This is a genomic window from Geodermatophilus sp. SYSU D01045 (assembly GCF_054050295.1).
In genome coordinates this window covers 1-51364 of sequence record NZ_JBJGZB010000028.1, presented here as the reverse complement: position 1 = coordinate 51364, position 51364 = coordinate 1, and the positions used below count along the sequence as shown (strand labels likewise).

The following is a 51364-nucleotide window of genomic DNA, read 5'->3' as shown; positions in this document are numbered from 1 at the left end:
GGGGGGGGGGGGGGGGGGGGGGGGGGGGGGGGGGGGGGGGGCGGGGGGGGGGGGGGGGGGGGGGGGGGGGGGGGGGGGGGGGGGGGGGGGGGGGGGGGGGGGGGGGGGGGGGGGGGGGGGGGGGGGGCCCCCCCCCCCAGGGAGGGGAGGGCCATCGGGTGCTCCTCGGCCGGGTCGTCGGGACCCCGGGGAGACTCCCGGCCCCGTGTTCCGCAGCCGTGTCGACGACGTCGCGGTCCCGTTCCGCACTCCGCACCTGTGACGCTGGTCGCAGCCGGGTTTACGGAACCGGTCCGCGAGCCATACGCAGGTGTTCGACTTCGCGTCCACGACGGGACGCCGACACGAGGAGCGCCCCGGGTGAGACGCGGAACGGCCGATCCTGGCTGGCCGTCGGCGTCACCTCCGCCCGCCTGGGACGGCCTGTCCTGGGAGCTGTCCGACGTCGCCGAGCTGCCCCGGGTGCGCGAGGAGCTGCGGCGGTCGCACGTCGCGCCCGACTCGCCCGACGTGCGCGACCGGCTGGTCCTCGTGCTCGACGAGATGGCCTCCAACGCGCTGCGCCACGGCGGCGGCGCGGTCGAGGCGGTGGTGCGCCACACCGGGGACGCCTTCCTGGTCGCGGTGTCCGACGGCGCCGCCGGCACCCCGCCCACCCCGGCGGTCGACCGCGACCCCTCCGAGGGCGGCCTGGGGCTGTACCTCATCGCCGAGCTGTCGACGGCGCACGGCTGGTACGCGGACGACGGCTCCAAGACCGTCTGGGCGGTGCTCCCTCCCGGGTGAGGTGACGGAACGGCCTCCTGCCGGGAGGTCCTCCGTCAGTCCTGGGGGTGGAGGCGCATGGCGACCAGGGCGACGTCGTCCTGGAGGCCCTCGGGGCGCAGCCGGGCGAGCAGCGCGTCGCCGAGCCGCTCCAGCGGGAGGTCGGCGAGGCGGGCCAGGGCGGTCCCCAGCAGGCCGATCCCGTCGTCGAGCAGCAGGTCGCGGCCCTCGACCAGCCCGTCGGTGTAGAGCAGCAGCGTCGAGCCGCGGGGGACCTCCACCGCGGCCGAGCTGCGCCGGGCGCCGGGGTCGACGCCGAGCATGAGCTGGCCGCGCTCGGTGCCCAGCGTGTGCACCTCGCCGTCGGGGGTGAGCAGCAGCGGCGGTGGGTGCCCGGCGTTGGACCAGCGCAGGGTCGTCGTCCCGGCGGCGCGCTGCTCCGGCGTCTGCTCGACGCGGGCGACCACCGCGGTGGCCATCGTGCGCATGCCGAGCGCGTCGACGGCGGCGTCGAGCTCGGCCAGGACGGCGTCGGGCGGGACGTCGCCGCGGTAGGCGATGCCGCGCAGCATGCCGCGCAGCTGGCCCATGCTCGCCGCGGCCTCGGTGTCGTGGCCGACGACGTCGCCGATGACCAGCACGGTGGCGCCGTCGGGCTGGAGGAACGCGTCGTACCAGTCGCCGCCGACCTGGGCGACCTCCACCGCCGGCTGGTAGCGGACGACGATCTCGGCGTGGTCGGGCTGGGGCGGCGCGGTGAGCATGCTGCGCTGCAGCGCCTCGGCCAGCCGCCGCTGCTGGTCGAACAGCCGGGCGTTGTCCAGCGCCAGGGCGACGCGGTCGGCGACCTCGCGGGCGGCGGCGACCTCCTCGGCGTTGGCGGCCGGCCGGTCGGCGCCGCGGTAGACGCTCAGGGCGCCGAGCGTGCGCCCGCGGGCCAGCAGCGGCAGGGTCACCGCCGTCCGCGGGGCGAGGGCGTCGAAGACCTCGCGGACCTGGTCCGGGAGCGTCGGGCGGATGGCCGCCGGGACGTCGTCGACGGTGAGCAGCCGGCCGGACTGCAGCGCCCGCAGCACGGGCGCGTCGGCGGGGACCGACGCCAGCCGCAGGTCGGCGTAGGCCGCCGCGGCCGCCCGCATCGCCGGGTCGCGGTGCCAGCTCGCGACGTCGCGCATCCGGCCGTCCTCACCGGCGGACAGCGTGAGGATCACCCAGTCGCCGAGCACGGGGACGACGGCCTCGGCGACCCGCTGCAGCGCCGGCTCCTCGGCGCCGCCGGAGCCCAGCGACGCGGACATGAGCGCGCTGACCTCGGCGACCAGCGACAGCCGGGCGGCGCTGTCCCGGGCCCGCTGCTCGGCGGCGCGGCGCTCGGTGACCTCGAGGAAGTAGACCGACAGCCCGTCGGGACCGGGCCACGCGCGGACCTCGTACCAGGCGTCCAGCGGGGGCGGGTAGTACGCCTCGAAGACCCGCTCCTCGCCGCGCTCCATGGCCGCCCGGTAGTTGACCTCGAAGTCGCTGCCGACGGCGGCGGGGAACAGCTCCCACAGGTCCCCGCCGACCAGCTCGTCGCGGCCGCGGCGCAGCACCCGCTCGGCCTCGGCGTTGACGTAGGTGAAGCGCCACTCGCGGTCGAGGGCGAAGAACGCCGACCGCATCGTCTCGAGGATCCGGGCCACCCGGGCGTCGCCCTCGTGCAGGCCCGTGGTGTCGATGCCGGCGCCGAGCAGCCGCACCGCCCGGCCGCGGTCGTCGGCCAGCGCGCGGCCGCGGCCCTGCACCCACCGGGTCTCACCGGAAGGCAGCACGATGCGGAACTCGGCGTCGTAGGCGCCGACGGTGTCGATCGCCTCCTGCAGGGCGGCGAGGGTGCGGTCCCGGTCGTCGGGGTGCAGGCGGTCGGCGAAGGCCCCGATCGTCTCGCCGAACCCGTCGGCCTCCAGCCCGAAGATGGCCAGGAGCTGGTCGTCCCAGGCGAGCCGGCCGGACTCGAGGTCCCAGTCGAAGCTGCCGATGCCGGCGGCGTCGATCGCCAGCTCGAAGCGCAGCCGGGCGACCTCGAGGTCGTCGGGCAGCACCGACAGCGGGCGGGCGACCGCTCCCGTCGACCCCGGACGCTGCTCGGGGACGGTCACGGGAAGCGGGGGTCCATTCGGTGCGGGAGCGGTGGTCCGCCGTCCTTTCTCCCATGCCCGGACCCGGAACGACAACCGGTGTGCGCGAGTCGACACCGCGTCCCGACGCGCGGGAGCCCCGGTCCGCGTCGCGGACCGGGGCTCCGGTAGCAGTGCGTCAGGCGCCGGCGGGGTAGACCTCGAACGTCTCCAGCCAGTCCTGGACGACGGGGACGTCCACCCGCTGCAGGCCGTCGATGTACCGGCAGTTGGACGTGTAGCCGTAGCTGGTCACCGTGACGACGTGCCCGGTCTCCGGGTTGAAGCTCGGGCCGCCGGAGTCGCCGAAGCAGGTGCCTCCGCCGCCGCGGTTGTCGTGCTCGTTGCCGTTGACCTGCAGGATCTGCGGGGTCAACTTCTGGCCGACGACGTCGGTGTAGCGGCGCAGGATCGGGAAGCTCTGCGGGGTCGGCTTCTGCGGGCCGCCGTCGGCCTGCCGGACCTCGGTGCCGTAGCCGACGGCGGTGAACGTCGTGCGGTTCAGCCGCGGCTGGGCGTACTGGTCCAGCTCGTTCGGCGCGGCGAGCCGGGCCGGCGCGATGCCGGTGACCGGCGCGTCGAGGACGACGACGCCGACGTCGTTCCAGTTGTCCGTGTCGGTGAAGTCCGAGTAGCCCGGGTGGGTGTGCGCCGTACCCGGGTACCAGCCGTCGGGGAGGGTCTCCCCGGAGCCGAAGCCCTCGGCCGGGACACCGGCGGTCGGCAGGTCGGAGGGTGCCTCCTCGTCGACCACCGGCTCGAAGGTGACGATCGTGTCGCCCACGGTGCCCGCCGTGCAGTGCGCCGCGGTGAGGACCACGGTCGGGCTGACCAGCGTCCCGGAGCAGCGGTAGCGGCCGGTCGCGTCGTAGAAGACCAGCAGGCCCACGTTCCCGTAGACGTTGGTGCGGTCCTCGATGCCGCCGGTGACGGCGCCGGCCGGTGCCGGTGCGACCAGGCCGACGGTGAGCAGGGCGGCGGCCCCGGCGAGCACCGCCTTGGTGCGTGCGTGCATCCCTCGTCCCCTCGGGTGTCCGTGGACCGCCGGGCGGCGGCTCCACCGAGGGGAACGAACCGTGCACGGAGGGGATACGCAACTCGTCAGGACCGGAGCCGGACGCGGGACGGGCGCTCCCGGCGGCGCGGGCCGGCGGCGGTGCCGGTCCGGCCGCCCGGGAGCGCCCGTCGTGTCGTCTCGTCGCGGCGCGCCCCGAGCGGGGGCCGCGTCCGCCGTCCTCCTCGCGGCGCCGGGCCGGTGACCGTGGCCGGATCCCGGGGGCGTCCACCTCCTCCGGCGGGCCGGGCGCCTGCCTGGCCGGGTCGCGCTCGGTCAGAGACCCGGGGGGACGACGGGACGGGTCGTCCCCCGCCGGGCACCGGCGGGACCCGGTCCTCCGGCCGCGGCGGCCGTCGCCGGACAGGCCGCGCCGCGCTCGTCCGGGCCTCCCGGGAGGGTCCGCGCGCTGCACCGGATCGGTGAGTCGGCGGGGGGTCGAGGCCGGATCGTCGTGCGGGAGCGTCTGTCGGGCGGCGGGGGACTCCCGCTGCCGGGCGCCGCTCCGCGGTGCGGTCCGGGCCTCCCTGGAGGGTCCGCGCGCTGCACCCGGGGGGGGTGAGTCGGCGGGGGTCGAGGCCGGATCGTCGTGCGGAGGGGTCTGCCCGGCGGCGGGTGCCGCGGAGGAGGGCCAGAGGCGGCCGTGGTCGGCCGGAGGGTGGATCTGCTCGGGGAGCGGGCCGGCGGTCCGGCCACCCGCGGGGGGAAGGGGGCGGCCGGGCCCGTCGAGCACGTCGACGAGGGGCGGACGCGCGTCCCCGGGGAGGGGCGCGCTGCGGATCAGCCGGGAGCCGGTGGAGGTGGCCGGGGCGAACCCCGCGCCGGGTGCCCGCCCGGGTCGCCCCGGGTGCGCACCGCACCGGCGGTGCACGGCGGGTCGGGCGCCCGCGCCGTCGGCCGCCGGGTGGCGGGCCGCGCCGGCCAGCCGGCCGGGGCCAGCGCCGGGCCCGCGGAGCGGGGGACGGCGGGACGGGACGGGACCGGCCGGCCGGAGCCGGCCGGGAGCGACGCCGCGGCGGGGGAAGACGCCGCGGGCCGGATCGTGGGGGTGCTCGGCAGCTCGGTGAGCACCACGGGCCCGTCAGGGGCCGGAGGGGGCGGCGGGACGGCCGGGACGGCCGGGCGGGGCCGGCCCCAGGCCAGGTGTGCGCCGTCGGGGCCGGCACCCCACAGCGCCAGCCGCCGGACCAGGCCGGGACCGGCCGGCGGCACGACGACGGGCGCGGTCGGCCAGGCGGCGTGGGCGCCGTCGGGGCCCGCACCCCACAGCGCCAGCCGCCGGACCGAGGCCCGCAGCCGCGCGCGCCAGCGCGGGCCGGCCGCAGGGGCGGGAGCCGGGGCCGCGGCGGCCGGGGCCGCGGCGGCCGGGGCCGCAGGGGCCGCAGCGGCCGCAGCGGCCGGGGCCGCCGCCGGCGGGACGGGGCGCGGCCGCGGCACGGGCACCGGGCGGGCCACCGGCAGCGGGCGCAGCGCGCGGGGGGCACCCGGCGAGCGGGTCGCCACCGCGCGGCGCGGGCGAGGCCGCCGCGGCAGCTCGTGCGCCCGGTCGAGCAGGCCGAACAGGCCGGCCAGCGACAGGTCGTCCGGCAGGGTCGCCGACGACGGGGCGGGTGCCCGGTCGATCGCCATGCCATCCTCCTGGGGGTCTGGTCCACAGCCGGGGAAGGTGCTGCGGACAGGGAGAACGGTAGGGACGGCGGGCCTCGCGAACGGCCGATCGGGGCACGTCCTGGAGACCCCGTGACGCAACCGTTGTGGCGCCCTGACCAGCGCGTCGGTCACCCGGCGCTGCCGACGATCACTTGTCGACCCGTCGACGGCCCGCGAGCGTGGGAGGCCCCCGCGGGGCCTCCGGTCACGCCGGGACACGCCCCGGCGCGCCCGGCGTGTCGGGGCGTGTCCCGGCGTCCCGTCCCCCGCGTCCCGTCCCCGTGTCCCGGAACGGTGCGGTCCGGTTGCCGGGGCATACGAGCCTGCCGAGACTCGACCGGTGAGCGAGCAGCCCGCGACGGCGGCACCGGACCGGACCCCGGGCAGCACGGACGGGCCGGACACCAGGCTGCGCCGCGCCGTCACCGGACCGCTGCTCTACCTGTTCGTCCTCGGCGACGTCCTGGGCGCCGGCGTCTACGCGCTGGTCGGCGAGGTGTCCGCGGAGGTCGGCGGGGCGATCTGGGTGCCGCTGCTGGTCGCGCTGCTGCTGGCGCTGCTCACCGCGGGGTCCTACGCCGAGCTGGTCACGAAGTACCCGCGCGCCGGCGGCTCGGCGGTGTTCGCGGAGCGGGCGTTCCGCTCGCCGGTGGTCGCCTTCCTCGTCGGCTCCTGCATGCTCGCCGCCGGCGTCACCAGCGCCGCGGGCCTGGCGCTGGCCTTCGCCGGCGACTACCTGACCGTCTTCCTCGACGTGCCCGCCGCGCCGGCCGCCCTGGTGTTCCTGCTGGCCGTGGCACTGCTCAACGCCCGCGGCATCCGCGAGTCGCTGCGCGCCAACCTGGTCATGACGCTGGTGGAGACCTCCGGCCTGGTGCTCGTCGTCGTCCTGGGCGCGGTGGTCCTCGGGCGGGGCGACGGCGACCCGGGCCGGGTCGTGGAGTTCCCGCCCGGGGTGTCCGCGGGGACGGCGGTGCTCTCGGCGGCGCTGCTGGCCTACTACTCGTTCGTCGGGTTCGAGACGTCGGCCAACGTCGCCGAGGAGGTCCGCGACGTGCGGCGGGTCTACCCGCGGGCGCTGTTCGGCGCGCTGCTCACCGCGGGCGTCGTCTACGTGCTGGTCGGGCTGGCCGCCGCGGTCGTCCTCCCGCCCGAGGAGCTGGCCGGCTCCACCGGGCCGCTGCTGGAGGTGGTCCGCGCCGCCGACGCCGGCATCCCCGACGAGCTGTTCAGCGTCATCGCGCTGGTCGCCGTCGCCAACGGCGCGCTGCTCACGATGATCATGGCCAGCCGGATGGCCTACGGGCTGGCCGAGCAGCGCCTGCTGCCGGCGGTCCTCGGCCGGGTGCTGCCGCGCCGCCGGACACCGTGGGTGGCCATCGCCGTCACCACGCTGGTGGCCATGGGGCTGAGCCTGGCCGGGGACCTGGCCACGCTGGCCAACACGGTCGTGCTCCTGCTGCTGTTCGTCTTCACCAGCACCAACACCGCGGTGCTGGTGCTGCGCCGCGACCGGGTCGACGCCCCGCACTTCCGGGTGCCGGTGGTGGTGCCGGTGCTCGGCATCGCCTCGTGCCTGGTGCTGCTGTGGCGCCAGGAGGCGCGCACCTGGGCGTTCGCCGGCGTCCTGCTCGCCGTCGGGGTGGTGCTGTACCTGGTGACCGCGCTGCCGCGGCGCCGGGTGGGGAGCTGACCGCGGCGCGAGCGCACGCGGGCCCGGTTGCGAGGATGGCCGGGTGGCTCCTCCCCCACCGCGGCCCCTGGTGATCGACACCGACCCCGGCATCGACGACGCGCTGGCCATCCTGCTCGCGCTGGCCAGCCCCGAGGTCGACCTCCGCCTGGTCACCACCACGCACGGCAACGTGGACCTCGCGCAGACCACCGAGAACGCGCTGCGGGTGCTGCACCTGGCCGGCCGCTCCGACGTCCCCGTGGCCGCCGGCGCCGCGGACTCGCTGGTGTTCCCCCAGCCCGAGCGCGCCGGGCACGTCCACGGCGCCACGGGCCTCGGCGGCGTCGAGCTGCCGCCGTCCCCGGCCGCCGTCGACCCGCGCCCGGCCGTCGTCGCGCTCGCCGAGCTGCTCCTGGCGTCGGAGGAGCCGGTGACGGTGGCCGCGATCGGGCCGTGGACCAACGTCGCGCTGCTGCTGGCCACCTACCCCGAGGCGGCGGAGCGGATCGACCGGCTGGTGCTCATGGGCGGCTCGGCCGGCCGCGGCGGCAACGTCACCGCCGCAGCGGAGTTCAACGTGTGGTCCGACCCGGAGGCCGCGGCGCGGGTGCTCGGCTCGACGGTGCCCACCGTGCTCGTCGGCCTCGACGTCACGCTGCCCACGGTCCTCGACGAGGACGGCGTCGCCCGGTTCGCCGCGGCGGGGCCGGTCGGGAAGACGGCGGCGGCGATCCTGCAGCAGTACCTGGACCACGCCCGCACCTCCTACGGCGCGACCGGCGTGGTGGTGCACGACGCGCTGGCGCTCACCGAGGCGATCGTGCCGGGCACGCTGGGCACCGTCCGCCGCGACGTCGTCGTCGACACGACGACGGGGCCCGCCCGCGGCCAGACGCTGGTCGACCGCCGGGCGGTGTCGTCCTCCCCCACCGCGGTCGACGTCGCCGAGACCGTGGACAGCCCGGCCGCCGTGGAGTTCCTGGTCAGCCGGCTGGCCGACCTCGCGACGCGGGTGGGCTGAGCCGGGCGGGTGCGCCGAGCCGGCTCAGCGCGGGTCCTGCGTGGACGACACGATGCCGGTGGCGATGTCGCGCAGCTTGCGGTTGTAGCGCTGGGACGCCTCGCGCAGCAGCTCGAAGGCGGCGTCGGCGTCGACGTGCCGCTGCGCCATCAGCACGCCCTTGGCCTGCTCGATGACCGCGCGGGACTGCATCGCCAGCTCCATGTTGCGGGCGTGCTCGCCGAGCTGGGCGTGCGCGTCGGCGTTGGCGACGGCGACCGCGACCGCCTCCGCGACCTCCCGGGCCGCGTCGGCCGACCCGTCGGAGGTGAACGCGGCGGGCCGCGAGGAGTAGGTGTTGAGCGCGCCGATCGTGGTGCCCTGGTAGGGCAGCGGCATCGACAGCGAGCTGCGGACGCCCACCTCCACCACCCGCGGGACGTAGTCCGGCCAGCGGGTCTCCGTGTGCGTGTCGTCGATGCGCAGCACGACCCCGCCGCGGCCGGCGTCCAGGCAGGGGCCGTAGCCGCGCTCGTACTGCAGCTCGTCCGCGGCCAGCGCCATGTCGCCGTGGTGGGCGGCGGTGGTGGCCGTGTCCCCGCGGACGAGGGTGATCGACGTGGACTCGGCGCCGGGGACGTGGTCGGCGGCGATCCGGGTGATCTCGTCGAGCACGTCCTCCAGCGCCCGGTCGGCCAGCTGCAGCCGGCTCAGCGCGCGCCAGAGCTCCTCCACGACGCCCATCCTGCCCGCACCGGCGGCTGCCGGGGAGCCGGGTGATCACCCCCCGTGCGGGGGGCGCGCGGGGCCGCCGCTGCGGGCCAGGGCGCTTTCGGTCAGGATGGACGCCGGTCGGGCGGAGCAGACGCGAGGGGTGGGACATGGGCCAGGAGGCGTGGCCGTGCACTCCGGTGCCCTCCGTGGCCGGCGACGTCTGGCACTGGCAGCTGGAGGCCATGCACGTCGTCTCCCGCGTCCGCGCGGACCTGCGGGCCCGCATCGCCCACCCGTCGGTGAGCACGTCGTCGACCGAGGACGCCCGCGACGGGCTGCTGCTGGTGTTCGAGGAGCTCGCGTCCAACGCCCTGCGGCACGGCGGCGGCGACGTCCGCGCGCTGGTGGTGGCCAGCCCCGCCGGCTGGCTGCTCGACCTCAGCGACGAGGCGCCCGACCGGCCGCCGGTGCCCGCCGTCGACCGCGACCCGTCCCTCGGCGGGATGGGCCTGCACCTGGTCGCCCAGCTGTCGGTCGACTACGGCTGGGAGAAGCGCCCCGGCCGCAAGCACGTGTGGGCGCGGCTGCCCTCGGGCCTGGAGCCGCTCGAGGGGTTCGGCAGCCAGGTCCCCGAGCCGCGCGCGCCGGAGGTCCCCCGGGACTGAGCCGGCTCAGGCCGAGTCGGCCACCGCCGCGCCGTCGTGCTCGGCGCGGGCGCAGTGGGCGCAGCAGTAGAAGTGCCCCTCCACGACGACGCCGTGGCCCACCACCTTGACGCCGCAGTGCTCGCAGATCGGCGCCATGCGGTGGATGGCGCACTCGAAGCTGTCGAAGGTGTGCCGGGCCCCCTGGGCCACCACCTCGAAGCTCATGTCGTAGTCGTTGCCGCAGACCTCGCAGACCGCCATGGCCCCTCCGTTCCCCGGACGGGGCCGGGGGACACGGGGCGCGTCAGCTGCCGCGGCGGGCGGTCCAGTTCGAGACGAAGTCCCGCAGGCTGCGGGTGGGCCGCAGCCACGCGCCGTCCGGCGGCAGCGCGTCGAGCCGGACGCGGTCCAGCGGCGCGGCGAAGGCGCCCGGGACGTCCTCGATGTCGATGAACTCCAGCAGGTCCGAGCCGATGGCGTAGCCCGCGACCTCGCTGAAGGCCACGACGACGACCTGGGTGCCGGTGCGCGCGAGCTCCTCGAGCGGCTCGGCGAAGTTGCGCCCGTCGCCGGAGAACACGACCAGCCGCCGCAGCCGGTGGCTGTGCGCGCGGACCTCGATGTGGTCGAGCATCGCCTGGTCGATGTCGTCGTCGGGCTGGCTCTTGGGCCGGGCGAAGACGGCGTAGCCGAAGCCGCGCAGCGCCTCCACCCAGCGCTGCAGCGAGCCGACGACCGGCGGGATGTTGGCGAAGACGCAGGCCTCGACCTCGGGCGCGTCCGGGGCGGCGGCGTCGCCGGCGCCCTCGACGAACCAGGCGGCGATCGCGTCGAAGCGCGGCCGGGACGCGGCGGTGGGGCGGGCGCCGATGACCGTCGACAGGGTCATGTCGATGTTCGGCGCGTCCCAGATGAGCAGGTCCAGCGCGGGCCGCCCCCGGCCGCCGTCGGCGCGGGGCTCGGCGAGGGGCGTCTCTTCGCTGGTCGCGGTCACGGGGGCAGTCTGCCCGGTCGCCCCCGCACCCGTGCCGGGGCCGTCCGGGGTGTCCGGCAGCGGGGGGACGACGACGGGCGGGACGGCGGGCGGTGCGACGACGGGCGGTGCGACGGCGGGCGGTGCGACGACGGGTGGCGGGCCGGCCGGTGCGGTCGCCCGGCGGACGGCGCGCCGGCGGACGGGACCCGTCACCGCCGGTCCACTCCCCGCCGTCCGCTCAGGGCAGCCCCCTCAGCGCAGCCGGCCGGCGAGGGCCAGCGCGCAGGAGTCGCCGCCGCCGGCCCGCACCCGGTCCGCCCAGCGCGCGACGTCCTCGGCGCTCATGGGGTGGGCCAGCAGGTAGCCCTGCGCGGAGTCGCAGCCGGCCTCGCGGACCATCCGCAGGTGCTCGGCGGTCTCCACGCCCTCGGCCACCGACCGGATGCCCAGGGTGTGCGCGAGCTCGACGATCGCCCCGAGCACCGCGCCGGTGCCGCCGGAGGCCAGCCGCTCGGCGGCGTTGATCAGCGAGCGGTCGATCTTCAGCGTCCCGATGGGCAGCGCCATGAGCTGGGCCAGCGAGGACCAGCCGGTGCCGAAGTCGTCGATCGCCACCCGCACGCCGAAGCCGCGCAGGACGGCGAGCTGGTCCTCGGCGCGGGTGGGGTCCTCGGCGACGGAGGTCTCGGTCAGCTCGAGCATCAGCTGCTCGGGCGCCAGGCCCGACTCGTGCAGTGCCGTCCGGACGTCGCGGACCAGCGTCTCGGCGGAGAAGTGCCGGGCGCTGATGTTGACCGCCATCCGCAGCGACAGGCCCTGCTCGGCCCACTCGGCGGCCTGGCGGGTGGTCTCGTGCAGCAGCCACCGCGTGATCGGGATGAGCTGGCCGGTCTCCTCGGCCACGGAGAGGAAGGCGTCGGGCGAGAGCAGGCCGCGCTCGGGGTGCTGCCAGCGCAGCAGCGCCTCGACGCCCTCGACCTCGCCGGTGTCCAGCCGCACCACGGGCTGGTAGTGGACGACGAACTGGTCCAGCGCGCCGTCGCGCAGCCGGGTGGCGACGTCCATCCGCCAGCGGGCGGCGTCGCGCAGGCCCGGGGAGAACAGGTGGACGCGGTCGCGGCCGGCGGCCTTCGCCGCGTAGCTCGCGGCGTCGGCGTCGCTGAGCAGCTGGTGGGCGTGCCGCAGCCCGGGCTGGGCGACGGCGACCCCGATGCTCGCCGAGACCGGTACCGACACCCCCAGGGCGACGAACGGGCGGGCGAAGGAGCGCTGCAGCCGGAACGCCAGCGACGCCGCCTCCGGGGTGTCGCAGGAGCGGGCCAGGACGACGAACTGGTCGCCGCCCAGCCGGCCGACGGCGTCGCCGGGACGGATCTGGGCGACCAGCCGGGCGCCGACCTGGCGCAGCAGCTCGTCGCCGACCTCGGAGCCGAGCGAGTCGTTGATGGTCTTGAAGCCGTCGATGTCGAGGAAGAGCACCGCGGTGCGGCTGCGGTCGTCCGCGAGCGCCTCGCCGACGAGCTCGAGCAGCCGCGCGCGGTTGGCCAGCCCGGTGAGGTCGTCGTGGGTGGCCTGCCAGGCCAGCCGCTCCTGGTCGCGGACCCGCTCGGTGATGTCGATGTGGGTGGCGACGAGCTGGCCGTCCTCCTCCACCCGCGCCGCCTGCATGCGCCACCAGGTGGGGCCGCTGGCGGACTCGATGGAGTACTCGCAGGAGAAGGTGCGCGTCGGTCCCCCGGACGGCGCGGCCCGCAGCTCGGCGAGCCCGCCGGCGATGCGGGCCAGGTCGTCCGGGCTCAGGCCCTGACCGATCCGCGCGAGGTAGTCGTCGCCCACCCCGGCGGGCTCCCAGCCCCCCGCGCGCACCAGGCCGGCGGCATCCGCCCAGCTGCGGTTGACGGAGCGGACCCGGCCGGCGCGGTCGACCAGCACGGTCGGGTTGGGGTAGGCGTCGAGGACGGCGGTGGTCTGCCGGAGGGCGTGCGCCTGGGCGGCGTGCGCGCGGTGCCGCGAGTCGACGTCGCGGATGAACACGACCAGGCCGGTGCTGTCGCCGGAGGCGCGGACCTCGAACCAGCGGTCGCGCGGCTTGTGCAGGTACTCGAAGACGCGGGGGTGGCCGTCGTCGAGGGCACCGGCGAGCTCGGCCACGAACTCGGTGTCGCGGAGGTCGGGGATGCAGTCGAGGACCGTCTGCCCGAGCAGGGTGTCCGCCGACCGCCCGAGCAGGTCCTCCAGGGCGGCGTTGAGCCAGGTGAAGCGCCACTCCCGGTCGAGGTGGCAGACCGCGTCGGGGACGCTGGCCAGCAGGTTCGGCGGTGCCGCCGCGCCCGCACGGTCGGATGGGTGCACGCGTTCTCTCTCCCCCTGCCGCACGCCGGGCCCCGTCGCGCGGGTCACCGGTACCGGACCGGGACGGGATGGGAAGTCGGTCCGTGTGCGACGCCTGTCCGAGGGTAGTGGAGCGGCGCACCGTCAGGCAGGGCCAACGGCCGACCGTTCCACGAGGCGCGCGGCGGGCACCGCGGACGGCAGCGTGCCCAGCACCGACCCCCAGTCCCCGCCGAGGCGGGTGGCGCAGAACGCGTCGGCGACCTCGGGCGGGGCGTACCGCAGCAGCAACGAGCCCTGCAGGCACTGCGCGAGCAGGCCGGCCACGCGGCGGGCCCGCAGGGGCAGCGCGTCCGGGTCGCCGAGCTCGGCGGCCAGGCGCTTGACGGCGTCGTCGAAGCGGGCGTCGGCGCCGCGGGCGAGCTCGATCTCGTCGGTGACGGCGGCCAGCGACTCGCTGCTGCGGCCGAGAGCGCGCAGCACGTCGAGCGCGATGACGTTGCCGGAGCCCTCCCAGATGCTGTTGAGCGGCGCCTGCCGGTAGAGCCGCGGCATGCCCGACTCCTCGACGTAGCCGTTGCCGCCGAGCACCTCGAGCGCCTCGCCGACGACGGCCGGCGCCCGCTTGCAGACGAGGAACTTGGCGGCGGCACCGGCCAGCCGCAGGAACGCCGTCTCGCCGGCGTCGACCGCGGCGGCCAGCCGGATCGCGAGCGCGGTGGCGGCCTCGCTCTCGACGGCGAGGTCGGCCAGCACGTTCTGCATGAGCGGCTGGTCGGCCAGCAGCGCGCCGAAGGCGGAGCGGTGCCGGGCGTGGTGGATCGCCTGGGTGAGCGCCGCCCGCACCGTCGCGGCCGAGCCGATCACGCAGTCCAGCCGGGTGGTGTTGACCATCTCGATGATCGTCGGGACGCCGCGGCCGGGGGCGCCGACGAGCCAGCCGGTGGTGCCGTCGAACTCGACCTCGCTGGAGGCGTTGGCGCGGTCGCCGAGCTTGTCCTTGAGGCGCTGCAGGCGGAAGACGTTGCGGCTGCCGTCCGGGAGCACCCGCGGGACGAGGAAGCAGGAGACGCCCTCGTCGAGCTGGGCCAGCACCAGGAACAGGTCGCTCATCGGGGCGCTGGTGAACCACTTGTGCCCGGTGAGCGCGTGGCTCCCGTCGGCGTTCTCGACCGCGCGCGTGGTGTTGGCCCGGACGTCGGAGCCGCCCTGCTTCTCGGTCATGCCCATGCCCGCGACCAGGCCCGGCTTGGCGAGGGGGTCGGTCAGGCCGGAGCGGTAGCCGGTCGCGGTGAGGCCGGGCTCGTAGCGCGCGGCGAGGTCGGGTGCCGCCCGCAGCGCCGGCACGGCGGCGTAGGTCATGGTCACCGGGCAGCCGTGACCGGCCTCGACCTGCGTCCAGCCGAGGTAGCCGACGGCGCGGCGCACGTGGGCGTGCCGGTAGCCGGCGTCGGCCGCGGCCCACGGTGCGCCGGCCAGCCCGTGCTCGACCGCCGTCCGCATGAGCTCGTGCCAGGCCGGGTGGAACTCCACCTCGTCGACCCGGTGGCCGTACCGGTCGTGGGTGCGCAGCACCGGGCGGTTCTCGTCGGCCAGCCGGCCCCACTCGCGGGCCTGCTCGCTGCCGGCCAGCGCACCGAGCTCCGCCAGCGAGGCGAGCGTCGCCTCGTCGGCGTGCCGGAGACAGGCCTCCCGCAGCGCCGCGTCCCCGGCGACCGGGTCGTACCCGACCAGCGGCGGGGCCTGGTTCAGGACCTCGTGCGTCGCACCCACGCCGCGCACCGTACGACGGAACTGTCACCGCGGTCACACCCCTCCCGCCCGCCGTTCCACGTGGAACGGCGGCGGTCAGGAGGGCGGCGGGTCGTCAGCCGGGCCGGCCGGTGGCGGCGGTCCGGTGCCGGCCGGGGGTGGTTGCAGGCCCGGGGGTCGGGTGGTCCTGGTGATCCCCGACGGCGCGGTGACGGTCAGGGTCCCGTCGGGGTTCATGGGGAACTGCCAGCCGCGGGCGAAGGTCTTCACGCGGTGGCTGCGGCACAGGCAGCACAGGTTGGCGCAGTCGGTCACCCCGCCGTGGCCGTGAACGGCGCGGGCAGCTCGATCACCGCGTCGAGCAACGCCTGCTCGACCGGCGACCGGTGCTCCGCGACCTCCTGCACACCCCGCACGCCACGGCCGGGGTACGACAGTTCCCGCAGGTCAGAGGGGCTGTTCGGCGACCTCCCGGTCGAGCGGGCGGACCAGCCGGCCGATCGCGAGCTGCGCCAGCGGCGCGTAGCCGACCACGACCGGCGCCGGGCCGGTGATCCGCAGGCCGGTGGTGCTGCCGTCGTCGGGACCGTCGGCGACCCAGTGCAGCAGGTGCAGCCGCACCGGGCCGGCGCTCACCGTCCACGCCCACTGCCGCGCCGCCTCGTCCACCGACTCGACGACGAACGGCAGCGTCACCCCCACCGGCCCGCGCACGCGCCCGCTCAGCCCGGCGGCCAGCCGGGGCCCCGGCACCTCGACGCCGGTGATCTGCGGTGCCCACTGCGGCCACCGCGCGGGCCGGGCGTAGCGCTCCCACGCCTCCGCGGGCGGCACCGGGCCGGTGGCGTGCAGGGTCACGGTCGTCATGCCGCCCTCCCTGCCCGCCGCGGGCCCGCGCCACGCACCGCGGACGGCGGCGCGCTCACGCCGGCGGGCCGCCGAGCAGCAGCTGCCGCAGCATGTGCATCGCCAGGACGACGGAGCGCTCGCGCACCGCCGTCCGCGAGCCGGGCAGCCGCACCGACCGCGCCTGCTGACCCATCGGCCCGACGGCGCACAGGTGCACGGTGCCCACGGGCTTGTCCGGCGTCCCGCCGCCGGGCCCGGCGACGCCGGTGACCCCGACGCCGACGTCGGCGCCGAACCGCGCCCGCGCCCCCTCGGCCAGCGCCAGCGCCACCTGCGGGCTCACCGCGCCGTACTCGGCCAGCACCTCCCCCGGCACCCCGACCAGCCGTTCCTTGGCCGAGTTCGCGTACGAGGTGATCCCGCCGAGCACGTACGCCGAGGACCCGGCCCGCTCGATGAGCCGGGCCACCAGCAGGCCACCGGTGCAGGACTCGGCGGTGGCGATCGTCAGTCCCCGGTCGGCGAGCGCGCCGGCCACCAGCTCGTCGAGGGTGGGCCCGGTCGAGAACACCGTCGCGGCGAACGTCTCGGTCAGCACGGCGGCCAGCCAGTCGTAGGCCGGCTGCGCCTCGGGCGCGAAGCGCGTGACGATCTCCAGCTCGCCCTCGCGCAGGCAGGTGGTGACCTCCAGCCCGCCGAGCTCGTGCTCGTGCTCCCGCAGGGTGGCGGCCAGCTGCGCCTCCAGCGTCCCCCAGAGCCGGATCGTCTCCTGGCGCAGTTCCCCCGCCCCGGCCAGCACCTCCCGCACCGGCGCGGCCGCCAGCGCCGCCGGCCACATCCCCTGCAGCTCCGACGGCGGCCCGGGCAGGACGACGACGACCGGCCCGACGCGGCCGTCGGCGGGCGGGACGACGAGGCCCGGCGCCGTCCCCACCGGCTCCAGGACCGTGGCGCCGGCGGGCACCATCGCCTGCTTGCGGACGCCGGCCGCGGTCGCCTCCGGGTCCGACCGCCAGCCGCGGCGCGCCATCAGCCGCTCCACGACGGCGCCGACGCGCTGCTCCAGCTCCGGGTCGACGTCCAGCGGCCGGCCCTGCACCTCCCCCACGACGGCGGCGGTGAGGTCGTCGGCGGTGGGCCCGAGGCCCCCGGTGGTGACCACGAGCTCGACGCCGGAGGAGGCGAACCAGGCCAGCGCGCCGCGCACGTCGTCGGGCCGGTCACCCACGACGAGGACCGAGCCCACGTCGACGCCGGCCTGCCGCAGCTGCTCGGCGAGCCACGGCCCGTTGCGGTCGGCGACCCGGCCGGTCAGGACCTCGGTCCCGGTGACGACGATGCCCGCGCGCGTACCCACCCGCCCGACCCTAGGAGGACGGCGTCCTCCCCGCCGGGTTCCCGGTGGACCGCCGGACCCGCCGGGGCACCTCCCCGGGCCGGGGACGGACCGCCGCTAGCGTGCGGGGAGGACCGGTCCCACCCCGTGCGGGACCGGTCGCCCGCGTTCCAGGAGGAGAGAGCACCGTGACCACCTCGCCCCCGCCGGCCGGCCCGCGCACCCAGCAGATCCCCACCACCGGGGAGGGCGCGACGGCCGCGGGTCTCGCCGGACACCCGGGCGCGCCCGCCGCGCCGCCGCCGGTCCTGCCGGCGCCCGCGTACCCCGTGACCACGCCCCACCCCGCGGCGACGCCGGAACCCGTGCACCACCAGCCGGCGCACCACGCGCCGCTCCACCACCAGCCGGTGCACCACGCACCGGTGCACCACGAGCCGGCCCACCACGCGCCGCTCCACCACCAGCCGGCCGGTCACCAGTCGACCGGGCCGCAGCCCACCGGCCCGCTGGACTCCCTGCTCGGCGCCCCGCCGGTGCCGCCGCCGACGGCCGCCCTCCCGCAGGACGCCCCGGCCGCCCGGCCGGAGAAGCCGGCGCGCCCCCGGGCGCCGCGCCGGCCCCGCGACCGGGCCGCGCTGGTCGGCGCCGGCCTGGCCGGCCTCGGCCTCGTGCTGCTCGAGCTCGGGCTCGCGCTGCGCCTGGACGGGCCGCCGCTGTGGGGCCAGGTCCCGGCGTGGGCGGCGTTCGCCACCGTCTGCGCGCTGCTCGGCGGCGTGGCCGCGCTGTCGCGGCTGGTGCCGGCGCTGCGGCTGCGCCCCCTCACGGCCGAGCGGCTGGCCCTCGGCGGGGCCGCCGGGCTGGCGGTCTTCTGGGTGCTCGTCGTCCTCCCCCACGCCGACACCGACCGCGGCTTCCTGCTCACCGCCGCGCTGGGGGCCGTGGCCCTCGCCGCCTGGCTGGTGCCCGGCCGCCGTCGCTGACCGGACGCCGGCGGTTCAGCGGACGCGGCCCCGGCCGTTGCCGCGCCCGTTGCCGCCGGCGTTCCCGTTCTCCTCGCCGTTCCCGTTCCCGTCGGCCGCGGCGTCGTCCGCCTCGGCGTCGTCGTCCGCCGCGCCGTTGCCGGGACCACCGTCGTCCCCGTCGTCCCCGTCGTCCCCCGGGTCCTCGACCGTCGGCAGCGGCACCGGGACGGGGTCCGGCTCGGGCGCGGCGGGCGCCTGCGACCCGGCCACCTCCGTGACCGGGGCCCGGTCCACCGCCCAGGACGGCACGGAGGGCCACGGGGACGGGGGTGGGGACGACGGCGGGGGCGAGGGTGCCGTCACCGCGGCGGCCACCGTCAGCGCGACCGTCTCCCCCGGCTCCAGCCGCCCGACCGGGGTCACCCCGGTGACGACGCCCGGCGCCGCGTCCGCGGTCTCCACCACCACCCGGCGCACCCGCAGCCCGGCCGCGACCAGCTGCTCCTCCACCTCGTCGGCGGACCGGCCGACCAGGTCCGCCCGCCGCACGTCGGTGCCCGCGTCCGCCGGGGACCCCGCCTCGGCCGCCGGCACGGGTGAGGTCCCCGGCGCGGCCATCTCCAGCACGCCGACCCCGAGGGCGGCACCGACCGCGAGGGTCGCCAGCCCGGTCAGGACCCGGCCGGCCCGGCGGCGCGGCGCGGGGGTGGAGGCGGGCGCGGGCGGGGCGGGGACGGCGGGAGGCAGCGGCGCGGTCACCGGGGGTGGCGCCGGCGGGAGCGGGCGGCCGGCGCGCAGGGTCTCCACCGCCCGGCACACCGCCGCGCCGTCGGCGAGCCGGCCGGCGGGGTCCTTGGCGAGCATCCGCGCCACCAGCTCCCGTAGCGGAGCCGGCACGTCCGAGGGCAGGGGGTCGGGCTCGTCGCGGATCTGCCGCAGCGCGATCTGCACCGGGTGCTCGCCGTCGAAGGCGCGCCGCCCGGCCAGGCACTCGTAGGCGACCATCCCGAGCGCGTAGACGTCGCTGGCGGGCCCGGCCTTGCCGCCGGCCGCCTGCTCGGGCGAGAGGTAGTGGGCGGTGCCGACCACCTGGCCGGTGCGCGTCAGCGGGGCGCTGCCCGCCGACCAGGCGATGCCGAAGTCGGTGATCCGGACGACGCCGTCGGCGCCGACCAGCACGTTGCCCGGCTTGACGTCGCGGTGCACCACACCGGCGGCGTGCGCGGCGGCCAGGGCGGCGGCGGTCTGCCCGACCAGGTCCAGCACCCGCTCCGCGGGCAGCCGCCTCTCGCGGGCGAGCAGCGTCGACAGCGGCTCGCCGTCGACGAGCTCCATGACCAGGTGGGCGCAGACCTCGCCGTCCCCGGTCACCACCTCGCCGTAGTCGTACAGCGCGGCGATGTTGCGGTGCAGCAGCCGGCCGGCCAGGCGCGCCTCGGTGCGGAACCGGGTGCGGACGTCCTCGTCCTCGACGTACTCGCTGCGCAGCAGCTTGACCGCGACCGGCCGGTCCAGCAGGGCGTCGCGGCCGCGCCAGACCTGTCCCATGCCGCCGGTGGCGAGGAGGCCGAGCAGCTCGTAGCGGCCGGCGACGACGCGACGCACGGGGCTCCCGTCCATCGCACCTCCTCGGTTCCGTATCAGGTGGGACCGGCAGATGGTCCCGCAGCAGAGCCGGTGGCGCTCGACGTGACAGCGGTGCTGGTCACCGGCGAGGGTGACGTCGAGGTGCTCGTGCTCGTGCCGGTGGGGGCCGTGGACGACGAGCTGGTCGTGCTGGTCCCGTCGCTCGTCGACGAGCCGGTCGTCGACGAGCCCGGCGCGGTGGTGGGGGTCGGCGTCGCGGCGTCGGTCGGCTCCGGCACCGTCGTCCCCGGGGCCGGGTCCGTCGCCGGCGGGACCGGATCGACCACCGGGGCGGGCGTGCTGTCGCCGGTCACGGCCGACACACCGCCGTCGCCCGCCTGCCCCGTCGCCGCCTGCCCCGTCGCCGGCGACCCGGAGCCGCGGCTGCGGCCGCCGGTCGGCGCCACGGCGAACGTGACGACGACGTCGTCGCCGGGCTCGAGCCGCACGCCCTCGGGCGAGACGGCGAGCACCCGGCCGGGGACCGCGGACCCGGTGACCTGCTCGCGCCGCTCCACGCTCAGGCCCAGCGCGGACAGCTGGGTGGCGACGTCGTCGATCGGCCGGCCCACGTAGTCGCCGGCCTCGAGCACGACGCCGTCCTCGTTCTCACGGGTCTGTGCGGCCACGACGGTCGGGGAGCCGGGGTCGACGAGGGCGGTGAAGAGGACGCCGGCGAGCCCGGCACCGAGCAGCAGCGCCAGCAGCGGCACCAGGACCGCCGCGGCCCGGCGGCGGGGCGGCGGCGGGGGGCTGCTGCGCCGGGCCCCATGCGGGCCGGGGAGCGCCCCGGCCGGGCCGGGCGCGGCCTGGGTGGGCGGGCCGGCGTCGGCGGCGACCGCGGCGGGGGCCGGGGCGGCGGCGACCGCCCCTGCGGCCGGCGCTGCGGCCGGGACCGGGTCGAGGGCCGGCAGCCGTCCGGCGCGGGCGTCCTCGACCGCCGCGACGAACGCCGCGCCGTCGGGCATGCGGGCGGCCGGGTCCTTGGCCAGGGCGCGGCGGATGAGGGTGCGGACGTCGCGGGGCAGGGTGTCGGGCAGCGGTTCGGGGTCCGAGCGCAGCTGCTTGAGCGCGATGGTGACCGCGTTGTCGCCGTCGAAGGCGGGGTGCCCGGTGAGGCACTCGTAGCCGACCAGACCGAGGGCGTAGACGTCGCTGGCCGGGGTCGCCAGGTGCCCCTCGGCCTGCTCCGGCGACAGGTACTGCGGCGTGCCGATGACCTGGCCGGTCTGGGTGAGCGGGACGCTGCCGGCCGACCAGGCGATGCCGAAGTCGGTGATCTTCACGCTGCCGTCGGCGCGGACGAGGATGTTGCCGGGCTTGACGTCGCGGTGCACCAGCCCGGCGCGGTGGGCCTCGGACAGCGCGGCGGCGGTCTGCCCGAGCACCGACAGGGTGGTGGAGGTGTCCAGCCGGCCCTCGCGGCGCAGCAGCGCCGACAGCGGCTGGCCCTCGACCAGCTCCATGACCAGGTAGGCGAGCGTCTCGCCGGTGTCCCCGGCCACGTCCCGGGCCGTGGTCTCGCCGTAGTCGTAGACCGCGGCGATGTTCGGGTGGTTCAGCGCGGCGGCGTGCTGGGCCTCGGCGCGGAAGCGGGCGAGGAAGGTCGGGTCGCCGGTGTACTCGCTGCGCAGGACCTTGACCGCGACCGGGCGGTGCAGCAGCACGTCGGTGCCGCGCCACACCTGGCCCATGCCCCCGGCGGCGATGAGCTGCGAGAGTTCGTAGCGGTCGCCGAGCATCCGGCGACCCGGTTCCACCACGGGACCTCTCCCATCCCTGCCGGCCCTGCTGCCGACGCCGTCCACCCCGGCGCACCGGTCCTCGTCGGAGGAGGTGCCCGGTCCTTCCGAGACCACACATCCTCCCAGCAGTCCCACCCGTCCGGGGAGTCCCGTGCGTCACGGCTCGGCATCGACACGGCGACACCCCGGCGACACGCCGGGGAACGGCCGGGTCAGGGAGTCCGGAAGAGGGCCCGTCCCCACCAGTCGGCGTCGTCGCGGACGCCGGGCGGGCAGGCGAACACCGCCGAGGAGGTGTGCCGGACGTACTCGTTCATCGCGTCCAGGCGCAGGTTGCGCTGCACCTGCACGAACCCGGTCTCCGGGTTCCGCTGGAAGGCGATGAAGAACAGCCCGGCGTCGAACCGGCCCAGGCCGTCGGAGCCGTCGACGAAGCTGTAGCCGCGCCGCAGGATCGCCGTCCCCGAGTTGGTCGGGTGGGCGAGGAAGACGTGGCTGGTCTCCGGGATCGCGAACTCGCCGTCGACCTGCTTCGAGAAGTCGACCGGGTCGAACTCCGCGCGCTGGCCGAGCGGCGCCCCGCTGCCCTTGGTCCGGCCGATGGTGCGCTGCTGCTCGTCGAGCGAGGAGCTGTCCCACGGCTCGACGAGCATCCGGATCCGCCGGGTGACCAGGTAGGAGCCGCCGCGCAGCCAGTCCGCGTCGTCGTCGCCGACCCAGACGAACCGGTCGAGCGTGCTGCCGTTCTCGGCCTTGAGGTTGGCGGTGCCGTCCTTGAACCCGAACAGGTTGCGCGGGGTGGCCTGGCCGGTGCTGGTCGACGACGTCCGGCCGAAGCCCAGCTGCGACCAGCGCACGCTGACCACGCCGGCGCCGGTGCGGACCAGGTTGCGGACCGCGTGCACGGCGACCTGCGGGTCGTTGGCGCAGGCCTGGATGCACAGGTCGCCGCCGCTGATCGCCGGGTCGATCTGGTCGCCGGGGAACGACGGCAGCTCGACCAGCGGTGCGGGGCGGCGGGCGGCCAGGCCGAAGCGGTCGCGGCCGTCGGCGGTGGTGAACAGGGTGGGCCCGAAGCCGACCGTGATCGTCAGCCCGGACGGCGGGAGGCCGATCGCCTCGCCGGTGTCGTCCGGCGGCGCGTACCGCTCGCCGTCGACGGCGCCCACCGGCCCGGCGTCCCGGCCCGCGGTCATCCGCCGCGCGGCCTCGGTCCAGTCCTGCAGCAGCGCGACGAGGTCGTCGCGGCTGTCGGTGGTGACGTCGAGGGCGACGAAGTGCAGCCGGTCCTGGGCGGGCGTGACGATCCCGGCCTGGTGCTCGCCGTGGAAGGGCACCGCGTCCGCCGGCGACGGGCCGGTCGGGGTCGGCGCGTCGCCGGCGGTGGCCCGGCCGACGACCCCGCCTGCGGTGCCGGCGGCCAGCACGCCGGCCGTGCCGGCGCCGAACGCGCCCAGCAGCCGGCGGCGGGAGAGTCCGGTCGGTCGCTGCAGGGGGGCCGGCCGGGCGGCGGTTGGCTCGCTCATCTCTCCCTCGGGGAACGACGTCTGCTCGTCTCCCAACGTCCCACGCACACCGGCGCGTCCCCGGCACCGGTGTCGCGCGGGTCACCGGTGGCGTCCCCGGTGCGCGACCGCCGCCATCCGGCTGACCGGGGCCGGGGGGCGTGGCAGGGTGACCGGCATGTCAGAGACGACCGCCACCGCGACCGTGACCCGCGAGGACGCCGGCGGCGTCGCGACCGTCACCCTGCAGCGACCGGGGCTCTCCCGGGTGATGCGGCGAGAGCTGCTCGAGGTGGTGCGGGGGATCGCCGACGACGGGTCGGTGCGGGCGGTGCTGCTGACGGGCACCGGCCGGGCGTTCTGCGTGGGGCAGGACCTCGCCGAGCACGTCGAGTCGCTGCGCGGGGACGCCGGGACGTCGCTGTCGGTCGTCGAGGACGAGTACAACCCGCTGGTCCTGGCGCTGGCCGCGCTGCGGGTGCCGGTCGTCGTCGGGATCAACGGCGCCTGCGCCGGCGCGGGCCTCGGGATCGCGATGGCCGGCGACCTGCGGGTGGCCGCGGCGGGCGCGAAGTTCACGACGGCGTTCACCGGCATCGGGCTGTCCAGCGACTCGGCCCTAGCCGCGCGGCTGGTGCACAGCGTGGGCCTCGCCCGCGCCACCGAGCTGCTGCTGCTCCCCGACGCCTTCCCGGCCGAGACGGCGCTGCAGTGGGGCCTGGTGCACCGGGTCGTCGAGGCCGACCGGGTGCTGGACGAGGCCCGGGCGCTGGCCGAGCGGCTGGCCTCGGGGCCGACGGCGGCCTACCGGGCGGTGAAGACGGTGCTGGCGGGCGCGGCCACCGACTCGCTGGAGGCCACGCTGGCGCTGGAGGCGCGGCTGCAGACCGAGCTCGGCGGCACCGCCGACCACGCCGAGGCCGTCGAGGCCTTCCTCGCCAAGCGCCCGCCCCGGTTCCGCGGCGAGTGACCTCACGCAGCGCTGCCCAGGGGTCGCCGCGCGTACCGACACGGTGGGGTCCGCCCCGGCCGGCCGGCGCGGGACCCGGCGGCGCTGCCGCGCGGTGACACCCTCCCCCCACGCGACGGGGAGGGGCACACCGTGGACGGAGCACGGACGGCGGCGGAGGCGGTCCCGGGGGAACGGCCGCTCCCCCGGCGGCGCAGCGGGGCACACCAGGACCGCCCGCTCCCCCCGCGCCCCCCGGTCACCAGCTCCGTCGCGCTGCCCCTCACCCCGGCCGTGCCCCCGCGACCGCGGGCCGTGCGCGTCTCCGGCCTGCTGTGCTGGGGCGCGGCGCTGGCCGCGCTCGCCGGCGTGGTGGCGATGCTCCTCGACCGCGCGGCCCTCGACGCCCGGCTGACGGCGACGGCGGCCGCCGGCGACCCCGCCGCCACGGCCGAGGAGCTGTCCGGCGCCGTCGCGGCGACGATCGCGACGGTGGTGGGCGCCGTCGGGCTGGTGACCGCCGTCATGGGCGTCGGGACGGCGCTCGTGCTGCGCCGCCGGTCCTGGGCCCGCTGGCTGCTGCTGGCGGCGCTGCTACCGACCCTGCTGGTCCTCGACACGGCGCAGGGCACCGCCGCCGGGGACGCCGACCTCGACCGCGTCGCGCTGCTCGTCGCGGCCGGGCTGTTCCTCCTGGTCCCGGTCCCGCTGCTCACCCGCCCGGCCCGCGCCTGGTTCCGCGCCTCCTGAGCCGGCCGCCGCGTCGAGGGCGGCCAGCACCGCCTCGCAGGACCGGACGACGACGTCCGCGGCGTCGGCGACCGCGCGGTCGGCGAGGGGGTCGTCCGCGGCCTCCCGCCAGCGGCGCATCGCCGCCAGGGCCACGGTGCGCAGCGCGGCGGGCGGGGTGTCCGCGGGCAGCCCGAGCCGCGCGGCGGGGGCGGTGCCCGCGGCGCCGAGCAGCCGCTCCCCCTCCGCCAGCAGCTCCGCCGGCAGGAGCCCGTCGGGCCCCCGGAGCCGGGCGAGCAGCGCCAGCTCCGCGAGGTCGTCGCCGGCCAGCCGGATCCGCTCGACCTCCGCGCGCACGGCGTCGGCGCCGGCCACCGGGTGCTCGTCGAGCAGGGACTCCACCAGCCGCAGGGCGGCGGCGGCCCGCACCGGCCCGCCGCGCGAGGTGAAGTGCACGTCCAGCAGCCGCTGCAGCTCGGCGAGGCCGCTGCGGCGCAGGAGCTCGCCGGCCAGCGCCTCGGCGTCGCCGATGCCGGCCCGCACGAGCGCGACCGACAGCCGGATGCCGAACAGCCCCAGCCGGTCGAGCAGCCCCGCGCGGACCTCCGCCGACAGCGGCACCGGCGTCTCGGGCCGGGAGAAGCGGTCGGCGGTCAGGAGCATCCCGCTGACCGCGGCCGGGTCCGCGGCGGCCAGCGAGCGCAGCGCCACCAGGTCCCCGTGCCGGAGCGTGCGGCCGGCGAGCGCGAGCTGGCCGGCCACCGGCACCACCGCCGAGCTGACCGCCCGCAGCGCCGGGTCCGCGGACATCCGGCGGGCCACCGCCGCCGCCGCCTGCAGCGCGTCGATCCGTCCGGCGCCGACCTCGTCGGCCCGGGACAGCACGGTGATCGTCGTCGTCAGGCTGCCGCCGGCGCCGGTGGCGGCCTGGAAGGCGGCGAGCACGGCGACGTCGTCGGGCTGGGGCTGGCGGGTGAGGTGGACGACCGCGTCGGCGCCGGCCAGGCCCGCCTCGGTCCCGAGGAAGGCGTGCGTGCGGTCGCTGGTGCCCGCCGACAGCGACCCGGTGCCCGGGGTGTCGACGAGCGTGGCGGCCGACAGGTCGGGGGAGGGCCAGTCGACGACGAGCGTGGCGACGTCCTCCGGCGCGGTGCCGGCCAGGTCCAGCCGGAGCCCACCGCCGGCCCGCCGCACCGGCAGGTCGCGCACCGCGCCGTCGGTGCCGCGCAGCACCACCCGGGGCACCGCGCCGTGCCGGTACTCCGTCACCACCCGCGTGCACTCGCCGGCGTCGGTCGGCGCGACCCGGGCGCCGACGAGCGCGTTGAGCAGCGTGGACTTGCCCGCCTTGACCCGCCCGACCAGCGCCACGCGCAGCGGCTCGTCGAGGCGGCGGCGGGCGGCGGCCAGCCGGGCGGCGGCGTCGGGCACGTCCCGCCAGCGGTCCTGGGCCTCGTCCAGGAGCGCCCGGACGTCGTCGAGGCCGGCCGGCGCCGTCACGGTGTGGGCACCGGGGTGCGGTCGAGGCGGGCGACCTCGGCGGTCAGCCGCTCGAGCCGGTCGAGGCGGGCGCGCAGCACCCGGATGCGGGTGTCGTGCTCCGCGGTCGCCTCCTTGGTCGACCGCTGCGCCGCCCTGACCGCGTCGGCGAGGGTCCGGGCGGTCTCGTCGGTGGTGTCGGTGACCAGGTCGCGCAGCGTCCGCTGCACGGTGCGCAGCCGGTCCTTGAGGTGCTTGCCGACCTGGAACACCACCTCGTCCAGGTGCCGGCGCACCACGGTCCGCGCCTCGGACTCGCGCCGCTGCCGCCGCTGCCTGGCGTCGTCGTTGTAGGCCTTGCGGCCCAGCACCACGCCGGCGGCCAGGGAGATCGGGTTGATGATGGCCAGCCCGGCGAGGCTGGTGACCAGGCCGGTCATGAGCACGCCGGTGTAGGAGCCGCGCAGGCCGATCAGCGTCCGCTCGCGCAGGGTCATGGAGCCGTCGTCGACGACCGGGACGTCGACGAGGGCGTCCAGCGCGTCGCCGGCGGCGCCGACCTCCAGCGCCGGCACGGTGCCGCCGCCGTCGCGGGTGACCTGCTCGACCACCTGCTCGGCCAGCCACCGGGACCGCTGCTCGGCCCACACGTAGCTGTCGGCCACCGCGGCGGCGATCCGCTGGTCCAGCCAGGCGGTGATCTCCGGCCAGGCCGGGCCCGGGTCGCGGGCGGCGATGACCTCCTCGGCCTCCCGGACGACGACCCGCGAGCGGTCCCGCAGGTCGTGGTCGATGTCGGCCAGGAGGTCGGTGACGCCGTCGTTCAGGACCTGCTGCCACCGCGAGGAGCGCCGCCGCTGCTCGTCGACGGCGGTGCGGGCCTCCTCGAGCTCGGCCACCAGCGCCTCGCGCGAGGCCGGGTCCTCCAGGCCGCGCAGCTCGGTCCGGACGGCGAGGGACAGGTGCCCGGTCACCGCGGAGAGGTCGTGCACGAGGGAGCGGCGGGCCAGGGCGGCGGCGCGGCCGGCCACCTCGTCCTGCAGGTGGGTCACCAGCGCGGCGATGCCCGACTCCTCGTGCAACTCGCGGTCCCGGTGCTGCACCGCGAGCAGGGCCAGGGTCGAGGAGACGGCCAACAGCGGCGCGTCCAGCCCGCGGGCGGCGAGGTGGCCGCGGTCGATGTCGGCGATCCGGCGCCAGTCGGGGCAGGCGTCGGTCTTGGTCAGGACGCAGACGACGGTCGGGCACAGCGCGGTCGCCTGCTCGAGCAGGGCCATCTCCGGCGCGGTGAACTCCTGGCTGGCGTCGGAGACGAACACGACGGCGTCGGCGGTGGGCAGCAGGTCGAGGGTGGTCAGCGCGTGCGCCACCACCCCGAGGCCGCCGACGCCGGCGGTGTCGACCAGCTCGAGCCCGCCCGCGAGCAGCCGCCGGGGCAGCTCGACCTCGGCCTGCAGGATCCGCTCGGCGCCGGGCCCGGTGACCTGGGCGGCGACCGTCTCGACCGGGACGGGCACCCGCTCGGTGGCGACGTCGGTGCCGGGCGCGGGGTCAGGCCCCACCGCCCGCACCAGCGTGGCCCGCGGGGCGTCGCCGTTGCGCACGACCGTGGGGACGACGGTGGCGACGTCGTCGGCGACGGGGCAGACCGGCACCCCGGTCAGCGCGTTGACCAGCGAGCTCTTGCCCTGCTTCGGTTCCCCCAGGACCAGGACGCGCACCCCCGGGGAGGCGTGCCGCCCCCGTGCCTGCGCCAGTCGTCGCTGCAGGTCGGGGCGCTCGCACTCCTCGGTGAGCGCCAGCGCCCGGTCGACGAGCTGCTCTGGTGTGACCACGGCCACCTCCTCCGGAGCCCCGGTGATACCACCCGGGGCCGGTTGCGGACAGGGAGCAGCCCGGCCCCGGTGCGCTGAGCACCGGGGCCGGGCGCTGTCGGGAGGGATCAGTGGGCGCCGTGGTCGGCCGGCTCGACGACGACCACCTGGGTGTCGTCGACCAGGTCGTCGTCGGACAGGTCGTTGCCGTTCAGCGAGTCGTCGACGTCGACCCCGTCGTCGTCCGAGAGGTCGTTGCCGTTCAGCGAGTCGTCGACGTCGACCCCGTCGTCGTCGGACAGGTCGTTGCCGTTGAACGAGCCGTTGCCGTCGTTGTCCTGGGACAGGTCGTTGCCGTTGAGGGAGTCGTCGATCCCGTCGTTGTCCTGGGACAGGTCGTTGTCGTCGAACGAGTCGTCGATCGAGTTGTCGACCGAGTTGTCCGAGTTGTCGACGGAGTTGTCCGAGTTGTCCGACAGGTCGTTGCCGTTGAACGAGCCGTTGCCGGAGTCGTCGATCCCGTCGTTGTCCTGGGACAGGTCGTTGCCGTTGAACGAGCCGGTGACCGAGTGGTCCGAGTTGTCCTGGCCGGAGTTGTCGGACAGGTCGTTGCCGTTGAACGAGTGGTCGATGTCGACCGAGTTGTCGACGGAGTTGTCGGAGTCGTCGACCGAGTTGTCGGAGTTGTCGACCGAGTTGTCCGAGTTGTCGGTCGTGTTGTCGTGGCCGACGGAGTTGCCGTCGCCGGAGACGTCGTAGCTGTTGCCCGAGTCGGAGACGGTGACCGTGGTGTCGCTGTTGTCGACCTCCACGCCCTTCACGTCGTCGCCGGCCGCCACGCCGTCGCCACCGACGACCACGTTGTCGTCGCCGAAGATCGCCTGCGCGTCGCCGCTGACCCAGATGCTGTGGGAGGCGTCGATCTCGACGTCCACGTCGGTGTAGGTGACCTGGATGTTCTGCAGGTGGGTGATCACCACCGTCTCGCTGCCGCCGCCGGGGGCCGGGGCGTGGCCGCCGCCACCGCCGTGGCCGCCGCCGGAGCTGCCACCGTGGTCGTCGTCGTGGCCGCCGTGGTCGTGGTCGTCCTCGTCGTCGTCGTGGTCGGAGCCGCAGCTCGGGGCGCCGCCGTGGTCGTCGTGGCCGCCGTAGCCGCCGTGCGCCGGCTTGTCGTCGTCATCGTCGTCGCAGCCGCCGTGCCGGCCGTGGTGCGCGCCGTCGGAGTGGCTGTAGCCGTCGTCGTCGTGCTTGCCGCCGCCGTGACCACCGCCGTGACCGCCCTCGTGACCACCGCCGTGACCGCCCTCGTGACCACCGCCGTGACCGCCCTCGTGGCCGCCCTCGTGACCGCCCTCGTGGCCGCCGCCGTCGTGACCGCCCCAGGAGACCGGCGCGTAGCCGGCGACCATCGGCATGAGGTCGTCGACCTCGGCCGGGGTGGCGTCGACGCCCGCGGCGGCGAGCGCGCCCGCCGGGTCGGCCGCGTAGGCCTCGGCGGCCTCGGGGTCGCGGAACAGGTCGAGGATGAAGTCGAGCAACGAGCTGGCGAGGTTCGTCATGGCGGGTCCTCCGGGTCCGTGAGCCGCCCGTCGTCGGCCGGCTGGCGACGGCAGTCCAGCCGCCCCCTCCGCGACCGGGCAGCGGGCGGCGTCCCCCCTCTTCCGACTCCGCGTTGGGGGGTGCGCGCTGACTGCCCGTTAGGGGACTCGGGGTGTCGCCCCCCTCTTGCCGCCGGAGCGCGGGTGACACGGGGGGAAGGAGCGACAGCCGTTACACGCGCGACATACGGTCCCGCCACGTGTCGGCTCAGGAACCGGGCCGGGTGGGCGGGGCGACGGGGGGACCTGTGCGCGACGGCGAGTACGGCCTGGGCATCGACATCGGCGACGGCACGGTCGCCGCGGCGGTCTGCGCCGACGACGGGACGGAGGCCGAGCCCCTCCCCCTGGAGGACCCGGCGGGCCGGCCGGCCGGCATCGAGGTCGACGACCACGGCGTCCGGCTCGGGTCCCCTGCCCGGGGGCGGACGGCGCACCTCCTGGCACGGGTCGGCACCACGACGCCGCTGCGCCTGGCCACCGGGCCGGTGCCGGCCGCCGCGGTGGTCGCCGGGGCGGTGCAGCTGGTGCGGGCGGCGGCCGCGCTGCGGATGGGCCGGCCGGACGCGTGGACGGTGGTCACCGTGCCGCCGTCGTGGGCCGGGCACCGCCGGGGAGCGCTCGCCGCGGCCCTGGAGGAGGCCGGCGTCCCCCGCTTCACGCTGGTCTCGGCCGCGGTCGCCGCCGTCGCCCGGCACACCGGCACCGGCGAGCTGCCCGAGCGGCCGACCGTCGCCGTCTACGACCTGGGCGCCGCCACCGTCGACGTCGCCGTCGTGGGCCCCGACCCCGGTGACCCCGACGCGGGCCTGCCGGGGCACCTGGCACCCCCGCCCGCGCCGCTCGGGTGGGGCGGCCGGGACGTCGACGACCGGCTGGTGGGGCACGTCCGCCGGTCCACGACCGGCACCCCGGACGCGGCGGCGGCCGAGGCGCTGCGGCGCGCGTGCGTCGCGGCCAAGGAGGCGCTGTCGGCGGAGACCGCGACCCGGGTGCAGGTGGGCGCCGAGGCGGTCCGGCTCACCCGCGAGGAGCTCGACGAGCTGGTCGCCGACCCGGTCCGCGAGTCCGCCGGCCGGCTCCTGGCCGCCGTCGAGGCCGCCGGCGTCGACCCGGCCGCGCTGGACGCCGTCGTGCTCACCGGCGGTGGCGCCCGGATGCCGCTGGTCGCGGAGGTGCTCTCCGGTGAGCTCGGCCGGCCGCTGACGCTGGGCCCCGCACCGGAGCTCACCGTGGCCCTGGGCGCGGCCGGCCTGGCCGCGGAGGCCCTGGCCGCCGACGGCGTCCCCGGCACCACCGGGGACCACCTCCTCCCCGAGGTCCCCGTCACCACCCTCGCCACCGTCGACACGGCGCCGCCCGCGGCCGTCCCCGCGACCACCAGGCGTCCCGCGGCCGGCGCCCCGCCGCGGGGTCCGGAGGGGGTCCGCCGCCCCGCGGCCGGGCCGGCACCGGCCCGCGCGCGGGCCCGGCGCACCGAGCGCGGCGTGCTCGTCGGCGTCCTGCTGCTGGCCCTGCTCGTCCTGCCGCCCGCCGTCGCCGGGGTCCTCGGCACCGGCGTCACCAGCGTGCCGCCGGGCGAGGTCCCGGTGGCGCAGGCCGAGGACGGTGCCGCCCCCGGCGGCGGGTCGCCCGGCGTCCCCGCGCCGGACGCCGTCCGTCCCGCCGGTGCCGCCGCTCCCGGGGGCACGGCCCGGTCCGCCGGAGGCCTGCGGGCCACCGACTCCCCGGTCGCGGCGGCCGGCGCGGTCCCGGCCGCCGGCGCTCCCGGGGCGGCCGGACCGGCGGGGACAGCGGCGGCCGCGAGCTCCCCGGCCGGGACGCCGGCAGCGGGCGCCTCGGCGACGGGCACGACGACCCCCGGCACGACGACCCCCGGCAGCACGACCCCCGGCACCACGGCCCCCGGCAGCACGACCCCCGGCACCACGGCCACCGGGACGACGGCGGGCGGGGCGACGGCGGGCGGGGCGACGGCGGGCGGGGCGACGGCGGGCGGGGTCCCCGCCGCGGGCGCGGCGTCGGCCGGGGACCCGGCCCCGGGGACCACCCCACCGGGGACCACCGCGCCGCAGCCCACCGGCCCCTCATCGGGGACCACCGACCCCACGTCCGGGCCACCTCCGTCGGGGACGCCGGAGGAGACCCCCACCGGGACCCCGGTGACCGAGGCGCCCGGTCCCGGGACCCCGGTGACCGAGGACCCCGGGACCGGGACCCCGGCGCCGGACACGACGACGCCTCCCGCCGGGGAGACGGCGACGGCCGGCGACACCGGCACGCCCGCCGGCGACACCGGCGACCCGGCCGGCTCGTCCCCGGAGGTCCCGTGACCGCCGTCGGCCACCTCCCGGTGCACACGGCCGCCTCCCGCACCCCCTCCGTCCCCCGCCCGGCCCGGGGTGGCGGGGCACCGGTGGACGGCGCGGCGCTGAGGGCGGCCGGCGCTCGCGCGCTCGTCGTCTCCGGGCCGGCCGGGAGCGGCAAGACGCACCTGCTCGACGAGGTCGCCGCGGTCCACCGGCGGGCCGGGCTGACCGTGCTCGACGGGCGCACCGACGACCCGGACGGGGTGTCCGGGGACTTCGTCCTCGTCGTCGACGACGCCCACCGGGTCACCGCCGAGGTGGCCGACCGGGTGCGCCGCGCGCTGCGGTCCCCGCACGGCCGGGTCGTGCTCGCCTCGCGGCCCTGGCCGCGCCCGCCGGAGCTCGTCGCGCTGCTCGCCGACGTCGCCGCCGCGGTCCCCGACGACCGGCACTCCGTGGTGTCGGGTCACCTCGACCGCTCCCGGGTCGAGGCGTGGGTGCGTACCTGTCTCGGCCCGGGTGCCACGCCCGCCCTCGCCGACGCCGTCCACGCCCGGACCGGCGGGCTGCCCGCGCTGGTGCACGGCCTGCTGGCCGCGCTCGCCCGGCGGCCGGGCCGGGTCGACCTCCGCGGCGCCCCCGAGAAGATGCGCGCGCAGCTGGCCGCCGACCTCGACGCCCTCGACGAGCGGGCCCGGGGGCTGCTGCACGCCGTCGCGGCCGGCGCGCCGCTGGACGACGACGTCCTCGGCGCGCTGCTCGACGTCCCCCTCGCGCAGGTCGCCGACCTCGTCGCCGCCGCGCGGGCGACCGGCTGGCTCCTGGCCGACGGGCGGGTGGTCCCGCTGGCGCAGGAGGTGCTGCTCGCCACGGTCCCCGCCGAGGTCACCCGGCGCACCCGGCGGCAGCTGCTCGGCCTGCTGGTCGAGCGCGGCGAGGAGCCGGTGGGGCTGGCCCGCGGGCTGGCCGCCGACCGGGTGCGCGACCCCCGGGCGGCCGCGCTGCTGGAGCGGCAGGCCGATGCCGCCCTCGGTGCCGACCCGGCGCTGGCCGGGGAGCTGCTGGGCGAGGCCGCCGACAGCGGGGCCCCGGTGGCGGGGCTGGCCGCCCGGCGGGCGCAGGCCGCGGCCCTCACCGGCGACCTCGACAGCGCGGTGCGGTGGGCCGACGCCGCGCTCGCCGACCCGCACGCCGCCGACCGCCCGCGGGCCGCCGGGGTGGCCGCGGCGGTGCTGGCCCGGCGCGGGCTGCTCGGGCGGGCCGCGGAGCTCTACCGGCTGGCCGGGCCGGAGCACGCGGGCTCGGCGGCCCTGGCCCTGCTGGCCACCGGCCGGCCCGACGAGGCCGCCCGGGTGGTCGCGGAGGCACGGTCCGCGACGGCCGGGGGGCCGACGATGCTCGCGGTCAGCGAGGAGCTGATGGCCGAGGGCATCACCCGTTCCCTGCGCTCGGGCACCGATGCCGGCGACCCGGTCCCGGCGGCGCTGTCCACGCTCACCCGCGCCGCCGCGCTGCTGGAGCCGGTGGGGCGCACCGCGCTGCTCGTCGACACCCCCGCGGCGCTGGCCGCCCTCGTGGCCCTGCAGTGCGGCGAGCTGGCCGTCGCCGAGTCGGTGCTGCAGCGGGCGGTCGACACCGACCTCGGCGGGCGGCCGGCCCGCCCCCGGCACCTGCTGCTGCTGGCGTGGATCGCCATGCTGGCCGGGCGGATGGCCCGGGTCCGGGAGCTCGCGGCGGAGGCGCAGGCCGTCGAGGGCGGGGCGCTCGAGCCGCGCGACGAGCTGTTCCTGCAGGCGCTGGAGGTGGGGCTGGCCCGGCGCAGCAGCGACGTCCCCGCGCTGGTGCGCGCGTGGGTGCGGGCGCGCGAGGCCGTCGTCCGGTACCCCGTCGACCTGTTCACGCTGCTGCCGCTGGGCGAGCTGGTGGTGGCCGCGGCGCGGCTGCGCGACGGCGACCGGCTGCGCTGCCACCTGGCGGAGGCGCAGGACCTGCTGCGCCGGCTGGGGGAGCCGCAGCTGTGGGCGACGCCGCTGCACTGGAGCGGCGCGCAGGCGGCGATCATCACCGACGACCCCGCGGCGCTGCGGCCGCACGCGGCGGCTCTGGTCGCCGCCGCCCGGACCAGCCCGCACGCCGCGGTGCTGGCCGAGGCCGGCCGGACCTGGCTGCACGTCCTGACCGACGAGATCGACCCGGCCGCGGTGGTGGCCACGGCCGAGGCGCTCGGCGCGGCCGGTCTGGGCTGGGACGGCTCCCGCCTGGCGGGCCAGGCCGCGGCCCGGGTCGCCGACCCGCGGGTCCGCTCGGTGCTGCTCGCCTGTGCGCGCACGCTGGTCGACCCGGCCGACGGCGAGGCGCCGGGCGAGGGCGGGGAGCACGCCGCACCGGCGGCACCGGCGGCACCGGCGGCCACGGCCACGGGCGTGCTCAGCGACCGGGAGCGCCAGGTGGCCCGGCTGGTGGTCGAGGGACGGACCTACCGGGAGATCGGCGGGCGGCTGTACATCTCGGCGAAGACGGTGGAGCACCACGTCTCGCGCATGCGCCAGCGGCTGGGCGCCGGCACGCGGTCGGACCTGCTGGCCCGGCTGCGCGCGGAGCTGGCGGAGGGCGCCTAGCGGCCGGCGCCGGCCAGGACGACGCAGGGGACGCAGACGTCACGGGCCGACGTCGGCCACTCCTCGTCGAGGGTGACACGGGCGAGCGTGCCGCAGAGGGTGAGCTCGCAGGCACCGTCGACCTCGGGAGCCGGGCGGTGCAGCTCGACGGCGTGCCACAGGGCGGCGGTCGGGCCGTGGGCGCGGCTGCGGGCGGCGACATAGGCGGTCGCGGCGAACGCGGTCGGGGCGGTCGGGACGGTGCTGGGGGCCATGCCGGTTCCGTCGGCACCCGGACGCCGTCGTGCCAGCCGGGGCACGCGCCCCTCCCCCGTCCGGGTGAGGCGGCGAGCCGGTGGGGGCGACGGCAGGATGACCCCGTGGAGCTGACGAAGTACGGGCACGCCTGCGTCGCGATCAGTGACGGCGAGCGGCGGCTGGTCATCGACCCCGGTGCCTGGACCGAGCCGACGGCGCTCGACGGCGCGACCGCGGTCCTGGTCACGCACGAGCACCCCGACCACTTCGTCGGCGACCGGCTCCGCGCGGCGCTGGACGCCGACCCGGCGCTGGAGGTGTGGACGAACCCGTCCGTCGCGGGGCAGCTCGAGGGCCTGGGGAGCCGGGTGCACGCGGTGGGAGACGGCGACGCGCTGACCGTCGCGGGCTTCGACGTGCAGGTCCACGGCGAGTGGCACGCGGTGGTCCACCCGGAGCTGCCCCGGGTGCGCAACGTCGGCTTCCTGGTCGACGGGCAGGTGTTCCACCCCGGCGACGCGTTCACCGTGCCGGGGGCCCCGGTGGCCACGCTGCTGCTGCCGCTGCACGCGCCGTGGTCCAAGGTGGCCGAGGTGATCGACTACGTGCGGGCGGTGGACGCCGACCAGGCCTTCGCCGTGCACGACGGCCTGCTCAACGACACCGGGCTGGGCCTGGTGGCCGGCCTGCTGGGCGAGCGCGGCCCGGGCACGCCCACCCCCTACGGCCGGCTGGCCCCGGGGGAGGCGGTCGAGCTCTGATCCGTCGGGACCAGGGCCCGGCCGGCTCCCCCGCGTACGTCAGCGCCGGACGGCGCCGCGGTTGCGACCGGTGAGCGTGGAGGCCGCGACCACGAGCACGGCGGCGACGATGATGGAGATGATCCACCGGATCCAGTCGACACCGTTGGTGGACGCGACACCCAAGGCGCCGGCCACGTAGTAGCCGATCAGCACGCCGCCGATCCCGCACAGCACGGTGAGCCACAGGGGCGTGTTGTCTCGCGCCCCAGGGGCGACGAACTTACCCAGCAGGCCGATGATGAGCCCCGCCACGATCAGACCGATGATCTCCATAGCCAACTCCTCAGACACTCGACCGGCGCTGCCGAGCCGGCGGACGCCGGGACACCACGCCGATGCACGGCTGACTGGTGTACCCGGTCGCCCTGTAGTGAAGCGTGCTTCGCCTCGTCGAGAGGCGGATCACCCTATTGAGAAGAGTCCGCCACCTGCTCGACGTGCGCCGGGAGCTTGGCCAGCTCGTCGTCGACGGTGCGCTGCACGAACTGCTGCACGGCCCGGCGGGCCAGCCGGTCGGCCAGCCGGGGACGGCGCGGCGCGTGGGTGAGCGTGATGGTCACCCGGGTGGCGCCGTCGGCGGCGTCGTCGAGCTCGATGCGCGTGGTCCACGTCTCGGGGGTGAGCTCGAGCCGGGTGGTGATCGCCCGCCCGGGCTCCCACTCGACGATCTCGCCGCGCGGGGCGCCCTCGCGCGGGGTCTGGTCGGCGTCGAGCCGGCCGGGGACGCAGACGAACCGGGCGCCGCGCCCGGACCGCCCGCCCTCGACGACGTAGGAGACGTCGCAGACGGCGCAGTAGGGCTCCAGCACGGCCAGCGCCCGCCACACCCGGCTGCGCGGGGCGGCCACCTCACGGGTCCCGCTCGCCGTGGTCACCCCTCGACCGTAACCGGGATCAGCCGGGTCCCGGCGCCAGGTCGGCGAGCACGGCACGGGCGACGGCCCAGCGCTCCTCCCCCACCCGGCGCGCCCACTGCCGCTCGACGTCGGCCAGGCGCCGGCGCACCGCCTCGTCGACCTCCCGGCCACGACCGGTGAGCCGGACCAGCCGCGCCCGCCCGTCGGAGGGGTCGGGGAGCACCTCGACGTACCCCCCGGCCTCCAGCGGCGCCAGCGCCTGGGCCAGCGCCTGCTTGGTGTGCCCGCTGTCGGCGGCCAGCCGGCTCAGCCGCTCCCCCTCGGGCGGCAGCATCGCCAGCAGCCGGTAGTGGCGCATGCGCAGGCCCGGGTAGCGCGCGTCGCTGAGGGCGTAGAGGTCGTCCCGGATCAGGGTCATCGCCTGCTCGAGCAGCACGGTGACCAGGACGGGGCGGTCTCGGTTGACGGGATCGGACAAGCGGCTTCACCATCCACTCACCGTCAGACAAGCGGCTTGACCATCCTCCCACGGGAGCCCGCGATGACGACCTCGCCCTGGCTGGCGCTCTTCCGCCCCGTACACCTCCACCTCCCGCCCCTGCACCTCCCGCGGCGCCCGCGGTGACCGGCCTGCCCGGCGGGACGGTCCTCGCCGAGCTGCTGCCCGCCCTGCGCCGCCGGTTCGGCGACCCGGCGCTCGAGGTCGAGGCGGTGACCTGCCGCCCGCTCGTGCACGACGCCACCGCGCCGTCGACGCGGGCGCTCACCCGGGTCACCGTCGAGGGCCACGGGTCCGGCGGGCGGGTGGTGCTGCGCCTGGTCGCGAAGGAGCTCCAGGCCGCCCGGTACGGCCTGCCGCCGCAGATGCCCGACGACGCCCGCGCGCACCTGGACGAGATCATCCCGTGGCGGCTGGAGGCCGACGTCCTCGCGGCCGGCGTCGCCGCGTGCGCCCCGCCGGGCCTCCGTCCGCCGGACGTGGTGGCCGTGCACGAGCAGCCCGGCGACCGGCTGACGCTCTGGCTCGAGGACGCCGACCCCGTCGACACCCCGTGGACGGTGGACGACACCCTCCGCGCCGCGGAGGCCCTCGGCCGGCTGGCCGCCCGCCGTCGCGGCCGGCCCTGGCCGCCGATGCCGGGCGGGGACTTCCTCACCGTCTACCGGGACGAGCAGCTGGCCACCTGGGCGGTCCCCTGGCTGCACGACGACGCCACCTGGGCCGCGCCGGTCATGCGGGTGCCCGGGGTCGCGGCGCTGCGGGAGGAGGTGTGCGCCCTGGCCTCCCGCGTCCACGGCGTCCACGCCCGCCTGGCCCCGCTGCCGGTGCTGCCCGCCCACGGGGACGCGACGCCGATGAACCTGCTGCGGCCCGCCGCGGCGCCGGACACGTTCGTGCTGATCGACTGGGCCATGGCCGGGCCGGCGCCGGCCGGTTTCGACCTCGTGCCGCTGCTGTTCGGCCGGGCGGAGTGCGGGGCCGGCCCGCCGGACGAAGTGCCCGCCCTCCTCGGCCCGGCGGTCGCCGCCCACGCCCGCGGTCTGGCCGCCGAGGGCGTCGACGTGTCCCCCGCCGAGCTGGAGACCGGCGTGCTGCTGGCCGCGCTGCTGCGCTACCCGTGCACCGGCATGCCGCTGCACCTGCTGTTCGAGCCGGTCACCGACGAGGTGCTCGCCCACGCGGCGCGGCGGGCGGCGTTCGTCCGGATGGTGCTCGACCTGGAGCCCCGGCTGGCCGTGCTCAGCGGCCGGTGACGTCGCCCTCAGAGCTGCAGGGTCGCCGCGGCGAGCAGGTAGGCCGCGGACACGGCCTCCGGGTCGTGCAGGTCCCCCGGGTCCTCCGCCGCTGCCCGGGACCGTGCGCGCACCGCGGCGCCGGGATCGCCGGCGACGAGGTCGACGGACAGCCCGGCGATCACGGCGTGCGCGTCGTGCTCGTCCAGGTCGTCGAGGACGAGGCCGTCGTGGAGCAGGGTCGCCGCCTCCACGAGCACCTCCCGGGCCTGCTCGGCGTCCACCCCGGGCCGCGCCCGCGCGACCTCCTCCGCGGTCGCCAGGAACCGGTCGCGCAGGGCACCTGCGATGTCGGGCGGCACGCCGGGAGCGTCACAGCGGAGCCGTCTCCGGGTCGAGCGGATATCGGGCGGCCAGGTGCTCGGCGAAGGTCCGCCGGCCGTGGGCCGGTCCCGGCACGAGCGCCGAGCCCGCGCCGTAGGCGGCGGACAGCCGCCCTCCCGACGATCGAGACGACCACCAGGTGCCGCACGCCGGCGTCGGCGGCGGCCGACAGCAGCGTGTGGGCCGCCGCGACGTCCCCCTCTCCGCGCGGTCCGGTGGCCAGGTGCAGCACGGTGTCGACCCCGGTCAGCGCCTCGCGCAGGCCGGCGCCGGTGAGCAGGTCCCCGGTCGTCAGGCCCGGGCCGCGGCGCCGGCTGAACGCCCGGACGTCGTGTCCGGCCGCCCGCAGGCGGGCGGTGGTGGGGGTACCGAGGGTGCCGGTGGCACCGGTGACCAGCGTGGTCGTCATGGGTGGGTCTCCCTTCCTCACCCCGTCGGACCGGGCAGCCCCCCGATCCGTGACAGCCGGCCGTTGGCGTGGGCCAGCTTCTCCGGGTTGACGACCAGGTCGAGGGCGCTCAGCCGCTCGCCGTCGGTGTGCAGCACCAGGACGCCGTGCAGGGCCGTGCCGTCGGTGAGGGCCACCGCGGGGGCGCCGTTGACCTCGACGAACGCCGGCAGCAGCCCCGCGCTGAACCGGGCGACGACCCCGGCGACGTACCGGGCCACGGCCTCCCGCCCCCGCACCGGCCGGCGGGCCGCGTTGACGACGCCGCCGCCGTCGGCGCGCGCCACGACGTCGGCGGTCAGCAGGGCCTCCAGCGCGGCGAGGTCCCCGTCGGCGGCCGCGGCGAGGAGCGGACGGTCAGCTCCTGCCAGCGGGCCGGGTCGACCTCACGGGTCCCGGCGCCGGCGAGGTGCCGCCGGGCCCGCGAGTGCAGCTGCCGCACGTTGGCCTCGGAGGTACCGATCAGCTCGGCCACCTCGCGGGGGCTGTAGGCGAACGCCTCGCGCAGCACGTACGCGGCCCGCTCGGCCGGGGACAGCCGCTCCAGCAGGGTCAGCAGCGCGAAGGACACGCTCTCCCGCTGCACCGCCCCCTCCAGCGGGCCGAGGTCCCCGCCCGGGCCGGTCAGCACGGGCTCGGGCAGCCACGGCCCGGTGTGGACCTCGCGCCGGGCGCGGGCGGAGGTGAGCGCGGTGAGGCGCAGGTTGGTGACCGTCCGGGCCAGGAAGGCCGCGGGGTCGGTCACCCGCGCCCGGTCGACGCCCTGCAGCGCAGCCAGGCGTCCTGCAGCACGTCCTCGGCGTCGGTGGCCGAGCCCAGCATCCGGTAGGCGAGGCCGGACAACCGCTCCCGATGGGCCTGGAAGTCGTCCAGCACCGCCGTCCCCGTCACGGGCGGATCCTGTCAGCCGGGCCGGCCGCGTCCTCCGCCGCGCTCAGCGGCCGGTGACCGAGACCTCGAACTCGACCTGGCTCACGTCCGGCCGCAGCCGGGAGAAGCTGTGCACCAGCGGGTGCCCGGCGCTGTCGCGCACCGTGGTGCGGACGACGAGCAGCGGGGAGCCGGCGGCGATCCGCAGCAGGTCCGCCTCGTCCGGGGCGGCGGTGCCGACGTCGACGACGATGCGGGCGTGCGCGAGGTCGGCGCCGTACTCGCGGCGCAGGAAGTCGTACAGCGAGCCCTCGCTGAAGTCCTCCTCCGCGGCCCGCGGGTAGAGCGCGGCGGGCAGGAAGCTGTGCGCCACGTGGTTGGGCGCGCCGTCGACGCTGCGCAGCCGCTCCAGCTCGACGACGTCCTCGGCGACGTCGAGGGCGAGCTCGGCGGCCACCGGCGACGGCGCGGGCACGACCCGCTGGGTGAGCACCGTCGTCCCCACCTGGGCGCCCTGCTCGGCCATCACCGAGCTCCACCCCGCGATGCGGTGGACGAAGCTCTCGCGGTACTCGTGCCGGATCGCCGGCCGGGTCACGTAGGTGCCGCGGCCCTGCTCGCGCACGAGGTGCCCGTCGGCGACCAGCCCGTCGACGGCGCGGCGCAGGGTGATCCGGCTGACCCCGTACTCCGCGCACAGCGTGGGCTCCGGGGGCAGCAGGGCCCCCTCGGGCATCGCGGCGACCCGGCGCCGCAGGTGCTCACGGACCGAGAGGTACTTCGGTCCCGCCGTCGCCGCTGTCACGATCGCCAGACTATGCGGGAGAAGACGTCTGAGGACGTCATGTCGTATGAGACGTCTCTCGCTCGGGTGACGTCCACCTCTACGGTGCCCGGAGTTCGACCACGGTCACCTCGGGCCGCGCGCCGACCCGCATGGGCGGTCCCCAGTAGCCGGCGCCCGCGGTGACGTACAGCTGCGTGTCGCCGTGCCGCGACCAGCCCTCGACCGCGGGCTGGTCGAGCCGGATGGCGAAGTCGAAGGGCCACAGCTGCCCGCCGTGGGTGTGTCCCGACAGCTGGAGGTCCACGCCGGCGGCCCGCGCCTGGTCGACCATGAACGGCTGGTGGGCGAGCAGCACCACCGGCGTCGCGTCGTCGCGGCCGTCGAGGGCGGCGTCGAGGTCCGCGCCGTGCCCGGGGACGCCGGAGCGGGCCGCGGTGCGGTCGTCGATGCCGGCCAGGTCGAACGACGCGCCGCCGCGCGTGATCGGCACCCGCTCGTTGCGCAGCACCTCGACGCCGAGGGTGGGCAGGTGCCGCAGCCAGGCGGTGGTGTCGACGAAGTACTCGTGGTTGCCGGTGACGAAGAAGACGCCCTGCTCGCTGACCAGGTCGGCCAGCGGCGCGACGTCCTCGCGCAGCTCGTCGACCTCGCCGTCGACCAGGTCGCCGACGATCGCCACGACGTCGGGCCGCTGGGAGTTGACGATCTCGACCAGCCGCTCGAAGCGCCGTCCGCCGTAGGTGGCCGACAGGTGCCCGTCGGAGAAGGTGACGATCCGCAGGCCGTCGAGCGCCGGGTCCAGCCGCGGCAGCGTGACCGGCACCCGGCGGACGACGGGCGCGGAGTTGGCCAGGTACACCCCGGTGCCCGCCGTCCCGAGCGCCACCGCGCCGGCGGTGACGGCGAGCGTGCGGGCGAGGAACAGCCGGCGGGAGGGGTCGGGAGGTCCCGTCCCGGCCTCCGGCCGCGGCTCCGGGTCCGGGTCCGGGTCCGGCTCCGGGTCCGGGCCGACGGCGGGGACCGGTGCCGTCGTGGCCGGGACGGTGGCCGGGGCGGGCCGGCGGGTCCAGCGGCGCAGCACCAGGCGGACCGGCTCGAGGACGAGCAGCGCGAGGAAGGCGTAGAAGGCGACGCCGAGCCAGGTGTAGGCGACCCAGTCCAGGGGGGCGGCGGCGTCCCGGGGCAGCGTGCGGCGCAGCAGCACCGCGGCGGCGGGCAGCAGGGCGAGCACCACGGTGAGGACGGTGAGCCGCCGCCGCACGCGGCCGGGCCGGGTGGTGCTCCGGACCATGCGCCACCAGAGGTAGCCGTGCAGCAGGAGCAGGGCGACGAGGACGACCGTCCCGAAGCCGAGCAGACCGATCAGGGACAGGACGGACCTCGCTTCGGCTGTGCGGGAGACACCACGGCAGGAGACGCGCGAGCGGCCCGGGACGTTCCCGTCCCGGGCCGGCGCCCCGGCCCGCTCAGGCCTTCGCGGCCGCCTTCACCGCGGCGCGCAGGGTGGGCTCGAGCCCCCAGAACCGCTGGTCGGCGTGCTCGGCCCGCAGTTCCTCCAGCGCGTGCAGCCGGCCGTAGGCGAAGGTGTCCTCCCCCGCCTTGACGGCGGCCGCGGCCAGCCGCAGGCACCACTGCCGGGCGACGACGGTGTCCTGGGCCTCGCCGAGCACGTCCTGGACCTCCTTCATGCAGGCGACCAGGGCCTCGGCGGGCGCCCCGAGCACCGGTGCGGCGACCTCCGCGGTGTAGCGGACCCGCTTGGCCGCCTTGCGCACCTCGTGGAGGGCGTGCTCGGTCTCGTCCTCGTGGGCGCCCGGGTCCTCGGCCTCGCGCTCGCGGGCCTCGTCGATGCGGGCCTGCATCCGCTTGCCGGTGCGCTTGACCGCGTCGGCGAGGACGGCGTGCGCGGGCTCGCCGGCCGCCTCGGCCAGCGGCGGGTCGGCGAGCAGCGCGTCGAAGGCGTCGAGCAGCGCCAGGTGCCGCCGGTCCGACAGCGCCCGGACCGCCGCCTTGCGGCCCCGCTCGACGTCGGCGACCTCGGTGGCCTGCAGCCGGGCGGCCACCGGGCCGCGGACCAGCTCGACCGGCTGCGCCGCGACGACGGCCTTGAGGTGCTCGAGCGCGACCTCGCCGTCGCGGGCGCCGGAGAGCGCGGCGCCGATCCACTGCAGCTCGTCGCGGAGCGGGTCGGTGGCGGTGCGGTCGAGCACCGGCCGGAAGGCGGCCAGGATGCTGCGCAGCCGGCGGCAGGCCACGCGCAGGTCGTGCACGCCCTCGGGGTCGCCGGTGCGGACGCCGATGTCGGCGGTCTGCAGCGCCTGGACCTGGGTGCGCACCGCGCCGAGCACCACCTCGGCCGCCGTCGGCCCGTCCTGCTTCCTCGCCTTCTTCTTCGCCTTCTTCGCGTCGCCCTTCCCGTCGCCCCGGTCCTCGACCGCGGCCGGCGGGCGCACCGGGGTGGGCGCGGGGAGCCGGTCGGCCAGCACGCGGGAGAGCTTGGACGGCAGGTCGGAGGGCACGATGCCCGCCGCGCCGAGCGCCTCGGTGACGCCGTCGAGCAGCGCCTGGTCGCCCTCGACCAGCTCCACCTCCAGCTCGCGCCAGGTGGTGACGGTCGCCGGGCTCTCGGGGTCGGGGGCCAGCGCGGTGCCGGTGACGGTGTCGGCGGCGACCTCGGCGAGCACGCGGCCCTCGTCGTCGAGCAGGTGCGTGACCTGCCGCGTCGTCTGCAGGGTGGCGACCGGCTCCGGCCGCGCGCCGCGCAGCACGGCGGTCACCGGCTCGGTCACCGCCCGCGGCACGACCGTGCGGCGGGTGCCCAGCGGGGCGTGCACCTCCCGGCGGGAGCCCGCGACGGCGGTGGGCAGCTTGAGGTGCCAGCCGGCGTCGGTGCCGCCGGTCCGCCGGCGCAGGGTGATCCGCGCGCGGGCCAGCCGCAGGTCCGGGGTGTCGTAGTAGGTGGCGTCCAGGTCGTGGGTGACCGAGTCCCCCGTCGCGGCGACGCCGTCCACGGTCGTCAGGTCGGGGAGGACGACGTCCGGCCCCGTCTCGAACTTGCGCTCGACCTCGAGCTGTCCGCTGCCCACGTCGCCCTCCTCTGGATCGCCGTCGCGTCCGACCGTAGGCGTCCGGGTGTCGGAACACATCCGCGCGGGCACTCCCCCGCGGAAACGACGCCAGCCGGGGTGTCGACGGAGGAGGCGAGCACCGTGTTGAGCGAGCGAGACCTGTCCGCGGCGATCGGGAGCACGGTGCAGGGCCCCGACGGGGAGAAGATCGGCACCGTCGAGAGCTTCTTCGTCGACGACCGCACCGGCGCGCCCACCTGGGTGGCCGTGAGCACCGGCCTGTTCGGCACCCGGCACTCCATCGTCCCGGCCACGCAGGCGGCCTTCGTCGACGGCGTGCTGAGCGTGCCCGTGCACAAGGACGCCGTCCGGTCCGCACCCCACCTGGGCGGGGACCACCTCGGCCCGGAGGAGGAGGCCGCGCTGCGGCAGCACTACGGGCTGACGGCCGGTGCGGCGCCCGGCGTCCCGGCCGGGCAGCCCTGGGCACCGACGGGGACCGGACCGGCCCCTGCGGGGGCGGCGCCCGCGACCGACGTGCCGGCTCCCGGCGCGGCGGTGACGGACACGCCCACCCGGCCGGTCCCCCCGCCGGCCACCACGACGCGGACCACCACCGAGCAGGCCGCCGCGCCCCTGCCGCCGGAGCACACGCCGCGGCACGCCGCGCCGACCACCGACGGCGCGATGACCCGCAGCGAGGAGCAGCTCCGCGTGGCCACCGAGCAGGTGGCCACCACGCGGGTGCGGCTGGTCAAGTACGTGGTGACCGAGGAGGTGCAGGTGACCGTGCCGATCCGGCGCGAGGAGATCCGCGTCGAGCACGTGCCCCTCGACGCCCCCGACCTGCCCGGCGAGTCGCTGGCCCCCGCGGGCGGGCCGGCACCGGTCACCGGCGCCCCGGCAGCCGGCACCGGCACCGGCACCGCGGGCCTGCCCGGGGAGATCGTGCTGCACGCCGAGCGGCCGGTCGTGTCGGTCGAGGTCGTGCCGGTCGAGCGGGTCCGGCTGGCCACCGAGGTGGTGCAGGGCCAGGAGCGGATCAGCGAGCAGGTGCAGCGGGAGCAGATCGTCGTCGACCAGACCCGCTCGCCGCAGCCGGGACGTGCGGGAACGGCCCCGCTGCAGGGGCCCGCCGTGAACTAGCGAGCGGTGGGGGGCAGCGGGGTCCTCCTCCGGTCGGCGAGGAAGGCGAACCGCTTGCGGGTGGCGGTGACCTCGGCGGGGTCGACGTCGGCCAGCACGAGCGTCTCGCCACCCGCGGCGGCGGCCAGCACCTCGCCCATCGGGTCCACGACCCGGCTGTCGCCGGCGTGGTGCAGGCCGTCGCCGCCGGTGCCCACCCGGTTGCAGGCGACCACGTAGGCCTGGTTCTCGATGGCGCGCGCCCGCAGCAGCGTCGTCCAGTGGTGCCGGCGGGCCGAGGGCCAGTTCGCCGTCACGAGGTAGACGTCGGTGGTCTCGGCGGCGTCCCAGAACACGTTCGCGAAACGCAGGTCGTAGCAGACGAACGGGGTGATGCGCAGGTCGCCGACGGTCACCGTCACCGGACCGTCGCCGGCGCGGTAGCGCTCGGCCTCGCCGCCGTGGGTGAACGGGTGCAGCTTGCGGTAGCGGTGCACCGTGCCGTCGGGGCCGGCCAGGACGAACGAGTTGTACGGGAGGTCCGCGCCCGGGGCGACCTCCGGGCAGGTGCCGGCCACCCAGACGCCGTGCTCGGCGGCCTGCGCACGCAGGAAGGACGCCGAGGGACCGTCCTCGGGCTCGCCGATGCCCGGCGTCATCGAGAAGCCCGTGGAGAACGTCTCGCTGAGCAGCACGAACTCCGCCCCGGCGGCCGCCGCCCGGGCGACCTGCGGCGCCAGCCGGGCGTAGTTGGCCTCCCGGTCCTCCCAGACGATGTCGTGCTGGACGATGCCGAACCTCACGTTGCGCCTCCCCGGCCGGACCTCATGCGGACATCCTGCCCAGCCGGGCCACGGCCTCGGTGAGCACCTCGTCGCGCTTGCAGAAGGCGAACCGCACGAGGTGGCGACCGAGATCGGCGTGGCCCGCCGTCCAGAAGACGCCGGCGGGCACCGCCACCACCCCGCACCGCTCGGGCAGCGACCGGCAGAAGGCCAGGCCGTCTCCGTCGGCCTGCACCCCGCGGACGTCGACCATGGCGAAGTAGGTGGCCTGCGGGCTGATCGTCGGCAGTCCCGCCGCGCGCAGCCCGGCGACCAGGACGTCGCGGCGGCGCTGCAGGTCGCGGGCGATGCCGGTGAAGTAGGCGTCGGGCAGCGCGAGACCGGCGGCGATCGCGGGCTGGAAGGGCCCGGCGTTGACGTAGGTGAGGAACTGCTTGGCGGTGCGGACGGCGGCCACCAGCGGCGCCGGCCCGCAGGCCCAGCCCACCTTCCAGCCGGTCGTGCTGAACGTCTTGCCGCCGCTGCCGACGACCAGCGTCCGCTCGCGCAACCCCGGGAGGGTGGCCGCGGGGACGTGCTCGGCGCCGTCGAACACCAGGTGCTCGTAGACCTCGTCGGTGACCAGCAGCAGCCCGGCCCCGAGGACGACCTCGGCGACCAGGTCCAGCTCGGCCCGGCTGAACACCTTGCCGGTGGGGTTGTGCGGGGTGTTGAGCAGCAGCAGCCTCGCCCGCGGGGTGACGGCGGCGCGCAGGTCGGCGGGGTCGAACGTCCAGACGCCGCCCTCGGTGTCGGCCGGCGGCGGGGTGAGCGGGACCGGCCGGAGGACGCCGCCGGCCATGGCCACCGCTGCGGCGTAGCTGTCGTAGACCGGCTCGAAGAGGACCACCTCGTCGCCGGGCTCGACCAGCGCCAGCATCGCGGCGGTGAGGGCCTCGGTGGCGCCGGCGGTGACCAGCACCTCGGTGTCGGGGTCGTAGGCGAGGTCGCGGAAGCGCTGCACGTGCGCGGCGACCGCTGCCCGGAGCTCCGGGGTGCCGGGGCCGGGCGGGTACTGGTCGGCCATCGTGCCGATGGCGGCGCGGGCGACGTCGAGGACCTCGGCGGGGCCGGGGGTGTCGGGGAAGCCCTGGCCGAGGTTGATCGACCCGGTGGCGACGGCGAGCGCGCTCATCTCGGCGAACACCGTCGTCCCGAAGCCCTGCAGCCGGTCGGCGAGGTACGGTTCGCGGCTCACGCGACCACCTCGAAGCGCACCGAGCGGCGGGCGACGTCGGCCTCGGTGAGCCGCACTCGCACCCGGGAGCCGGCGGCCGGGCCGGTGCCGGTGCAGCGGGCGCGGATCGCGGGCTCGGCGAGGACGACGGTGCCGCGGTCGCCGTCGACGTCGACCACGACGGCGTCGAACACCGCGCCCTCGCGGCCGGCGAGCAGCCAGGCCTCGGTGGCGTCGACGGCGGCCCGCTCCACCGCCCGCGTGCGCCGGTCGGAGGCGGCCATGAGGCCGGGCAGCTCCGGCAGCACGGCGCGCACCGCGGCGTCGGGCTCGCGGCCGGCGGCCAGCGCGAGGCAGACCTCGGTGGCGAACCGGTCGACCAGCCGGCGCAGCGGGGCGGTGACGTGCGCGTACGCGGCGCCGACCCCCGCGTGGCCGGTCTGCTCCGGCGGGGCGCCGTCGAAGGGCGTGTAGGCCGCGCCGCGCAGCAGGGCGGCCGCCTCCTCGAGGAAGGCCGCGTGCCGGGGGTCGGTGACGTCGAGCCCGGCGAGGACCTGCCCCGGCCCGGCGCCGTCCGGCCACCGCACGCCGAGCGCGGGGGCCAGCCGGCGCAGCCGATCGACGTCCTCCGGCCGGGCCGGCGGCAGGGTGCGCAGCACGCCGACGCCGCCGTCGAGCATGAGCCGGGCCGCGACCCGGCCGGTGAGCAGCGAGACCTGCGCGTTCCAGCCCTCGACCGGCAGGTCCGCGCGGGCGACCAGCGTCCAGCCGCCGTCGGGACCGCGCACCACCTGCTGCTCCGGGGTGCCGAGCTCGAGGGCCCCGCGGTCGGCCGCCCGCCGCTCGAGCAGCCGGCCGACCTCGGGCAGCAGGGCGACCGGGTCGGGCAGCGTGCCGGCGTCGGCCTGCGCCTGGACGTCGGGGTAGGCGAGCTGCGCGCGGCTGCGGACGCGGGCCCGCCGCAGGTCGACGCCGCGCACCTCGCCGTCGGCGTCGAGCCGGATCGTCCACAGCGCGGCGGCGCGGTCCTCCCCCGGCAGCAGGCTGGCCGCGCCCTCGCTCAGCACCGGCGGGTGCAGCGGGGTGCGCCGGTCGGGGCTGTAGAGGGTCTGGCCGCGGCGCCGCGCCTCGGCGTCGAGCGGGCCGCCGGGGGCCACCACCGCGCCGACGTCGGCGATGGCGTAGGAGACGACGTAGCCGCCGTCCTCCCGCGCCAGGTGCACCGCCTGGTCCAGGTCGCGGCTGCCGGGCGGGTCCACGGTGACCAGCGGCAGGCCGGTGGCGTCCTCGTCCGGCAGCGGGACGTCCGCCGCGACCCGCTCGGCCTCGGCCAGCACGTCGGCCGGGAAGGACTCGGGGACGTCGTGCTCGGCGCGGATCGCGGCGAAGTCCGGCCCGTCGGGGGCGGCGTCCGGCCACCGCGGCAGGGCGAGGGGGAACCGGTTCCACGTGGAACCCGCGTCGGGGCTCACGCGACGCGCACGTCCTCGGCACCCTCGATGGAGACGACGTCACCCCGGCGCACCTGCCGGCCGCGGCGGTCCTCGGGCTCCCCGTTCACCCGCACCACGCCGGTGACCAGCACGTCCTTGACCTGCGCGCCGGTCGGCACGGCGTCGACGAGCTTGAGCAGCTGACCGAGGCGGATGGAGTCCTCACCGGGACGCAGTTCGACGGTGCGCACGACGTCGATCGTGCCCTCAGGCGGGGACGAGCGCGTCACCGACGGCCACCCGCCCGGGCACCGGGACCAGCGCGCCGACCGCCAGCGTCCCGCCGCGCTCGCGGTGCACGGTCTTGAGGACGCCGGTGTCGCGGCCGATGCCGCCCGGCTGCGGCCGGGTCACCATGACGCAGCGGCTGACCGGCTTGAGCACGTCCAGCACCGCGGTGCCCAGCCGCACCGTCGACCCGACCAGGTCGTCCTCGCCCGCGCCGTCGAGCAGCACGTTGGCGCGGAACCGCCGCCGGTCCCAGGTGCCCAGCGTGCCGGTGGAGACCAGGGAGACGCGGATCCGCGAGCTGTCGTGGAAGGCGCCGGACGCGCCCTCCCAGGCGTCCCACGGGCCGCCGTCCTCGTCGTCGACCGGGTCCTCGTACTGCCGCGGGCCCCGGACGGCCTCCGCCGCGCGCAGGGCCACCGGCGTGCCGAGCCAGTCGGACAGGACGGCGTCGTCGTCGGTGACCGTGCCGTCGGGCAGGACCACCTCGACGCCGCCGTCGGCCCGCAGCCGGCCGGAGGCGAACAGCAGGTCGGGGACGCGGCGGGCGGTGAGGCCGAAGCCGGTGGCCCGGTCGAACAGCGCCCACCGGCGGTCCCCGGCCAGCCCCTCGGGCCCGACGTCCACGGCGTCGAGCCGCTCGCCCTGCAGCGACTTGACCGGGTACCGCCAGAGCTCCTGCACGCGCACGTCAGGCCGCCGTCCAGGTCAGGGTCCACGTGCCCGACCAGGTCTCCCCCGGGTCGAGGACGACGAGGTCGACGTCGTCGGCCAGTGCGTTCGGCGGGCAGGTCATCGGCTCGACGGCGAGGCTGCGCCGGCGCTGACCCTCGGGCAGCGTGTCGCCGCTGTAGACCTGCAGCCACGGCCAGGACCGGTCGACGGCGAGTTCGAGCGCGCCCGCGGCGCCCCGTAGCCGGACCCGCGCCCAGCCGTCGTCGTCGCGGTCGAGGTCGGTGACGGCGTCGTCGAGGGCGCGCCCGCCGATCCGGCCGACCGCGCCGTCGAAGGGCCGGCGGGTGCCGGTGGGCAGGCCGCCGTCGAGGTCGAGGGCCGTGCGCGCCGGGACGGTGAGCTCGGCGTCGCCGATGCCGCCGTCGCGGTCCGCTCCCACGGAGAGGTAGGGGTGCATGCCGGCGCCGAACGGCGCGGGCCGGTCCCCGGCGTTGCGGACCCGGACGGTGACGGTGAGCCGGTCGTCGCCGAGGAGGTGGTCGACGGCGGCCGCCAGGCGGAACGGGTAGCCGGGGCGGGCCTCGACGACCGTGCCGACGGTGACCGCGTCGGAGTGGCGGGACAGCACCTCCCACCGCTGCCAGGTGACCAGGCCGTGCGCGGCGGGCTTGCCGGGCGCGGCGACGTCGAGCTGGAGCCGCTGCCCCTGCCAGGTCCACTGCCCGTCGCGCAGCCGGTTGGGCCAGGGCAGCAGGACGCCGCCGCGCCGCCCGGTGGGCACCGTGCCGGCGGGATAGCCGTCGAGGACGTCCCAGCCGCCGGCGGTCAGGGCACGCAGGCCGCCGCCGCGCAGGTCGACGGCGAGGCGGGCGTCCCCGCGGACGAGCTCCACCTCCGCCGGCTCGGTCTGCGGCCAGGCGGTCATCGGCGGCACGCTCACCGGCTCACCCCACCACACCCGCACCGTGCCGGCCCAGCTCGTGGTCGAGCGTGAGGACGGCGCCGTCCGTGTCGTGGGCCGGCACGACGGTCCCGCGGAGCCCGGCCATGTCGTCGACCGCGCCTGCTCCCGACCCTGCCCCACCCGCTGCGTCGAGGCCCTGCCGGCATCTGTGGACAGGCTCCTGACCTGGGAATTCGAGCTGTGGAAGGTCACCAGATCCACTAGACTTCGATCATGTGTTCGGGTGAGCTGGGCAGCGGGGACGTCCTCGACGACGTCGCCGCGCTGGTCGCCGAGCGCAACCGGATCGACGCCCGGCTGGCCCGGGCGGTGCGGGCCGCGGAGCTGTCCAGGCTCCCGAACGCGACGGGCTGAGGTCGATGGCCTCCTGGCTGCGCGGGCACTGCCGCCTGTCCCGGGGCGAGGCGTCGCGACTGGTGCGCAACGGTCGGGCGCTGGAGCACCTGCCCGTGCTGGCCGAGGCGCACGATGCCGGGCTGGTGTCCGCGGAGCAGGTGGCCGTCACCGCCGACGTGACCACCCCCGCCCGGCGGGCCGCCACCGCGACGCAGGGCGTCGACCTGGGCGAGATCGACGCGATCCTCACCGCCGTCGCGATGGAGCAGGAGCACGACGCCCTGGTCGTCGTCGTCCAGCGCTACTGCGACGCGCTCGATCCCGACGGCCCGGAACCGGATCCGACCGAGGGCCGGTCGCTGACGCTGTCCAAGCACGCCGACGGATCGGTGTCGGGCCGGTTCCACCTCGACGCCGTGGGCGGGGAGAAGGTGCAGACCGCACTGGAGGCCCACGTGCAGGCCGACCGGCCTGCCGGCGACGAGCGCTGCCGCGCCCAGCGGCTCGGGGACGCCGTGGTGCAGCTGGCCGACAACGCGCTCGCCTCCGGCGGGGTGCCGGTGCTGCGCGGGGTGAAGCCGCAGGTCGTCGTGGAGGTCGACGCCGGGGACCTCGCCGCTGGGCAGGGCAGCGCGGAGCTCGGCTCCGGCGCGCTCGTCTCGGCCGCCCGGGCCCGCTGGCTGGCCTGCGACGGCGCGATCGCCCGGGTGGTCATGGGGCCCGGCGGCGTGCCGCTCGACGTGGGCCGGGACCACCGGCTGGCCACCCGGGGCATCCGCCGCGCCGCGGAGGTCCGGGACGGCGGCTGCGTCTTCACCGGCTGTGACGCCCCGACGTGGTGGTGCGACGTGCACCACCACGTGCACTGGCTCGACGGCGGCGAGACCTCGCTGGAGAACTCGGCTCTCCTCTGCGAACGGCACCACACGAAGGTCCACCACGGATTCCGCATCGAGCGACAACCGGGTGGTGGATGGCGCACCTGGCGCCCGGACGGCACCGAGATCACCGTGCCGGCACCGCTGCGGCGACCACCGCTGGTGCCCGCCGCCTGAGCTCCTCGGCCGGGGCCGGCCGGGCGCCGGGGGGCGCCGGCGCGGGCGCGGGGGGCG

Annotated in this window: 46 protein-coding genes and 2 pseudogenes; 13 read left to right on the top strand and 35 right to left on the bottom strand. The window is 77.5% G+C overall.

The window, feature by feature from the left end; translation table 11 throughout:
- Window positions 1–360: 360 nt before the first annotated feature.
- On the top strand, window positions 361–786 hold the full coding sequence (locus tag ACI798_RS19555) for an ATP-binding protein (RefSeq protein ID WP_456940369.1): 426 nt from the start codon (window positions 361–363) through the stop codon (window positions 784–786).
- A gap of 35 nt (window positions 787–821) precedes the next feature.
- Here the strand turns inward: ACI798_RS19555 and ACI798_RS19550 are convergent, their stop codons facing one another.
- From ACI798_RS19550 to ACI798_RS19540, 3 genes are all read right to left on the bottom strand, one after another.
- Entirely contained in the window at window positions 822–2903 is a 2082-nt protein-coding gene (locus tag ACI798_RS19550) for a SpoIIE family protein phosphatase (RefSeq protein ID WP_456940370.1), read from the bottom strand.
- Between the two features lie 157 nt (window positions 2904–3060).
- The gene (locus ACI798_RS19545; protein ID WP_456940371.1) at window positions 3061–3936 is read right to left on the bottom strand and encodes a trypsin-like serine protease; all 876 of its coding nucleotides are present in this window, start codon (window positions 3934–3936) and stop codon (window positions 3061–3063) included.
- 819 nt (window positions 3937–4755) lie between these two features.
- Window positions 4756–5604: a hypothetical protein gene (locus ACI798_RS19540; protein WP_456940372.1), complete on the bottom strand. Its 849-nt coding sequence runs from the start codon at window positions 5602–5604 to the stop codon at window positions 4756–4758.
- A 361-nt stretch (window positions 5605–5965) separates the two neighbouring features.
- On the opposite strand from ACI798_RS19540, the gene ACI798_RS19535 reads away from it, so the two are divergent.
- Window positions 5966–7318, top strand: a complete 1353-nt coding sequence (locus ACI798_RS19535; RefSeq protein WP_457048714.1) for an APC family permease — start codon at window positions 5966–5968, stop codon at window positions 7316–7318.
- Window positions 7319–7388: 70 nt separating this feature from the next.
- Complete coding sequence (locus ACI798_RS19530) at window positions 7389–8321, top strand: nucleoside hydrolase (RefSeq protein ID WP_457048713.1); 933 nt, start codon at window positions 7389–7391, stop codon at window positions 8319–8321.
- A gap of 24 nt (window positions 8322–8345) precedes the next feature.
- Here the strand turns inward: ACI798_RS19530 and ACI798_RS19525 are convergent, their stop codons facing one another.
- Window positions 8346–9044, bottom strand: a complete 699-nt coding sequence (locus tag ACI798_RS19525; protein WP_457048712.1) for an ANTAR domain-containing protein — start codon at window positions 9042–9044, stop codon at window positions 8346–8348.
- Window positions 9045–9220: 176 nt separating this feature from the next.
- On the opposite strand from ACI798_RS19525, the gene ACI798_RS19520 reads away from it, so the two are divergent.
- Complete coding sequence (locus tag ACI798_RS19520; RefSeq protein WP_456940376.1) at window positions 9221–9679, top strand: ATP-binding protein; 459 nt, start codon at window positions 9221–9223, stop codon at window positions 9677–9679.
- Window positions 9680–9685: 6 nt separating this feature from the next.
- On the opposite strand, the gene ACI798_RS19515 is transcribed toward ACI798_RS19520, so the two are convergent.
- From ACI798_RS19515 to ACI798_RS19485, 7 genes and pseudogenes are all read right to left on the bottom strand, one after another.
- Window positions 9686–9922: a hypothetical protein gene (locus ACI798_RS19515; protein WP_456940377.1), complete on the bottom strand. Its 237-nt coding sequence runs from the start codon at window positions 9920–9922 to the stop codon at window positions 9686–9688.
- 43 nt (window positions 9923–9965) lie between these two features.
- On the bottom strand, window positions 9966–10655 hold the full coding sequence (locus ACI798_RS19510) for an NYN domain-containing protein (protein WP_457048711.1): 690 nt from the start codon (window positions 10653–10655) through the stop codon (window positions 9966–9968).
- A 234-nt stretch (window positions 10656–10889) separates the two neighbouring features.
- Window positions 10890–12989 (bottom strand): putative bifunctional diguanylate cyclase/phosphodiesterase, encoded by a 2100-nt coding sequence (locus ACI798_RS19505; protein WP_456940379.1) that lies wholly within the window; start codon window positions 12987–12989, stop codon window positions 10890–10892.
- A gap of 123 nt (window positions 12990–13112) precedes the next feature.
- Window positions 13113–14741 carry an acyl-CoA dehydrogenase family protein gene (locus ACI798_RS19500; protein ID WP_456940380.1) on the bottom strand — a complete coding sequence of 543 codons (1629 nt, stop codon included), beginning with the start codon at window positions 14739–14741 and terminating at the stop codon, window positions 13113–13115.
- Window positions 14742–14816: 75 nt separating this feature from the next.
- Window positions 14817–15041, bottom strand: a pseudogene (locus tag ACI798_RS19495) (HNH endonuclease); the annotation flags it as partial.
- 126 nt (window positions 15042–15167) lie between these two features.
- On the bottom strand, window positions 15168–15587 hold the full coding sequence (locus ACI798_RS19490; protein WP_457048710.1) for an SRPBCC family protein: 420 nt from the start codon (window positions 15585–15587) through the stop codon (window positions 15168–15170).
- Window positions 15588–15642: 55 nt separating this feature from the next.
- Entirely contained in the window at window positions 15643–16926 is a 1284-nt protein-coding gene (locus tag ACI798_RS19485) for a competence/damage-inducible protein A (protein ID WP_457048709.1), read from the bottom strand.
- A gap of 167 nt (window positions 16927–17093) precedes the next feature.
- Between ACI798_RS19485 and ACI798_RS19480 the strand changes: the two genes are divergently transcribed.
- A complete protein-coding gene (locus ACI798_RS19480) occupies window positions 17094–17888 on the top strand; it encodes a hypothetical protein (protein WP_457048708.1) in 795 nt (264 codons plus the stop codon).
- A gap of 15 nt (window positions 17889–17903) precedes the next feature.
- On the opposite strand, the gene ACI798_RS19475 is transcribed toward ACI798_RS19480, so the two are convergent.
- The 3 genes from ACI798_RS19475 to efeB all read right to left on the bottom strand — a co-directional run bounded on the left by ACI798_RS19475 (window position 17904) and on the right by efeB (window position 22767).
- Window positions 17904–19490 (bottom strand): protein kinase domain-containing protein, encoded by a 1587-nt coding sequence (locus ACI798_RS19475; protein WP_457048707.1) that lies wholly within the window; start codon window positions 19488–19490, stop codon window positions 17904–17906.
- Window positions 19491–19510: 20 nt separating this feature from the next.
- Entirely contained in the window at window positions 19511–21259 is a 1749-nt protein-coding gene (locus tag ACI798_RS19470; protein WP_457048706.1) for a serine/threonine protein kinase, read from the bottom strand.
- Between the two features lie 194 nt (window positions 21260–21453).
- Window positions 21454–22767, bottom strand: coding sequence for an iron uptake transporter deferrochelatase/peroxidase subunit (efeB, locus tag ACI798_RS19465; RefSeq protein WP_457048705.1), 1314 nt, complete (start codon window positions 22765–22767; stop codon window positions 21454–21456).
- Window positions 22768–22924: 157 nt separating this feature from the next.
- Here efeB and ACI798_RS19460 point away from each other — a divergent pair, with 157 nt between their 5' ends.
- Window positions 22925–23716, top strand: coding sequence for an enoyl-CoA hydratase-related protein (locus ACI798_RS19460; protein ID WP_456940387.1), 792 nt, complete (start codon window positions 22925–22927; stop codon window positions 23714–23716).
- Between the two features lie 573 nt (window positions 23717–24289).
- Here the strand turns inward: ACI798_RS19460 and ACI798_RS19455 are convergent.
- The 3 genes from ACI798_RS19455 to ACI798_RS19445 all read right to left on the bottom strand — a co-directional run bounded on the left by ACI798_RS19455 (window position 24290) and on the right by ACI798_RS19445 (window position 29276).
- Complete coding sequence (locus ACI798_RS19455) at window positions 24290–25924, bottom strand: dynamin family protein (protein ID WP_457048704.1); 1635 nt, start codon at window positions 25922–25924, stop codon at window positions 24290–24292.
- On the bottom strand, window positions 25921–27738 hold the full coding sequence (locus ACI798_RS19450; RefSeq protein ID WP_456940389.1) for a dynamin family protein: 1818 nt from the start codon (window positions 27736–27738) through the stop codon (window positions 25921–25923). Before ACI798_RS19450 ends, ACI798_RS19455 begins: the two co-directional genes overlap by 4 nt.
- Window positions 27739–27845: 107 nt before the next feature.
- Entirely contained in the window at window positions 27846–29276 is a 1431-nt protein-coding gene (locus ACI798_RS19445) for an IniB N-terminal domain-containing protein (RefSeq protein WP_457048703.1), read from the bottom strand.
- 239 nt (window positions 29277–29515) lie between these two features.
- Here ACI798_RS19445 and ACI798_RS19440 point away from each other — a divergent pair, with 239 nt between their 5' ends.
- Window positions 29516–31648, top strand: coding sequence for an Hsp70 family protein (locus ACI798_RS19440; protein WP_457048702.1), 2133 nt, complete (start codon window positions 29516–29518; stop codon window positions 31646–31648).
- The gene (locus ACI798_RS19435; protein ID WP_457048701.1) at window positions 31645–34242 is read left to right on the top strand and encodes a LuxR C-terminal-related transcriptional regulator; all 2598 of its coding nucleotides are present in this window, start codon (window positions 31645–31647) and stop codon (window positions 34240–34242) included. Before ACI798_RS19440 ends, ACI798_RS19435 begins: the two co-directional genes overlap by 4 nt.
- Here ACI798_RS19435 and ACI798_RS19430 read toward each other — a convergent pair.
- Window positions 34239–34496 (bottom strand): hypothetical protein, encoded by a 258-nt coding sequence (locus tag ACI798_RS19430; RefSeq protein WP_457048700.1) that lies wholly within the window; start codon window positions 34494–34496, stop codon window positions 34239–34241. The two genes, ACI798_RS19435 and ACI798_RS19430, sit on opposite strands and share 4 nt — an antisense overlap.
- 105 nt (window positions 34497–34601) lie before the next feature.
- On the opposite strand from ACI798_RS19430, the gene ACI798_RS19425 reads away from it, so the two are divergent.
- On the top strand, window positions 34602–35240 hold the full coding sequence (locus tag ACI798_RS19425; RefSeq protein WP_457048699.1) for an MBL fold metallo-hydrolase: 639 nt from the start codon (window positions 34602–34604) through the stop codon (window positions 35238–35240).
- A gap of 39 nt (window positions 35241–35279) precedes the next feature.
- On the opposite strand, the gene ACI798_RS19420 is transcribed toward ACI798_RS19425, so the two are convergent.
- The 3 genes from ACI798_RS19420 to ACI798_RS19410 form a co-directional block, all read right to left on the bottom strand.
- Window positions 35280–35555 carry a GlsB/YeaQ/YmgE family stress response membrane protein gene (locus tag ACI798_RS19420; protein WP_456940395.1) on the bottom strand — a complete coding sequence of 92 codons (276 nt, stop codon included), beginning with the start codon at window positions 35553–35555 and terminating at the stop codon, window positions 35280–35282.
- Between the two features lie 134 nt (window positions 35556–35689).
- A complete protein-coding gene (locus tag ACI798_RS19415; RefSeq protein ID WP_457048698.1) occupies window positions 35690–36157 on the bottom strand; it encodes an SRPBCC family protein in 468 nt (155 codons plus the stop codon).
- Window positions 36158–36176: 19 nt separating this feature from the next.
- Window positions 36177–36617, bottom strand: coding sequence for a MarR family winged helix-turn-helix transcriptional regulator (locus tag ACI798_RS19410; RefSeq protein ID WP_456940397.1), 441 nt, complete (start codon window positions 36615–36617; stop codon window positions 36177–36179).
- Between the two features lie 143 nt (window positions 36618–36760).
- Here ACI798_RS19410 and ACI798_RS19405 point away from each other — a divergent pair, with 143 nt between their 5' ends.
- Entirely contained in the window at window positions 36761–37894 is a 1134-nt protein-coding gene (locus ACI798_RS19405) for a hypothetical protein (RefSeq protein WP_457048697.1), read from the top strand.
- 8 nt (window positions 37895–37902) lie between these two features.
- On the opposite strand, the gene ACI798_RS19400 is transcribed toward ACI798_RS19405, so the two are convergent.
- The 8 genes and pseudogenes from ACI798_RS19400 to ACI798_RS19365 form a co-directional block, all read right to left on the bottom strand.
- Window positions 37903–38235, bottom strand: a complete 333-nt coding sequence (locus ACI798_RS19400; RefSeq protein WP_457048715.1) for a hypothetical protein — start codon at window positions 38233–38235, stop codon at window positions 37903–37905.
- Between the two features lie 197 nt (window positions 38236–38432).
- Window positions 38433–38666: pseudogene (locus ACI798_RS19395) on the bottom strand (NAD-dependent epimerase/dehydratase family protein); the annotation flags it as partial.
- Between the two features lie 17 nt (window positions 38667–38683).
- Window positions 38684–38992, bottom strand: a complete 309-nt coding sequence (locus ACI798_RS19390; protein WP_457048696.1) for a hypothetical protein — start codon at window positions 38990–38992, stop codon at window positions 38684–38686.
- Between the two features lie 11 nt (window positions 38993–39003).
- Window positions 39004–39450 carry a sigma factor-like helix-turn-helix DNA-binding protein gene (locus ACI798_RS19385; RefSeq protein WP_457048695.1) on the bottom strand — a complete coding sequence of 149 codons (447 nt, stop codon included), beginning with the start codon at window positions 39448–39450 and terminating at the stop codon, window positions 39004–39006.
- Window positions 39447–39596: a sigma factor gene (locus tag ACI798_RS19380; RefSeq protein WP_456940399.1), complete on the bottom strand. Its 150-nt coding sequence runs from the start codon at window positions 39594–39596 to the stop codon at window positions 39447–39449. Before ACI798_RS19380 ends, ACI798_RS19385 begins: the two co-directional genes overlap by 4 nt.
- A 43-nt stretch (window positions 39597–39639) precedes the next feature.
- Window positions 39640–40380: a GntR family transcriptional regulator gene (locus ACI798_RS19375; RefSeq protein WP_387988678.1), complete on the bottom strand. Its 741-nt coding sequence runs from the start codon at window positions 40378–40380 to the stop codon at window positions 39640–39642.
- 79 nt (window positions 40381–40459) lie between these two features.
- A complete protein-coding gene (locus tag ACI798_RS19370) occupies window positions 40460–41653 on the bottom strand; it encodes a metallophosphoesterase (RefSeq protein ID WP_456940400.1) in 1194 nt (397 codons plus the stop codon).
- Window positions 41654–41828: 175 nt separating this feature from the next.
- Window positions 41829–43448, bottom strand: coding sequence for a CYTH and CHAD domain-containing protein (locus ACI798_RS19365; protein WP_457048694.1), 1620 nt, complete (start codon window positions 43446–43448; stop codon window positions 41829–41831).
- A gap of 123 nt (window positions 43449–43571) precedes the next feature.
- Between ACI798_RS19365 and ACI798_RS19360 the strand changes: the two genes are divergently transcribed.
- On the top strand, window positions 43572–44576 hold the full coding sequence (locus ACI798_RS19360; protein ID WP_457048693.1) for a DUF2382 domain-containing protein: 1005 nt from the start codon (window positions 43572–43574) through the stop codon (window positions 44574–44576).
- Here the strand turns inward: ACI798_RS19360 and ACI798_RS19355 are convergent.
- From ACI798_RS19355 to ACI798_RS19330, 6 genes are read right to left on the bottom strand one after another with little or no spacing between them, the layout of a single operon-like run.
- Window positions 44573–45358, bottom strand: coding sequence for a nitrilase-related carbon-nitrogen hydrolase (locus ACI798_RS19355; RefSeq protein ID WP_456940403.1), 786 nt, complete (start codon window positions 45356–45358; stop codon window positions 44573–44575). The two genes, ACI798_RS19360 and ACI798_RS19355, sit on opposite strands and share 4 nt — an antisense overlap.
- Window positions 45359–45380: 22 nt before the next feature.
- Window positions 45381–46577, bottom strand: a complete 1197-nt coding sequence (locus ACI798_RS19350) for a pyridoxal phosphate-dependent aminotransferase (protein ID WP_457048692.1) — start codon at window positions 46575–46577, stop codon at window positions 45381–45383.
- The gene (locus ACI798_RS19345) at window positions 46574–48028 is read right to left on the bottom strand and encodes an RNB domain-containing ribonuclease (RefSeq protein ID WP_457048691.1); all 1455 of its coding nucleotides are present in this window, start codon (window positions 48026–48028) and stop codon (window positions 46574–46576) included. The genes ACI798_RS19350 and ACI798_RS19345 overlap by 4 nt, the downstream gene beginning before the upstream one ends.
- Complete coding sequence (locus ACI798_RS19340) at window positions 48025–48240, bottom strand: RNA-binding S4 domain-containing protein (RefSeq protein ID WP_456940406.1); 216 nt, start codon at window positions 48238–48240, stop codon at window positions 48025–48027. The genes ACI798_RS19345 and ACI798_RS19340 overlap by 4 nt, the downstream gene beginning before the upstream one ends.
- A gap of 16 nt (window positions 48241–48256) precedes the next feature.
- A complete protein-coding gene (locus tag ACI798_RS19335; protein WP_456940407.1) occupies window positions 48257–48967 on the bottom strand; it encodes an MOSC domain-containing protein in 711 nt (236 codons plus the stop codon).
- Between the two features lies 1 nt (window position 48968).
- Window positions 48969–49892, bottom strand: coding sequence for an aldose 1-epimerase family protein (locus ACI798_RS19330; protein WP_457048690.1), 924 nt, complete (start codon window positions 49890–49892; stop codon window positions 48969–48971).
- A 237-nt stretch (window positions 49893–50129) separates the two neighbouring features.
- Here ACI798_RS19330 and ACI798_RS19325 point away from each other — a divergent pair, with 237 nt between their 5' ends.
- Both ACI798_RS19325 and ACI798_RS19320 read left to right on the top strand, forming a co-directional pair.
- Window positions 50130–50270: a hypothetical protein gene (locus ACI798_RS19325; protein ID WP_457048689.1), complete on the top strand. Its 141-nt coding sequence runs from the start codon at window positions 50130–50132 to the stop codon at window positions 50268–50270.
- A gap of 5 nt (window positions 50271–50275) precedes the next feature.
- On the top strand, window positions 50276–51307 hold the full coding sequence (locus ACI798_RS19320) for a DUF222 domain-containing protein (RefSeq protein ID WP_457048688.1): 1032 nt from the start codon (window positions 50276–50278) through the stop codon (window positions 51305–51307).
- The last annotated feature ends 57 nt before the right edge of the window (window positions 51308–51364 follow it).

Coding starts and splice junctions, on each gene's coding strand:
- ACI798_RS19325 (WP_457048689.1), top strand. CDS start 50,130: ATGTGTTCGGGTGAGCTGGGCAGCGGGGACGTCCTCGACGACGTCGCC.
- ACI798_RS19515 (WP_456940377.1), bottom strand. CDS start 9,922: ATGGCGGTCTGCGAGGTCTGCGGCAACGACTACGACATGAGCTTCGAG.
- ACI798_RS19430 (WP_457048700.1), bottom strand. CDS start 34,496: ATGGCCCCCAGCACCGTCCCGACCGCCCCGACCGCGTTCGCCGCGACC.
- ACI798_RS19370 (WP_456940400.1), bottom strand. CDS start 41,653: ATGGTCCGGAGCACCACCCGGCCCGGCCGCGTGCGGCGGCGGCTCACC.
- ACI798_RS19475 (WP_457048707.1), bottom strand. CDS start 19,490: ATGGACGGGAGCCCCGTGCGTCGCGTCGTCGCCGGCCGCTACGAGCTG.
- ACI798_RS19540 (WP_456940372.1), bottom strand. CDS start 5,604: ATGGCGATCGACCGGGCACCCGCCCCGTCGTCGGCGACCCTGCCGGAC.
- ACI798_RS19525 (WP_457048712.1), bottom strand. CDS start 9,044: ATGGGCGTCGTGGAGGAGCTCTGGCGCGCGCTGAGCCGGCTGCAGCTG.
- ACI798_RS19490 (WP_457048710.1), bottom strand. CDS start 15,587: ATGACGACCGTGACCCTGCACGCCACCGGCCCGGTGCCGCCCGCGGAG.
- ACI798_RS19545 (WP_456940371.1), bottom strand. CDS start 3,936: ATGCACGCACGCACCAAGGCGGTGCTCGCCGGGGCCGCCGCCCTGCTC.
- ACI798_RS19420 (WP_456940395.1), bottom strand. CDS start 35,555: ATGGAGATCATCGGTCTGATCGTGGCGGGGCTCATCATCGGCCTGCTG.
- efeB (WP_457048705.1), bottom strand. CDS start 22,767: ATGAGCGAGCCAACCGCCGCCCGGCCGGCCCCCCTGCAGCGACCGACC.
- ACI798_RS19320 (WP_457048688.1), top strand. CDS start 50,276: ATGGCCTCCTGGCTGCGCGGGCACTGCCGCCTGTCCCGGGGCGAGGCG.
- ACI798_RS19460 (WP_456940387.1), top strand. CDS start 22,925: ATGTCAGAGACGACCGCCACCGCGACCGTGACCCGCGAGGACGCCGGC.
- ACI798_RS19445 (WP_457048703.1), bottom strand. CDS start 29,276: ATGACGAACCTCGCCAGCTCGTTGCTCGACTTCATCCTCGACCTGTTC.